At 51.2% G+C, this 44,929-nt stretch carries 35 protein-coding genes, 1 tRNA gene and 1 rRNA gene; 7 read left to right on the top strand and 30 right to left on the bottom strand.

From position 1 onward, the window contains the following. Window positions 1–178: 178 nt before the first annotated feature. Window positions 179–1,096, bottom strand: coding sequence for a TaqI-like C-terminal specificity domain-containing protein (locus tag NG346_RS10875; protein ID WP_317620794.1), 918 nt, complete (start codon window positions 1,094–1,096; stop codon window positions 179–181). Between the two features lie 11 nt (window positions 1,097–1,107). Beyond that, window positions 1,108–1,719, bottom strand: coding sequence for a master DNA invertase Mpi family serine-type recombinase (locus NG346_RS10880; RefSeq protein WP_262280780.1), 612 nt, complete (start codon window positions 1,717–1,719; stop codon window positions 1,108–1,110). 109 nt (window positions 1,720–1,828) lie between these two features. On the opposite strand from NG346_RS10880, the gene NG346_RS10885 reads away from it, so the two are divergent. Continuing rightward, window positions 1,829–2,437, top strand: coding sequence for a hypothetical protein (locus NG346_RS10885; protein ID WP_262280781.1), 609 nt, complete (start codon window positions 1,829–1,831; stop codon window positions 2,435–2,437). A gap of 75 nt (window positions 2,438–2,512) precedes the next feature. On the opposite strand, the gene dnaK is transcribed toward NG346_RS10885, so the two are convergent. The 8 genes from dnaK to NG346_RS10925 form a co-directional block, all read right to left on the bottom strand. Further along, window positions 2,513–4,456 (bottom strand): molecular chaperone DnaK, encoded by a 1,944-nt coding sequence (dnaK, locus tag NG346_RS10890; RefSeq protein ID WP_262280782.1) that lies wholly within the window; start codon window positions 4,454–4,456, stop codon window positions 2,513–2,515. Window positions 4,457–5,082: 626 nt separating this feature from the next. Continuing rightward, window positions 5,083–7,107 carry a M13 family metallopeptidase gene (locus tag NG346_RS10895; RefSeq protein WP_262288738.1) on the bottom strand — a complete coding sequence of 675 codons (2,025 nt, stop codon included), beginning with the start codon at window positions 7,105–7,107 and terminating at the stop codon, window positions 5,083–5,085. 30 nt (window positions 7,108–7,137) lie between these two features. Continuing rightward, complete coding sequence (locus tag NG346_RS10900) at window positions 7,138–8,577, bottom strand: MATE family efflux transporter (protein WP_262288739.1); 1,440 nt, start codon at window positions 8,575–8,577, stop codon at window positions 7,138–7,140. A 1,023-nt stretch (window positions 8,578–9,600) separates the two neighbouring features. Further along, window positions 9,601–10,239: an FKBP-type peptidyl-prolyl cis-trans isomerase gene (locus tag NG346_RS10905; RefSeq protein ID WP_262288740.1), complete on the bottom strand. Its 639-nt coding sequence runs from the start codon at window positions 10,237–10,239 to the stop codon at window positions 9,601–9,603. A gap of 18 nt (window positions 10,240–10,257) precedes the next feature. Further along, window positions 10,258–11,826, bottom strand: a complete 1,569-nt coding sequence (locus NG346_RS10910; RefSeq protein WP_154535276.1) for a glycine--tRNA ligase — start codon at window positions 11,824–11,826, stop codon at window positions 10,258–10,260. Window positions 11,827–11,965: 139 nt separating this feature from the next. Next, window positions 11,966–12,047: transfer RNA gene (locus tag NG346_RS10915), tRNA-Leu, on the bottom strand. Between the two features lie 79 nt (window positions 12,048–12,126). Further along, on the bottom strand, window positions 12,127–13,131 hold the full coding sequence (locus tag NG346_RS10920) for a transposase (protein WP_262288741.1): 1,005 nt from the start codon (window positions 13,129–13,131) through the stop codon (window positions 12,127–12,129). Between the two features lie 364 nt (window positions 13,132–13,495). Then, entirely contained in the window at window positions 13,496–14,509 is a 1,014-nt protein-coding gene (locus NG346_RS10925) for an aspartate-semialdehyde dehydrogenase (protein WP_262288742.1), read from the bottom strand. Between the two features lie 158 nt (window positions 14,510–14,667). Here NG346_RS10925 and NG346_RS10930 point away from each other — a divergent pair, with 158 nt between their 5' ends. Both NG346_RS10930 and NG346_RS10935 read left to right on the top strand, forming a co-directional pair. Further along, window positions 14,668–16,842 (top strand): cation:proton antiporter, encoded by a 2,175-nt coding sequence (locus tag NG346_RS10930; RefSeq protein ID WP_262288743.1) that lies wholly within the window; start codon window positions 14,668–14,670, stop codon window positions 16,840–16,842. 82 nt (window positions 16,843–16,924) lie between these two features. After that, window positions 16,925–17,593, top strand: coding sequence for an ABC transporter ATP-binding protein (locus NG346_RS10935; RefSeq protein WP_262280789.1), 669 nt, complete (start codon window positions 16,925–16,927; stop codon window positions 17,591–17,593). 347 nt (window positions 17,594–17,940) lie between these two features. On the opposite strand, the gene NG346_RS10940 is transcribed toward NG346_RS10935, so the two are convergent. Further along, window positions 17,941–18,837, bottom strand: a complete 897-nt coding sequence (locus NG346_RS10940) for a CvfB family protein (RefSeq protein ID WP_262288744.1) — start codon at window positions 18,835–18,837, stop codon at window positions 17,941–17,943. Between the two features lie 204 nt (window positions 18,838–19,041). Between NG346_RS10940 and NG346_RS10945 the strand changes: the two genes are divergently transcribed. Both NG346_RS10945 and NG346_RS10950 read left to right on the top strand, forming a co-directional pair. Then, the gene (locus NG346_RS10945; protein ID WP_154535269.1) at window positions 19,042–19,164 is read left to right on the top strand and encodes an RNA-binding protein; all 123 of its coding nucleotides are present in this window, start codon (window positions 19,042–19,044) and stop codon (window positions 19,162–19,164) included. Between the two features lie 310 nt (window positions 19,165–19,474). Beyond that, the gene (locus NG346_RS10950; protein ID WP_262288745.1) at window positions 19,475–20,629 is read left to right on the top strand and encodes an OmpA family protein; all 1,155 of its coding nucleotides are present in this window, start codon (window positions 19,475–19,477) and stop codon (window positions 20,627–20,629) included. 369 nt (window positions 20,630–20,998) lie between these two features. Here the strand turns inward: NG346_RS10950 and mutL are convergent, their stop codons facing one another. From mutL to lptB, 11 genes are all read right to left on the bottom strand, one after another. Continuing rightward, window positions 20,999–22,933 carry a DNA mismatch repair endonuclease MutL gene (mutL, locus tag NG346_RS10955; RefSeq protein ID WP_262288746.1) on the bottom strand — a complete coding sequence of 645 codons (1,935 nt, stop codon included), beginning with the start codon at window positions 22,931–22,933 and terminating at the stop codon, window positions 20,999–21,001. After that, a complete protein-coding gene (locus NG346_RS10960; RefSeq protein ID WP_262288747.1) occupies window positions 22,930–23,256 on the bottom strand; it encodes a hypothetical protein in 327 nt (108 codons plus the stop codon). Before NG346_RS10960 ends, mutL begins: the two co-directional genes overlap by 4 nt. A gap of 12 nt (window positions 23,257–23,268) precedes the next feature. Next, window positions 23,269–24,990, bottom strand: a complete 1,722-nt coding sequence (locus NG346_RS10965) for an OstA-like protein (RefSeq protein WP_262288748.1) — start codon at window positions 24,988–24,990, stop codon at window positions 23,269–23,271. A gap of 80 nt (window positions 24,991–25,070) precedes the next feature. Then, the gene (locus NG346_RS10970; RefSeq protein WP_262288749.1) at window positions 25,071–26,531 is read right to left on the bottom strand and encodes a peptidylprolyl isomerase; all 1,461 of its coding nucleotides are present in this window, start codon (window positions 26,529–26,531) and stop codon (window positions 25,071–25,073) included. Window positions 26,532–26,553: 22 nt separating this feature from the next. Next, window positions 26,554–27,984 (bottom strand): foldase protein PrsA, encoded by a 1,431-nt coding sequence (locus tag NG346_RS10975; RefSeq protein ID WP_262288750.1) that lies wholly within the window; start codon window positions 27,982–27,984, stop codon window positions 26,554–26,556. Between the two features lie 12 nt (window positions 27,985–27,996). Continuing rightward, window positions 27,997–29,481 carry an IMP dehydrogenase gene (guaB, locus tag NG346_RS10980; RefSeq protein WP_262280797.1) on the bottom strand — a complete coding sequence of 495 codons (1,485 nt, stop codon included), beginning with the start codon at window positions 29,479–29,481 and terminating at the stop codon, window positions 27,997–27,999. 113 nt (window positions 29,482–29,594) lie between these two features. After that, window positions 29,595–31,823 carry a DNA helicase RecQ gene (recQ, locus tag NG346_RS10985; protein ID WP_262288751.1) on the bottom strand — a complete coding sequence of 743 codons (2,229 nt, stop codon included), beginning with the start codon at window positions 31,821–31,823 and terminating at the stop codon, window positions 29,595–29,597. Window positions 31,824–31,930: 107 nt separating this feature from the next. Next, a complete protein-coding gene (gene clpX, locus NG346_RS10990) occupies window positions 31,931–33,181 on the bottom strand; it encodes an ATP-dependent Clp protease ATP-binding subunit ClpX (protein WP_262280799.1) in 1,251 nt (416 codons plus the stop codon). Between the two features lie 28 nt (window positions 33,182–33,209). Then, window positions 33,210–33,878 (bottom strand): ATP-dependent Clp endopeptidase proteolytic subunit ClpP, encoded by a 669-nt coding sequence (gene clpP / locus NG346_RS10995; protein ID WP_154535487.1) that lies wholly within the window; start codon window positions 33,876–33,878, stop codon window positions 33,210–33,212. 175 nt (window positions 33,879–34,053) lie between these two features. Further along, window positions 34,054–35,421, bottom strand: a complete 1,368-nt coding sequence (gene tig, locus NG346_RS11000) for a trigger factor (protein WP_262280800.1) — start codon at window positions 35,419–35,421, stop codon at window positions 34,054–34,056. A 678-nt stretch (window positions 35,422–36,099) separates the two neighbouring features. Then, window positions 36,100–36,918: an LPS export ABC transporter ATP-binding protein gene (gene lptB, locus NG346_RS11005; RefSeq protein WP_262280807.1), complete on the bottom strand. Its 819-nt coding sequence runs from the start codon at window positions 36,916–36,918 to the stop codon at window positions 36,100–36,102. Between the two features lie 223 nt (window positions 36,919–37,141). On the opposite strand from lptB, the gene NG346_RS11010 reads away from it, so the two are divergent. Beyond that, window positions 37,142–37,900 (top strand): MlaE family ABC transporter permease, encoded by a 759-nt coding sequence (locus NG346_RS11010; RefSeq protein WP_262280801.1) that lies wholly within the window; start codon window positions 37,142–37,144, stop codon window positions 37,898–37,900. A 3-nt stretch (window positions 37,901–37,903) separates the two neighbouring features. After that, window positions 37,904–38,677 (top strand): ABC transporter ATP-binding protein, encoded by a 774-nt coding sequence (locus tag NG346_RS11015; protein WP_262280802.1) that lies wholly within the window; start codon window positions 37,904–37,906, stop codon window positions 38,675–38,677. 86 nt (window positions 38,678–38,763) lie between these two features. On the opposite strand, the gene NG346_RS11020 is transcribed toward NG346_RS11015, so the two are convergent. From NG346_RS11020 to rrf, 8 genes are all read right to left on the bottom strand, one after another. Next, entirely contained in the window at window positions 38,764–39,162 is a 399-nt protein-coding gene (locus NG346_RS11020; RefSeq protein WP_262280803.1) for a hypothetical protein, read from the bottom strand. Between the two features lies 1 nt (window position 39,163). Beyond that, complete coding sequence (gene der / locus NG346_RS11025; RefSeq protein WP_154535492.1) at window positions 39,164–40,477, bottom strand: ribosome biogenesis GTPase Der; 1,314 nt, start codon at window positions 40,475–40,477, stop codon at window positions 39,164–39,166. Between the two features lie 120 nt (window positions 40,478–40,597). Continuing rightward, window positions 40,598–41,479 carry a GTPase Era gene (gene era, locus NG346_RS11030; RefSeq protein WP_154535493.1) on the bottom strand — a complete coding sequence of 294 codons (882 nt, stop codon included), beginning with the start codon at window positions 41,477–41,479 and terminating at the stop codon, window positions 40,598–40,600. Between the two features lie 105 nt (window positions 41,480–41,584). Continuing rightward, window positions 41,585–42,607, bottom strand: a complete 1,023-nt coding sequence (locus tag NG346_RS11035) for a beta-ketoacyl-ACP synthase III (protein WP_262280804.1) — start codon at window positions 42,605–42,607, stop codon at window positions 41,585–41,587. Continuing rightward, complete coding sequence (gene rpmF, locus NG346_RS11040; RefSeq protein WP_006848356.1) at window positions 42,607–42,792, bottom strand: 50S ribosomal protein L32; 186 nt, start codon at window positions 42,790–42,792, stop codon at window positions 42,607–42,609. The genes NG346_RS11035 and rpmF overlap by 1 nt, the downstream gene beginning before the upstream one ends. A gap of 13 nt (window positions 42,793–42,805) precedes the next feature. Further along, window positions 42,806–43,330 carry a YceD family protein gene (locus NG346_RS11045; RefSeq protein WP_262280805.1) on the bottom strand — a complete coding sequence of 175 codons (525 nt, stop codon included), beginning with the start codon at window positions 43,328–43,330 and terminating at the stop codon, window positions 42,806–42,808. A 105-nt stretch (window positions 43,331–43,435) separates the two neighbouring features. After that, on the bottom strand, window positions 43,436–44,608 hold the full coding sequence (locus tag NG346_RS11050) for a sensor histidine kinase (protein WP_262280806.1): 1,173 nt from the start codon (window positions 44,606–44,608) through the stop codon (window positions 43,436–43,438). Between the two features lie 204 nt (window positions 44,609–44,812). Beyond that, window positions 44,813–44,925: ribosomal RNA gene (rrf, locus tag NG346_RS11055) — 5S ribosomal RNA — on the bottom strand. Between the last annotated feature and the right edge of the window lie 4 nt (window positions 44,926–44,929).

Genomic DNA, 44,929 nt, shown 5'->3' on the forward strand with positions numbered 1-44,929 from the left:
TAAAGGTTGTACATACGATGGTTTGGACTTAATGTTTTGAACACCACTAAGTTACTAAAAATCAGCGATATGTGCAACTTTTTACTCATATTTATCAACTTAAATTAATTCCGCCAACGGGTATAATTAATAATTTCATATAAGTTCTTGCCAATGATCTATTGAGCGGAAAAGAGGACTACGCCTCTTTTCCCTCAATAAAAGCAATTTCTGTAGCATTCAAATGGTATGCTTCGTATATATTATCCTCGCCAATAGGGGGAATTGGAATTTCCAAGACATAAATAGAGAACATCCTTACTGCCTTTTCTCCTAACTGAACAGATAGAGTTTTGTAATACCAATCAATTAGTGGAGAGTTCAGATATTTTTGTAAATGTCTCAACTCTCGTTCATTATCAGTCGTGATAAAGTATGTTGTATTGTTACAATACATTACATCTCTACATAAGCAAAAATTTAAATGTTGAGTGATATCAGCATAAAACAATTTTGGCTTATTAAAATCCTCCCAATAACTGATGCTATCCTGAGTCTCAAACCATTTGTTAGATGTTTTTTTTCGTGCCTTCTCTTTCTTTCCACTTATGATAACTTCATTTCCATCTATCACGACTATTTTACCTGTTTGTGCGAGTTTCTGATGACAAAACTCTGCAAGATATTCATTAGCAATATCGTCACATTTGCTACTTCGTAAATAGCTATCTGCATAGCTAAGAAGATATTTTTTCACTGCTGGATATTGTTCTATGTCATAATTACGTGATGGGAAAGTGGCAATAAGATATACCCCCGCCCACTCATAGCCATATCTCTTGATATCTCTGCCACGAAGAATCGGTCGAATAAGTTCCTCGGTTCTCTGGCGTTCGTCGGCATCTTTGCAGTTGGAAAGAATCTCGTTCCGCTTGCTTGTATTAATAATGAAAGCCTCGTTGCATCCTGTAAGCACTCCGCGGTAAATATGAATATCCCAATCTTTGAGTGGTGTCCCCACCGCCTCAATTTTACGCTTGATGCTTTGCTCAATAGGCGAGAGGACAACCCAACTGTCTGAAGAGCTGAAATCACAAATTGTATGCTGTTGCTGCACAAAATCGCTCTTTAGTTATCTGCCAATCCTTTGAGTGTAACAAATCGGGAAAGAGTGTTTCTATCTACCTTGCAAATTTCTGCAATCTTGCGAAGTGAAGTTCCATTTTTTAGTAGTTCCTTAATTAAAATTTCCTTACCTGATAGTTTATATTTATCAGGTCCACTTTTTCTTCCCTTGGGACGCCCCAGCACGACTCCCTCCGCTTTCTTCCTTGCCAGTGCTTCCTTAGTGCGTTGAGAAATCAGGTTGCGCTCTATCTCAGCGGAGAGGCCGAAAGCGAATGCAAGCACTTTGCTTTGGATATCATCACCGAGACGGTAACCGTCTTTGATGGTCCAGACACGGCACTCCTTATTCATGCAGATATTGAGAATCTCCATGATCATGAATAGGTTACGGCCGAGACGCGAGAGCTCGCTACATATAATGATGTCATCCTTGCTCACCTTCTTAAGCAATCTACCTAATTGACGCTTGTCATAGTTCTTGGTACCGCTGATGGTTTCCTCTATCCAGTCATCAACGTGCAACTTCTCACGCTCGCAAAAGTTGTTAATCTCAAACCGCTGGTTCTCTACTGTCTGCTTGTCGCTGCTCACCCTGATATATCCGTAAATCATTTTTTTCAGTAAAAGTAATGATTTCTATTTGATTTTTGCTATTTTTGCATCATAAAAAGTAATAGATGCCATGAGCAACCTCCAAGACCTATACAACGCAATAGAGACATTGCGAAAGAACAATATCCCCATCGACGACAATCTTTCCAAACGATTGGATGAAGCTGAGGAGCAAATCATTCGTGACGAGATTCTGCCCATCATAGGCAAGAACATAGAACCCACTCTGCGACAGATCCAACGCAAATTAGTATTGGTCGTTGATTATGACCCATCCGCTCCCATCAGCGTGCGCATGACGCGTAAACGTGTCATTACAGACGAGACTGAAACAAAGAAATATCCATTGCTGCCTATCGAGAAGCCTGCTCCCACCAAAAAGCAGAAGCCTCATGTAATTGTCAATCCTCAAACACGTTTGAAAGTTACATTCCCGGATGGCGTTGTCTTTCAAGACAAAAATGCTACGACAACATTGTTAATGGCTATTGAGAAAATTGGCCCGGAAAAGGTTGCAGAGCTCGGTATCAGTGTTGACAAAGCAAACTTGGTGTCCAAAACTCCGTCAACAGCTTTAGGTCATGGTGCATGGCACCAAGTTAAAGATTGGTATGTAAATACTCACAGCAACACCAGCGGGAAAGCTGTGCAGCTCACCAAGATTTCCAAACATCTTCATTTAAATCTGAAGATTGAGATCGTGAATAAGCATGTATAACTTTTCAAAGATACAAAAAAATCCCACGTAACCATTGTGGTTGCGTGGGATTTCCATTAATATTTATTGATTATATTACTTCACCTCCTCGAAGTCGGCATCCTGGATATTGTCGTCCGACTTGTTGTCAGAACCGTTGTTCGTGTTCTGCTGCGAACCGGCACCGGCGTTGGCACCGCCCTGGAAGCCCTGGGCACCAGCCTGAGCACCGCCCTGACCATACATCTGAGCCGAGGCAGCCTGAACGGCAGTGTTCAGAGCAGCCATAGCTGTGTCGATGGCAGCCACGTCGGCAGCCTTGTGGGCATCCTTCAGCTTGTTGAGAGCATCCTCGATGGCCGGCTTCTTGTCAGCCGGGATCTTGTCGGCATTGTCCTTGAGGAAGTTCTCGGTGGTGAAGATCATGGAGTCAGCCTGGTTGAGCTTGTCCACTTTCTCACGCTCCTTCTTATCAGCATCCTCGTTGGCCTTAGCCTCAGCTCTCATGCGCTCGATCTCGTCCTGGCTCAAGCCACTGGAAGCCTCGATACGAATCTTCTGCTCCTTGCCGGTAGCCTTATCCTTAGCGCTGACGTTCAGAATACCGTTGGCATCGATATCGAAGGTCACCTCGATCTGTGGAACACCACGGCGTGCGGGTGCAATGCCCTCAAGGTTGAACTGTCCGATGCTCTTGTTCTGAGCAGCCATCGGGCGCTCACCCTGCAGCACGTGGATGGTCACGGCCGTCTGGTTATCGACAGCGGTAGAGAAGATCTGACTCTTCTTGCAAGGAATAGTCGTGTTGGCGTCGATCAGCTTTGTCATCACGCCACCCATGGTCTCGATACCGAGGGTCAGCGGAGTGACGTCAAGCAGCACGATATCACCGGCACCTTTCTCGTTGTTGAGGATAGCGCCTTGGATAGCAGCACCCACAGCGACGACCTCATCAGGGTTAACGCCCTTGCTGGGCTCCTTGCCGAAGTAGTTCTTCACCAGCGTCTGTACAGCAGGAATACGGCTGGAACCACCCACGAGGATCACCTCGTCGATGTCGCTCGTAGAGAGCTTAGCGTCGCGGATAGCGTTCTGGCAAGGTACCAGACACTTCTGGATCAGGTCGTGAGCAAGCTGCTCGAACTGAGCACGTGTCAGTGTCTTCACCAAGTGCTTAGGCACACCGCCCTCAGCAGAGATATAAGGCAGGTTGATCTCAGTGGTCGTCGTAGAACTCAACTCGATCTTTGCCTTTTCAGCAGCCTCCTTCAAGCGCTGCATAGCCATCGGATCTTTGGTCAGGTCGATGCCCTCGTCGGCCTTGAAGCCGTTGACGAGCCAGTCGATGATCACCTGGTCGAAGTCATCACCACCCAGGTGGGTATCACCATTAGTAGCGAGCACCTCAAACACGCCGCCACCGAACTCGAGGATAGAGATATCGAACGTACCACCACCAAGGTCGAAGACAGCGATCTTCATGTCCTTGTTGGCCTTGTCGACACCGTAAGCCAGAGCGGCAGCCGTAGGCTCGTTGACGATACGGCGCACCTTCAGACCAGCGATCTCACCAGCCTCCTTGGTAGCCTGACGCTGAGAGTCAGAGAAGTAAGCAGGCACGGTGATGACAGCCTCGTTGACCTCCTGGCCGAGATAGTCCTCAGCGGTCTTCTTCATCTTCTGCAGGATCATAGCAGAGATCTCCTGCGGTGTGTAAGGATGTGCTGCACCCTCGATCTGCACCTTAGGATAACCGTTGTCGTTGATCACTGTGTAAGGCACACGCTCAGCCTCTTTGCGGCTCTGCTCGTAAGTCTCACCCATGAAACGCTTGATAGAGTACACGGTGTTCTTCGGGTTGGTGATAGCCTGACGCTTTGCCGGGTCACCAATCTTGCGCTCACCGTCCTTGACGAAGCCCACGACAGACGGTGTCGTACGCTTGCCTTCAGAGTTTGCGATCACTACAGGCTCATTGCCTTCAAACACAGCCACACAGCTGTTGGTAGTACCTAAGTCGATTCCAATAATCTTTCCCATAATTGTATATATTTTATTTATTATTCGATGTTAACTGTTGGACTTGATTGTCCGCCCCTTAAATAACAAAGCGTGTGCCAACGGCTGTGGGCACGGGGAGAGGTATGACATAATGTCACACGCTATATAGAAAGTGCGACAGCCCATGAGCCGTTTTGTCAAAACCTAAGGATCGCGGGGAAGAGGCGGAAAGCATTTTTACAAAAGTCTGTCAACTTGAACATTCAATCTAGAGATGGAAGTATCAGCAAAAAAGAGTGATGCAAGGCGAAAACAAGCGTTTTTCCATGTTTTTTGCCTAATCAGACACAGAAAAGGGTGATTTGACCAAGTCAAATCACCCTTTTCTCGCTATAAAATAACCGTGATGACCGGATCATCTCGGTTGTTTCATCAAAAATTCTCTAGAGAATTTTCGGTCAAAGTACCTCTCTGACCGAAGCATCTCAACGATTTCTTCGGCAGAAATCAGCCAAACGTTTACAATTATCTGATAATCAGCAACTTTCTAAAAACCTCACGAGAATCGCGAAATTGCGGTCAAGAGGACACCTCGTCGCAAAGAATCGATTCTCAGAGGCTGTTTTTTGTCAGTTTATCCAACAAAACAGGATTTCAGCGATTGCTTACCAGATATGCGCACGCTTGTTTTTGGGCAAGAACAGCTTGTCGCCCTTCTTCACGCCGAAGGCCTTGTACCAGGCGTCGATCTGTGGCAGAGCGGCATTGACACGTGCCATGTTGGGAGAGTGCACGTCGACGGTGATGAGATAGCGTATCACCTCCGGTGTCATATTCGACGCCCATACACGTCCCCAAGCCAGGAAGAAGCGCTGTTCGGGGGTGAAGCCGTCGATGGTGGTCAGCGGATGCTGCTTCATGCTATTTTGCAGGGCAGTGAAGGCAATATTGAGTCCGCCGTTGTCGCCGATGTTCTCGCCAAGCGTCTGCTGTCCGTTGATCTTCACGCCGGGAAGTACCTCGAAGCCAGAGAAATAGTCGGCGAGCACCTTTGTACGTGCGTTGAAGTTTTTCTTGTCCTGTGCTGTCCACCAGTCGTGCTGGTTGCCGTTCTTGTCGAACTGCGATCCCTGGTCGTCGAAGCCGTGGCTCATCTCGTGTCCGATGACGCCGCCGATGGCACCATAGTTCACAGCGTCGTCAGCGTTGGGATCGAAGAATGGCGGCTGCAGGATGGCTGCGGGGAAGCAGATCTCATTGGTCGTGGGGTTGTAGTAGGCGTTGATGGTCTGCGGCGTCATTCCCCACTCGCTCTTGTCCACCTTTTTGTTGACCTTCTCAGCGATATATTTGTCGGTAGCCCAACGTGAGATGCGCTGGAGATTCTCGTAGAGGCTCAGCGAGTCGACAACCTGCAGTCCGCTATAGTCTTTCCACTTGTCGGGGTATCCGATCTTGATGATGAAGTTCTGAAGCTTGTCCTTGGCCTGTGCCTTTGTGGCGGGTCCCATCCAGGTAGCGGCGTCGATGCGCTGCGCGAGAGCCGTCTGCAGGTTGTGGACAAGGTCGAGCATCTTCTTTTTGGAGCTCTCGGGGAAGTACTTCTCGACATAGAGCTTGCCGATAGCCTCACCGAGTGTACCGCTCACCAGACTTACGGCACGCTTCCAGCGCGGACGGTCCTGCTTGACACCACTCAGCGCAGAGCCGAACTGGAAGGCCTCCTTGCGGAAAGCATCGCTAAGCTGACTGGCAGCACCACTGATGACCTTGGCCTCGGCATAGGTCTTCAGATCCTCCAGCGGCGTGTTGGCCAGAATCTTCTCGACCTCATGGATCGGTTCGGGCTGAGCCACGTTGATGCTGTCGATGGCGGGCATGCCGCTGGCCAGCATCACGTTGCCCCAGTCGATGCCGGGGAACTGGTCGACGAGCTCGGTATAGCTCATCTTATGATAGTTGCCGTCGATATCGCGGAGCTTCACCTCGTCGTAGCTGGCCTTGGCGATCTCGGTCTCGATATCGAGCACTTTCTGCATCTTGCTCTTGGCCGTAGCCTCATCGTTGCCCACGAGTTGGAAGAGATGGGTCAGATAGGTCTTGTAGGCCTCAAGCACCTTTTTCTTGTCAGGGTCGTCGGATGTGTAGTAGTCGCGCGTGCCGAGTCCGAGTCCGCCCTGCCCGATGGCAACGAGGTTCCATGCAGCATTGCGCTGGTCAGCGTCCACGCCGATGCCATACATCATCGTGCCCTCGCCGTTGCGGTCGAGCGCAGCCGTGACGATCTGATACTCGCGTGTGTTCTTGATGGCAGCGATACGGTCGAGTGTCGGCTTCAGCGGAGCCCATCCCTCGCGGTTGAGGCGCACGCTGTCCATCATCAGATTGTAGAGCGATCCGATCTTCTGTCCGAGCGTGCCCTGCTTTTGCGGCTGATTGGCATACTGCAGGATGAGTTCCTGGATACGCTTCTGGTTGAGTTCCTCGAGGTCGACGAACGCTCCATTCTCGGGATGCTCTGCGTCCAAAGGATGGCTCTTGAGCCAACCACCGGCGGCGTAGTGATAGAAGTCGTCACCGGGACGCACAGAGGTATCGAGGTTGCTGCGGTCGATACCCGACGTGGGAGTCTGGGCAAAAGCGCCCGTGCAGGCGAGTGCCAGACTCAACAATACGATTTGTTTTTTCATGTGTGTTTATTTAAAACTAAAATTCTATTCTTATGATTCTGCCTTTTCGGTCTGCGGTTTCATGTACCAGCGTCCGCGTGCGATGCGGAAGAGGAAGATGCAGCCACGGAAGGTGAGCTCCAGTGCCATCGCCACCCATACACCCACGAGACCATACTGCTGACTCAGGGCATAGGCAAGTGTCAGACGCACGCACCACATCGAGGCGAGGTTCATCACTGCCGGTTTGAGCGTATCACCGGCGCCGAGGCAGACGCGGAAGGCGACGATGCTGGCCGCAAAGAAAGGTTCGGCAAAAGCCTCGATGCGCAGCACGCGCGTTCCCAACTCGCGGATGGCTGCCACAGGGGTGAGGAAGCCGATCATCTCGGGGGCGAAGACATACATCACCACGCCCATCACGGCCATCACGCCCATGCCCAAGCCGATGGTCAGCCAGGCAAAGCTGCGACAAAGGTCTTGCCGTCCGGCACCAAACGTCTGGCCGACAAGCGTAGAGGCGGCGTCGCCGATACCATAGCCGGGCATGTAGCACAGGCTCTCGGCAGTCACGGCAAACGAGTTGGCGGCAATAGCTACATTGCCCAACGGAGCAACGATCATCGTGGAAACAATCTGCGCGCCATTCATCAGCACATACTGCAAAGCCATCGGCGCACTGATCTTCAGAGCTTTCATCACATAGGCCGGCTGCCAGACAAAACGCTCGCGGTCGAGATGCCAAGCCAAAATAGGACTGCGACGCACATTAAACCATACCAGGATCAGCGAGGTGACTACATAGGCCAGCGACGTACCCAGGGCGGCACCCTCCACGCGTAGTCCGGCTCCCCACAGCGGGACATCCATGCCCAGCACGCTGACGGTGCGCGAAGGGAAGATCAGCAGGAAGTTGAAAACCACGTCAAGTACACACGCCAACACAGCGATGGTGCTCGGCCGACGCATGTCGCCACTCGACTTGAGCATGGCCGATGACAGATTCTCCATCATGAAGAACGGGGCTGCCAACGAGAAGATGAAGAAATAGGCGGAAGCATCGTGCTGGATGTCGCTGCCGCCACCCAACCACTGGGGCAGCGGACCGGAGACACCACAGGCTACGGCCATGAGCACCAAAGAGAAAACAAAGCAAAACAAATAGCCGTGCTTCATCACCCGACGGGCCTGCCGGAAGTCGTTCGCCCCTATGAAGTGAGCCACTTGTACGGCAAAACCCATCGACGCAGCACCCGTCAGCGAGCCGAAGAGCCATGAGGCTGGCTCCACCAAGCCGATGGCGGCACTGGCCTCGGTACCCAACGAGCCCACCATGGAGGCATCAATATAGAACATCAGCACGCTGGTGATCTGAGCCAGGATGGAAGGAATACTCAACTCCACGATGAGCCGCAGCTTCTCACGGCCCATCAACGGGGCTCCCTCACGTATCTTGGCCAACAAGGCCTCGCTTTTCTTATTGCTAAACATACTACTCTTTGATTATAGTGCAAAGTTACACAGATTCCGCCAAATAACCAAAAAGCGGTGTCCCATATACTGGGACACCGCTCTCGTTATATCTGTTAATACCTATTTTCTATGCTATTCTCCTTCCAATCGTGTGGGGGAACTAAAGGCGCATGCCATTGTTCTCAGCCCACATCCATGCGGCAGCACTTGCTGCACACATGAGACTCATCATCATCATATACATCTTTTTACCTCGCTTTCTCTTTATACTATAAACCAATCTTTCTTATTCAATCTTTTACCTTTTCCTCTTCGTTATCCAGAATCGTGTCACCCTGTCTGTCATCCTTACTTCTTCAATCTTTCTTCTCTACCTGAGGAACATCTACCTTACCTTCTTCTTCCTTACTAACACCTATTTTCTTCTATGACTAATACCCTACTCTACTAATACCTTTCTGCATTTACTAATACCTTTCTTCTATCACTAACACCTATCACGTTTCCTGAATCAATCTTTCTTCTTACCTTTCACAGAACTAATCTTCTACCTATCCGTACATCCTGAATCATCTTCTACCTGTCGTCCTGAATCATCTTCTACCTGCGTTCTCTCTATTTTCTCTACTAACGTCGCATCCTGACGAACTTCTTACCTTGTATATTTCTCTCAACTTTTCAAATATCTCTTGATGTCCTTGCGGCCATCCTTTTTCCTTTTGACACTGCAAAGATAGGATGATTTTCGCAATGCCACAACGATTTCTCTATCGTTTTTATGCAAAAAGAGGGGATTTTTGACCTATATCAATAAAGTGTGTGCGCACACAACAACTTTTCAGCCCAGAAGCGCAGAACAATCGTTTGCACAGCAGCCACCGAGGACTATGATGCCAAAACCGCCATTGAAGACAACAGAAAAAGACCGGAACAAACAAAAAAGACCATGCCCCGATGCTCTCCGCAGCGTCCTACACCTTATTATATATATAGGACTCTAAGAAAAGCTTCGGGGCATGGCCCAGAAAAGATACTACCGGACTACTTCCAGTCGGGGACTTTCTGTCCCTTGGGATAGAAGGCAGCCAGCTTGACGTCGAAGATCAGCGTGGAGTAGGCAGGGATCGCGCTCTGCGCCGTCTCGCCGTAGCCAAGGGTATAAGGGATGTATACCTCCCAACGGTCACCGACATGCATGTTTTGCAAAGCTGTCGAGAAACCGTCAACAACAGCGCTGACAGCAAACTTTGTCGGCGTGGCCTCATCCATGGAAACGGCATGACCCAAAGAAGAGTCAAACTGATAGCCGTCGGGATAACTGGCAGAGGGGATCAGCCGGCCGGTATAGTGCGTCCGCACAGTGTCGGTATAGATGGGGCTGACCGTTCCGGTTCCCGTCTCTTTGACGTGGACGATGATATAGTCGGTGTTCTTGGACTGCAACGATTCCTCGAGGCTCCAGTTCTTGATGATCTTCCAATTGGCATTGCCAGCCTTGACGCTGTCCTGCGCCTTGGCGTAGAGAGCGTCCCAATAAGTCGTGTTCTTACTCTGCCAATCGTCAAACTCCGAGCCGGTATCGTCGCTCTCCGAACAGGCGGCAAGTAGCATGCTGCCTGCCACAACGGCAAGCAGTGCCCCACTCCATTTTCTGATGACGCGCTTGATGCTGATGTTCATTCTTTACTTGTTGTGTGATTACTTGTCAAGACCCTCAATCTCCTTGCTGAGTTTCTTCAGCACGCTGGTGATGCTCACGCGGTCCTCAATGATCTCGCGCAGCTTCTCCACGGGCACACGCTCCTGCTCCATCGAGTCGCGATAGCGCAGGGTGACGGTGTTGTCCTCCAGGGTCTGTCCGTCAACGGTGACGCAGAACGGTGTGCCGATGGCATCCTGGCGGCGATAACGCTTGCCGATAGAGTCCTTAGCTTCGATATGTGTGGTGAAGTGGAACTTCAGGTCGTTGACAATCTCCTGTGCCTTCTCGGGCAGACCGTCCTTGTTGACAAGCGGCAGCACGGCGCACTTGATAGGAGCCAAAGCCTCGGGCAGGTGCAGCACGACACGGCTGGAACCATTCTCAAGCTTCTCCTCCTCGTAAGAGTGGCACATGACGCTGAGGAACATACGGTCAACGCCGATAGAGGTCTCCACGTCGTAGGGTACGTAGCTCTCGTTGGTGTCGGGATCGAAGTAGCGCATCTTTGTGCCGCTGAACTTCTCGTGCTGGCTCAGGTCGTAGTTGGTACGGCTGTGGATACCCTCGACCTCCTTGAAGCCGAACGGCATCTTGAACTCGATGTCAGTGGCAGCGTTGGCGTAGAAGGCGAGTTTCTCGTGGTCGTGGTAACGATAGTTGTCGTTGCCCATGCCCAGAGCCTCGTGCCAGGCCAAACGAGCTTTCTTCCAATATTCAAACCACTTCATTTCGGTGCCGGGCTGGCAGAAGAACTGCATCTCCATCTGCTCGAACTCGCGCATACGGAAGACGAACTGACGGGCAACGATCTCGTTGCGGAAAGCCTTACCGATCTGTGCGATACCGAACGGCAGCTTCTGACGCGTGGTCTTCTGCACGTTGAGGAAGTTGACAAAGATACCCTGGGCTGTCTCCGGACGGAGGTAGACCTTGCTCGTGGCACCGGCTGTGGAACCGAACTCTGTGGAGAACATCAAGTTGAACTGACGCACGTCGGTCCAGTTCTTTGTACCACTGATAGGATCTACAATTCCCTCGTCGAGAATGATCTGCTTGAGCTCTTCAAGGTTGGGTCCCTGCATGGCCTCGGTGTAGCGGGCATGGAGGTCATCACGCTTCTTCTGATGCTCAAGGACACGCGGATTGGTCTCGCGGAACTTCTTCTCGTCGAAGGCATCGCCGAACTTCTTGGCAGCTTTCTTCACCTCCTTGTCGATCTTCTCCTCATACTTGGCGATCTGATCCTCGATGAGCACATCAGCACGATAGCGCTTCTTCGAGTCGCGGTTGTCGATGAGCGGGTCGTTGAAAGCGTCGACATGACCACTGGCCTTCCATACGGTCGGGTTCATGAAGATGGCAGCGTCAATGCCCACGATATTGTTGTGAAGAAGCACCATGCTGTCCCACCAGTACTTCTTGATATTGTTTTTCAATTCTACACCGTTTGGTCCGTAATCATAGACGGCTGCGAGTCCGTCAGGATAGATGTCTGAACTGGGGAATACGAAACCATATTCCTTGCAATGACTCACAATCTTCTTGAAAACATCTTCTTGTGCCATAATTCTATTACTTTCTAATAAATTATACTTTCGTGCAAAGTTACTGCTTTTTCTTCAAAATACTCTTTCCAAGAGCGTTAAATATCAGGAAAAGGAAAAAATCCTAACCAGCGAACGCCGGTTAGGATTTCTTCATTTGTGCGCCTGACAGGACTCGAACCTGCACTGCGTGAGCAACTAGATCCTAAGTCTAGCGCGTCTACCAATTCCGCCACAGGCGCATGAAAATAATCGTAGTGGATGCAAAGATACACATTTTTTTCTATATAACAAGAAGAAGCCACAGAAAAGTGATAAGCGTTAACACTCGCTGAGAGCTTTGGCCATCTCGTTCAGGCTTAGGCACTGGTCACGCCGGATCGTCGTACGGGCGTTGTGATGCTCCCATGGAGCCAGCAACAGCAGGCGGCCTTCGGCACAAGCTTGCATCGAGCGGCCTGTGGGCTTGGAGTAGTCAGTGAAGCCGTTCTCACGTAGATGAATGAGCGAACAGCCTTGGAGAAACAGGCTACGCATGATGGTCTTCTCGCCCGGTGAGATGCTCGGAGAGATGAAAACTACGCCACGCGCTGCATCCTTCAGGCACTGCTGACGCTGCGCTTCGATCTGCTCAGCCGTGAGACGGCGCGAGCACTGCACTACTTTCTTCTCGGGATAGTCGAGGAGAAAGCGGTTGCCGATGGCAGAAAAGCTGTAGCCGGCATATTCGAAGTTGTGCTGCACACGGAAGAGGTCACGGTGCTCACGCTTCATCATCAGGCGGTAAGGGTTGTCGTGAAGATAGCGGCGCCACCGCTCCATCTGCCCTTCTTCATTCAGCAGACGGTCGTTGTAGCCAAGTTTCCAGAGCATATTACCGTCTTTGTGGCGCTGTTCCTTGGGATTCTCCTCTTCGTGGAGAATGATACGGCGAAAGGCTGCGTTGCACGATTTCTTAAAGCCGCCGACAACATTGCCAAGATGCCGCGCCATCCTCTCATGGACAAAGAGAATGCCATGCAGGTGGTCGGGCATGAGCTGGAAGTCGACAATGGAGATCTCCGGCACGAAGTCAGGGATATGCCGCCATGCATCCAAGACGGCGAGGCCTAACGGACTGGGAACAATATGAGGATAGTCGAGGGTATAGCGCGGAGCCGCCGTGTGCCCCACTACCTTGCCAAGCCATGGGTAGCGGTTGACGGTGGTCACCGTCAGCAAGTAGATGCGGCGCGCGTGATAGTCGTTGAAGGGGGCGCGGCGCAGCATGGAAGGCTTCAGAGGACCGGCAAAAGGCTTGTGCCGTAGGTATTGTTCCTCATTCATAGGCAGGGGGATTATAGGATAACAAAAGGAGGACTTGAATAACAAAGGGAGGACTTGAATCACAAAGGGAGGACTTCGCCACAGGCGAAGCAAACACAACGGCTCACGCGAAGAGACAGCAACTCAAGAGCAGAGGCAGAGCAGCTAAGGAGCCAAAGGGCAGGGACGGAAGGCAGGAAGCCGCCGGGGAACCAAGAGCAGAGCCGAAAGGAAGGGGGCCGCTCTTTTTGCGTTAGCAGTTCGGTTTGCCTTGGCTGTGCCAAGGCCCCCTCGCCGGTTCTGCCGCTGGCCCCGTCGCAGGCCTCGTCGGCGCCTCGCAGCCGCTCCCGAGTTTAGCTCGCCCCCTGCTTCCCGTCTTTGCTTCTTACTTCACGTCGCCCTCTTTGATAAGGTACTCGGCGATCTGCACAGCATTGAGGGCTGCGCCCTTGCGGATCTGGTCGCCAGTGAGCCAGAGTGTGTTGCTGTTATCGTCGGCGAGATCCTTGCGGATGCGACCCACGTAGACATCATCTTTGCCAGCACTCTCCAGCGGCATGGGGTAGACATAGTTCTGAGGATCGTCGACGACGGTAACGCCGGGAGCACCCTTCAGAGCCTCGCGGATCTCCTCCACGCTCAGCGGTTTCTCCGTCTCGAACCATACACTCTCGGAGTGAGAGCGCAGCGAGCTCACACGCACACAGGTGGCAGAGGTGCGTACATCAGAGTGCATGATCTTGCGCGTCTCGTTGTACATTTTCATCTCCTCTTTAGTATAGTCGTTGGGCGTCATCTTGTCGATCTGCGGGATGACATTATAGGCCAGCTGATGGGGGAACTTGTTGATGGTCGTCACATGTCCCTGCTCCACCATCTCCTTGTACTGCTGTTCGAGCTCCTTCATAGCAGCGGCACCGGCGCCGGAAGCACTCTGGTAGCTGGCGATATGGATCTTCTTGATATGAGACAGTTTCTCAATAGGCTCCAGCACGACGACCATCATGATTGTGGTACAGTTAGGGTTGGCGATGATACCACGTGGACGCTTCAGCGCGTCAGCGGCGTTGACCTCTGGCACTACCAATGGCACGTCGTCATCCATACGGAATGCACTGGAGTTGTCGATCATCACAGCGCCATACTTCGTGATGGTTTCCGCAAACTCCTTACTCGTACCGGCACCGGCAGATGTAAAGGCGATGTCCACACCCTTGAAGTCGTCGTTGTGCTGCAAAAGTTTCACCTCATAATCCTTGCCTTTGAAGTTGTAAAGGCGGCCGGCACTACGTGTAGAGCCGAACAGCACAAGGTCATCAACGGGGGAATCACGCTCAGCGAGGATACGCAGAAGCTCCTGGCCCACTGCGCCACTGGCACCAACAATAGCTACTCTCATAATCTATTCCTTTCTCTTATTTTATAATGATATGGTGATAATCGTGTTGCAAAAGTACAACTTTCCCATCAATTAGACGAACAATATGTAATATTTTTCAGTGTTTGAAAAATAATTGCTACCTTTGTGCAAGAATTTTGTAGGAATATAGAAGATATATGCTCAACATCGCGTCATACTTCCCCATCACCAATCCCACGTTGATCTTCTTCGTGGTGTTGCTCATCATCCTGTTGGCTCCTATCATCATGGGCAAGCTGCGCATTCCACATATCATCGGCATGGTGCTGGCCGGCGTGCTCGTCGGACAGTACGGACTGGACATTCTCTCACGCGATGCCTCTTTTGAACTCTTCGGACGGGTAGGTCTTTACTACATCATGTTCCTGGCCTCATTGGAGATGGACCTCGATGGCCTTCAGCGCAACAAATACCGTGCGCTGGTCTTTGGCCTGCTGACCTTCGCCATACCCTTTGCAATGAACTACTTCACCGGCATCAGTCTGTTGGGCTATACAACGGGAGCCGCTCTGCTGCTGGCCTGTATCATGTCGTCGCACACGCTGATCTCCTACCCCATCGTCAGCCGCTATGGACTTCAGCGCAAGCCGAGCGTAGTCATCAGCGTAGGCGCCACGATGGTGAGTCTGCTCTTGGCCCTTATCGTACTGGCCGTCATCGTAGCCTCCCACCAGGGTGGCGGCGGCGTGGCCTTCTGGAGCTTCTTTGTCCTGAAGATGGCACTCTACTGCGCCGGTCTGCTCTATGCCGTACCCCGGCTGACACGTTGTTTCCTGCGCCGCTACAGCGATGCCGTCATGCAGTTCATCTTTGTCATGGCCATGCTCTTCCTGATGGCAGCGCTCGCCGAGCTCATCGGACTGGAAGGTATCTTCGGTGCCTTCTTTGCCGGACTCATCCTCAACCGCTACATCCCCCAGCTCTCGCCGCTGATGAACCGCATCGAGTTCATCGGCAACGCACTGTTCATCCCCTACTTCCTCATTGGTGTAGGCATGCTCATCAACGTACGTTTGCTCTTTGCCGGTGGGAATATCATCTGGGTGGTAGCCTGTTTCGTCATCATCGGTACGCTGAGCAAGGCCATCGCCGCCTATCTCTCCGGTTTTGTCTTCCGTCTGCCGTTGTCGTCAGCACACATGATGTTCGGTCTGTCGTCAGCACATGCTGCCGGAGCCATTGCCATAGTGATGGTAGGCATGGGGTTAAAGACAGCCGACGGAAAGCCACTCGTCGATGAGCAGATGCTCAACGGCGTGGTCATCATGATTCTCTTCACCTGCATCATCTCGTCGATCGTCACCGACCGTTCAGCCCAGCGCATCATCGTCCGCGACAAAGAAGTGGCGCACGACGAAGAAGCACCCACAACGGTGGAGAACATCCTTGTGCCGGTGAAATATCCCGAATACGCCAACCGCCTCATCGACTTAGCACTGATGATGCGGTCAGCCAAGCGTCCTCAGGGCATTGTGGCACTGAACGTCGTGTATGACGACCAGAACATCCGCAAGAACCAAGATGCGGGTCAACGCCTGCTGGATCAGGTCAGCCACTATGCCGCAGGCTCCGATGTCCACTTGCAGACCCAGGTGCGCATTGCCGCCAACATCGCCAACGGCATCAAGCACGCCTTCAAGGAGTTCCAGGCCACAGAGGTGCTCATCGGCATGCACACCCACGCCAGCGTCAGTCCTAAGTTCTGGGGCGAGTTTCATCAGAGTCTGTTCAATGGTCTGAGCCGTCAGATCATCATGGCACGTCTCAACCACCCCATCGCCACGCTACGCCGCATACAGGTTGCCGTACCTTCCCGTGCACAGTACGAGCCGGGCTTCTACCGCTGGGTAGAGCGACTCTCACGACTGTCGGAGAACCTGGAGTGCCGCATCGTCTTCTACGGTCGCAAGGACACGCTGCAGATGATCAACGAATATGTCAAGAACCGCCATGCCTCGGTGCGCGCCACCTATATAGAGATGGAGCATTGGAACGAGATGCCCAAGCTTGCCGCCACCATCGCCGACGACCATCTCTTCGTCGTTGTCACCGCCCGTAAAGGTACCGTGTCGTTCAAGGCTGCCCAGGAGCGTCTGCCCGAGGAACTCACGAAATACTTCAAAGGCAAGAACCTGATGATCATCTTCCCCGACCAGTATGGCGACGACAAGATGCGCATGACCTTCGCCCAACCTCAGCACACCGAGGAAACCTCGGCCTACGCCGCCCTGCGCGACTGGATGAAAAACAAGAGCATATCTTTGAGTATGCCGAAAGGGAAAAGAGGTGGTAAAGGGGAACAGAACGCATAAATTAACGTTCAACTGTTGCAAGTATAAAAACAAATGACTAAATTTGCAATAAGCTAAAGAAATTGATTACAAATTATCACCCATGATAGACGTTAAAGGCATTACCAAGTCATTTGGCAAGTTGCAGGTGCTGAAAGGCATTGACCTGCATATCAATAAAGGAGAGGTGGTCAGCATCGTTGGCCCGTCAGGAGCCGGCAAGACGACTCTTTTGCAAATCATCGGTACGCTCGACAAGCCCGACAGTGGCTCTGTCGTCATTGACGACGTAGACGTCAGCAAACTTTCCACCGGCAAGCTCGCCGATTTCCGCAACGAGCATATCGGTTTCGTGTTTCAGTTCCACCAGCTCTTGCCGGAGTTCACGGCTTTGGAAAACGTGATGATCCCGGCCTTCATCAATGGCAAAGGACGCAGTGAGGCCAAGCAACGCGCTATGGAGCTGCTTGAGTTCATGGGACTTGCCGACCGAGCAGGACATAAGCCCAACGAGCTCTCCGGCGGTGAGAAGCAGCGCGTCGCTGTGGCACGTGCCTTAGTCAACCATCCTGCTGTCATCCTCGCCGACGAACCTTCAGGCAGTCTCGACTCCAAGAACAAAGCAGAGCTCCACCAGCTCTTCTTCGACCTGCGCGACAAGTTCGGACAGACCTTTGTCATCGTCACCCACGACGAGCACCTCGCCTCCATCACCGACCGCACCATCCACATGGTCGACGGACAACTCGACAACGAGAATACCATGGAATAGCTTTCACGTGCCGCCCCTCGTATCTTGCACCGAAAGACACTATAATTTATTGAATCTCACACAGAGACACAGATCCAAGAAAGAACTTAAATTCCAAGACACAGAGAAGGATACACCTTAAAGAGAGCATAGAGAGAATCCGACGGGAGAAGAGAGAGAGACTGAAAGAAACGCACAAGAAATTCGATGTTTGCCCGCTCTATAGACTCGATATGGTGAAACCATCTCTGTGAGCTATATAGCCATCTCTATGAGCTATATATAATAAGGTGTCGACCTCTGAGTCTCAGTGTAAGATAAAGTATGCCACCCTGTGAATGGATAAGGGAGGGCATAAACAATAGTTACTACCCTTTCTTAGTGAGTTCGAGCCCATTGTCGCTAATGGTGATCAGCTGTTTCTTGTAGAGGTCACCGACAGCCTTCTTAAATACCTTCTTGCTCACCTGAAACTCTCGCTTGATGTCATCGGGATCACTCTTGTCGTTGAACGGACAGTGACCATCGTGTGCCTTGATCCATTCGAGCAGTGTCTCAGCGAAGTCAAGTGTCTGCCGGCGTCCTATCGGCTGCAATGAGACATCGATCTTTCCGTCCTCACGTACGTTCAGTATGTAGCCTTTTACGCGGTCACCCGTATGGATATACTGGAAGATCTGATCCTTATAGACGAGTCCCGCATAGCGGTTGTTGATGATCACCTTAAAGCCCAGCTCAGTCTTCTGCCACACGAGCAGATCCACCTCTGCGCCCTTATGCAGTCCACCACCATTATCCTCACGCACGTCGTGGAGCCAGCGGTCCACCTTAGCCGTAGCAGCCACGCGATAACTGTCCCTGTCGACATAGACATAGACGATATAGCTCTCGCCGATCTCCATGCGCCGTTTCTGCTCACGGAAGGGACAGAAGAGATCTTTCATCAGTCCCCAGTCGAGGAAAGCGCCGTACTCGTTGACCCAGGAACATTTCAGATAGGCGAAGTCGCCGACCTTCGCCAATGGTTTCTCGGTAGTGGCAATAAGCCGCTCGTCCTGATCGAGATAGACGAAGCAATGCACGTCGCTACCCACACGGACATGTTCTGGCACGTATTTCTGCGGCATGAGTATCTCGCCCTCCTTACCACCGTCAAGGAAGATGCCGAAAGTCTCCTTACCGCCAAAGGCATGAGGGTTAGGACGCTCTGCCACCCGTGTCATCTTCAGCGTATTATAGTTTCCAATTTTGATTTCTGTATCCATCGTCTTATGTGCTTATTATGCTTACTTGCAAAGGTAATGCAAAGTTTTGGAAAAAGCAACGATGAACGTAAGGAATTTCCCTCACACCTCACAATGCTCTTGTTTAAATTAGTTTAAACAGTACTATACCCTTTTGCGGTAAAAGGTATTTTTTATACTTTTGCACCCGAAAATATAATTCACAACATAAAATCGTTTGCAATTATGGGAGCAGCAGGAAACAAAAAGCCTAAGAAGGCAAAGACTGCCAAGCACGCACCCCGCTACGAGATGGAGGACAGTATGTCCTCAAGCTTGACAAAAGGAAAGAAGAAGTGCCTGCACTAAACCTCGCACTCCACTTCCTAAAGAGATCCGGTATCATACATAGATGCCGGATCTTTTTCACTCTATGAAGAAAGATACGTATACCATTCTCAGATTGCTTATACCATATTATATAGAGGGCTAACTACAAAAAAGACATTGTTACATAGACATCTACACAGAAAAAACAGCTAAAACAAAAAAAAACAAAGAAAAAACACCAACATAAGAAAAAAAGTATTAACTTTGCATCAAAGGTAAACATCAAAAAGCATTTAAACAGATCGATATAGTAGGAATACCAAATCAATTAATTTAAATAATTAAGATTATGAGAAAATTATTCATCGCATTGGCTTTTGCAGGTTTCGCTATGAGCATGAATGCTCAGGAAACTGTTCCTGTACAACAGTACAGCGTGGCTACCAACTCCTTCTGGAGCAACTGGTTTGTTCAGGCTGGCGCAGACTGGAGCGCATGGTATAGCAACGAAGAACACGGATTAGGGCTCTCCCACAGCCCATTTAAGAAGTTCCGTAGCAATCCCGGTGCTTCCATCGCTGTCGGCAAGTGGTTTACCCCGGGTCTCGGACTGCGCACAAAAGTGCAGGGTATCTGGGGCAAAGCGGTCACCGATGACAACAACGCCGGTAACGGCATGAAGTACTGGACCGCTAACGAACAGGTGATGCTGAACATGAGCAACCTGCTTCTGGGCTATAACCCCAAGCGTGTGTGGAATGTCATCCCATTCGCTGGTGCCGGTATGTCTCGCAACTGCAGCGCTAACAAATATGCAATGCAGCTCAGCCTGGGTCTCCAGTCCTCTTGGCGCGTATGCGACAAGATGAACGTATATGTCGAAGGTGGCTGGAACCGTCTTGAGGAAGACTTCGACGGCTATGCTACCAAGATTTCCGCCAAAGGCCAGAATCATCGTGGTTGGGAAAGCAAGGACAATCACCTCTACGCAGAAGTGGGTCTGACCTTCAATCTGGGCAAGGGTACATGGAACAAGGTTCCAGACGTAGACGCAATGAAGACTATGTATCAGAGCCAGATCGATGCATTGCAGAGTCAGTTGGACGATGCTAACACAGAGAATGCACGTCTGAAGAAGCTTCTCAGCGAGCAGCCCAAAGAGACTAAGGCTGTCAAGAGCTTCGCCAGCGCTCCTGTATCTGTTTTCTTCAACATCAACCGCAGCAACATCGCATCCAAGAAGGATCTTGTTAATGTCAAGGCTCTCGCACAGTATGCAAAGGACAATGGTTGCAAGCTTAACGTTACTGGTTACGCTGACAGCGCAACTGGATCTGCAGAGCTCAACCAGAAGCTTTCTGAGAAGCGTGCCGCTACCGTCGCTGACGAACTCGTGAAGATGGGTATCGACCGTGCTAACATCAACACTGTCGGCAAGGGTGGTAACAGCGAGTTGTCTCCTGTTTCCTTCAACCGTCGCGCTACTGTAGAGGTTGCAGAGTAAGGCACTTCCTTAGTCCTCCAGCCCTACCCTAACCCTCCCCAAGGGGAGGGAATGGAGAAACCCACAAGGACGGACTGGAATCTTTAGAACAAGACTAAGGCTCTTAGTAAAGACAAAAAAATAACCGAATATCGGGAATGTTCCTGATATTCGGTTTTTTGTATATAGACTTCGTATATATTCTTTATATTCGGTTATCTTCTTAATTCCATCGAAGATGGAGCGTTAAATGCAAAAAGATATTCTGTGGACTCGGTATGGCAAAGCCATCTCTGTGAGAGCTATATATATAATAAGGAGTCAATCTCCGTGGCTTTGCATGTGAGAAATTACTTTCAAGGGGGATAGGGAAGGGCTTGGCTACTTCCCTTATTCCCCCAGCATCTGCTCTATCTCCTGCTGTTTGAGGATGCAGAGAATCTTATGGCCGTCGGGCGTGTAGTTGACATTACTGCAGAGGAAGAGGCTGTTGACGATATTCTCCATCTCGTCGTTCTGAAGCACCTGACCGTAAGGAATCGCAGCGGCACGCGCCATCGTCAATGCCAGTTGTTCATTGACCTTCTGTAAAGCCTCATCACCCGTAGCATGAACACCGTCAAGCATGTCGTGAAGCAGATCCATCACGTTGATGCCGTCAAGACCTTCCGGCATCGCATTGACCGACCACGTACTGCCACCTAAACTTGTCAGCTCAAAGCCCATAGCCTGCAACTCCGGCATGATCTGTCCTAAGGTCACCTGCTGCTGAGCCGTGAGTTCCAACGACTCGGGGAAGAGCACCTTCTGCGCCCGCATCTTCTTTGCCTCCAACTGCTTCTGATACTGTTCGAAGAGAATGCGGATATGTGCCCGATGCTGGTCCACGATCATCAGCCCTGACTTCACGGCTGTCATGATGTATTTTCCTTTATATTGATAGTGCGACGGTGCCTTTTCTTCCAGCACCTGCTTGGCACCAGTTGCAGCACTCTTCTCCTGAGGGAAGAGATCGTCAGGCGCAGAAGAGGGAACATCGTTGAAAGATGACGACGAGGCACCGCTCATCAACGTGTCGAAATCAGCAAACGCCGATTGTGAGTTGCCCATACGCGAGGCATGGAAGCCTTCAGAGCCCATCTGAGAAGCATGGAAACTCTCTGAGCCCATACGTGAAGGATGGAAGGCACCGGAACCGGCGGAGGAAGGAGCCGATGCCGTGAAAGGATTGTATTGCGGGTCGAAGTCCACCTTCGGCATCGAAGCTCCATTGTCGGGATCGAAGACTGGAATATCAGGCTTACCCTCTGTGTCGAAGTCCAGCGTGGTGGCGTTGCTGAAGATGCCCACTGCATCCTTGACAGCTGCATTGAGGATCTGCCACACCGCCTGCTCGTTTTCGAACTTGATCTCCGTCTTGGTTGGATGGATGTTGACATCGATGTCCTTTGGCGAGACATCGAAATAGAGGAAGAATGGCACCTGCTCGCCTTGAGGTATCAGACGGTCAAAAGCCGACATCACCGCCTTGGCAAAATAAGGATGGCGCATATAGCGACCGTTGACAAAGAAATACTGATGGGCATTCTTTTTCTTTGCCGACTCCGGCTTACCCACGAAGCCATGGATGCCACAGAGCGAGGTCTCCACCTTCACGGGCAGAAGGTCCTGGTTGAGACGATTGCCAAAGACATCGACGATACGCTGGCGCAAGCCGCAGGCCCGCAGGTTGAGCAGTTCCGTGTCGTTGCTGTGCAGACGGAAGACGATGTCGGGATAGACCAGTACGATGCGCTGAAATGCCGTCAGGATGTTGTTGAGCTCTGTATTGTTGGACTTGAGGAACTTACGGCGGGCAGGCACGTTGAAGAAAAGATTCTCCACCATGAAGTTGGAACCTTCGGGACAGGCACACGGCTCCTGCCCCGTCACCTTACCACCGGCGATGGACAGATGCGTACCGATGTCCTCTCCCCGTTGCCGCGTCTTCAGTTCCACCTGCGCAACGGCAGCGATCGACGGCAGAGCCTCGCCACGGAATCCCATGGTATGGAGGTCGAAAAGATCATCGGCCTTACGAATCTTGGACGTAGCATGGCGCTCAAAGGCCAGACGCGCATCGGTCTCGGACATACCTTTACCATCGTCGATGACCTGGATGGACGTACGTCCTGCATCGATGACGGCGACGTCGATGTGCTTGGCACCGGCGTCGACAGCGTTCTCGACGAGTTCCTTGATGACAGAGGCGGGGCGCTGGATGACCTCGCCGGCCGCTATCTGGTTGGCTACTGAGTCTGGAAGAAGTTGAATAATATCACTCATAACATCAAAACAAACAAAACGACACATAGGAGGATGAGCACGATCAGCAACAGATGGCCCGAGAACAAGCCCGGCCGGCGACGGCGCACACGGCTGTCGGCAGGAAGGAAGGTACCCCGCAGAACCTCGGGACGGAAACGGCGCAGTGCCTCTGCGTCGTCATCCTTTAAGTGCTCCGCTGCCCCACCCTCCTTGGGCAGTTGACCTTCAGCAGCCAGTTCTTCACGGGCGTGCTCCTCCAACTGTCGCAGACGCTCCCTCCGCTCATCGTAGTAGATGAACGTATGATGGAAGGGACGGGGGCGACGGGAAGAGAAAAACATAAACAGTGAAGATTATTTACGTGCAGTCCTCTTGCGCGGGGAACGGGATGTCTTCGGCGACGGAGTCTGATGACTCTTCGCCCCGGCAACAGCCGTCGCGGGTGCTTCTGCCTTTTTCGAAACGGCATGATTGCCGATCTGCTGGATCGGCGCGGCATGGCGCTTGATGTGTTTCAGCTCCGTACCCGAAGCCTTGGGTTTCCAGATAAACACATCGTCCTTGGTCTTCGGCCGTATATCATCAAACCACGCGAAGACATCGAGCTTGTCCTTGCCAGGAGGAATCTGTGTCATCGGATAGAGCGTCCCCTGGGCTTTCGGCATCCAGATACGTTCGAGCTTGCGCTGGTCGTTGACAAAAGAACGCATGGTGTCGGTCTCAATATAGTTGAGTCCGATCAGCGTGCTGTCCTTGTCATCAACGGGGTAGAAGATGGCACGCACGTTGCCCACGGCATCGCTTCTCCGGATCTTGCCACCGAGGAAATAAGCAAACATATTGGTGGAGGACACCTGGTTGTAGTGTATGGAGTCCTGCATGAGTTCGATGGAGAGTGCTTGTCCGAGGACATGAGCCTCCCGGATCGTAGTGTCGTTCATAAACGTCAGGATCTTCTCGCCCAAGAGCTGCCGTTGCCCGTTCCAGAGTATAGGATCACGATACATCGTCATGCACGAGTCCTTGGAGTTGAAGACCAGGGAGTCGCACACCGCCTGCGCGTCGTTGCGGAAGATACGTACCCGAGGATAGCAATGCACCTTGCGGTAGGCCGAGTCGGTGTTGATATGGAAGGTCTCCACGCGCATCGTGTCGCCATGCATCCACAGCGTGTCGGGACGGGAGTAGTCCATGACGAGGGCACGCCCCGTGGCGAAGCCTCGCCCGGTCTTCTCGTTGTAGACGACGAGATGAGCCGTGAGCTTATTCTTGTTGCGCTTGTCGACATACACCACATTTCCCCGCCCATAGTTGCGTCCGGTCTTGCTATTATAGAATAAGGTGTCGGCAGTGATGGTCTTCTCCTTGTTGACAACCGTCGAGCGTCCATAGAGATCGGCCTTGTCGGTCTTGGTGTTGAAGTAAGCGTCGGTGGTGGTGATCACGTTCTGCCCGTTGACGATGCGTGAGGCACGTGGCGTACCCTGTCCCTTGTTGGGGGTGTACTGTCCGACGACATGTGCCCGCGAGGTGCGGGTGTCGTAATAGAGCGTATCGGTGGAGACACGTGTCTTGGGCGTATGGAGCTGCACATCGTAGTAGAAGACCGCCTGCTTGGTCTGAGTGTTGTACTCTCCCCAGTCAGAACTGAGCTTGCTCGATCCGTCGATGAGCCGTCCGCCACGAAAGAAATACGCGTTGTTGTAGAGCCGGTCGTAGTTGAGCGAGTCGGTGTATAATGTCTGTCGGGCATGGTGGAGTACGACATTGTTGCGTGCCTCCATGAGCTGCTCCTCACCGTCGTACCATGCACGCTGACAGGTGAGCGTGATGTTGTCCTGTGGCTGACGGAAGTGCACGTGTCCCATGGCCCGTACAGAGTTTGTCGTCTGGTAGAAGTAAGCCGAGTCGCACGTCAGCGTGGCTCCCCGGTGCCGGAAGTGTACATGTCCCTTGACGATCTGCGCGTCGGGATTAGGCCCGTACATGTCGAACTTCAACTCATCGGCATGTACGAGATAGACTCTGTCATCCACCGCCTTGCGTTTGCGTGGTGCTGCAAAGGCGGTCAGCATACAAAGTGCAAAGAGGCATAGAGCCGTAAGAGAAACGGCTCCATGCCTATATGATAAATGTTGGAAAAATCTGCGGAACGTCATCTGATCCATCCCTGATACTGAAATTTACAATCTTTATAGCGGTCGTTGACTCTGACATAGGTATGCTTGATCTTGTCGACAACCCAATCGTTGAGCACCTTCTCGCGCTCCTTGGCCAGGACCACATCCTTCATCACCTGGAAGTCTTCTGTGATGGTGGCACGGTGTCCGTCCACGCGACTCTTGAGTTTGATGATGCACGCCACGGTCTTGTTCTTGCTGTTGATACGTGTGAAAGGTGCTGAGATCTCACCGACCTTCATCGTGTCGACAACTCTTGCGATCTCTGTAGGCAACTCCTTCATCTGGAAACGCGAGGTCATACCGTCAGCAGTGCTGTTGGACATCAAACCCTGGTTGTTCTTCGTGTCCTTGTCATCAGAGATATAAGAGGCTCCGGCCTCGAAGGTGAACTTGTCGGCAAGGATGTCAGTGCGGATCGAGTCGAGGCGATGCTCGGCGGCTTCGATCTCGTCCTGCGCCACCTTTGGCCTCAGCAGGATGTGGCGCACATTGATCTTGTCGCCACGCTTGTCGATGAGCTGAATGATGTGATAGCCGAATTCCGACTCCACGATCTTCGACACCTTTTTAGGATCGGTCAGATTGAAAGCCACTTGGGCAAAAGCAGGATCGAGCATACCACGACCCATAAAGCCCAGTTCACCACCCTGACGGGCAGAGCCCGGATCCTCGGAATAGAGACGTGCCAGAGTGGAGAAGCTTGTCTCACCGTTGTTGACACGCTCGGTGAATCCGCGAAGCTCGTCCTTGACACGGTTGATCTCGCTCTGCTTGATCTTCGGAGAGACCTGTATCACCTGCACCTCTACCTCAGTAGGCACGTAAGGCAGACTGTCCTTCGGGACATTGCGGAAATAGCTGCGCACGTCGGCAGGGGAGACCTTCACGTCATCGACGAGTTTCTGTTTCATCTTCTGGATGAGCTGCTGGTTCTTGAACTCATCGTGCATATCATTACGAATCTCATTGATGGACTCCTTGCGGTACTCTTCGAGTTTCTCCTGGCTGCCCGCGATCTCTATCCAGCGGTTGAGCTGCTGCTGTACGCCGGCGGCGATCTCAGACTCACTGACCTCAATAGAGTCGATCTCGGCCTGATGGAGGAAGAGCTTCTGCACGGCAAGCTGCTCGGGAATGGCGCAGTCGGGATTGCCGCCCCACGTCATACCTTCCTGCTGGCCCTGCATACGCATCATCTCTACATCGGACTTGAGGATAGGCTCGTCGCCCACCACCCACACGACTTCATCGATGACACTGCTCTCGGGAATCGGAGCTTCCTCTTTGGGCGTACTGTCATGTGACGTAGAATCTGAAACCACACGACCCAGAGAACCCGGCAAGCCGGGAACGGTGGTCATGGCCGAAAGAGAAGCCGCAGCCAACAAAAGTGCTGCGACAAAGGGGATATGACGCTTATTGCTTATTTTCATGTTGCTATTTCTGATCTGTTTCTTACTTGACCGTGTCGACGACAGCCTCGTTGACGATGACAGGATACTTACGGCGGAGCTGCTCTACCCATTTCTTTTCCAAGGCATCCTGATAATCAGCCACGACGAGTTCACGCACATCGTCCATCTCTTTGGGTGCTTTGAGCTTCTTGCCGTAGACAGCCATATAGGGATAGTCCTTGACAGGCTTGGCAATCGTGTCTTTACCAAAGACTTCTTTGTCCACCAAAGCGTTGTCGCCCATGCGGAAGATGCCTTTCTCCACACGGATGCGAAGCACGGAATCGGCATTGAAAGTGGTACGAAGCTTCTCTGCCCACTGGCTGAACGGCAAACGCTTCACGGTTTTCTTCACATTATCTATGTCTTCCTGCGCACGTGTGCAGTAGGCAATACCTTTGAAGCGAGGCGCATCCCAACGATAGCGCTTGCGGTTCTTGCGGAAGTACTGCTCCAAACCGGCCTCGTCGTTCTTGGCTTTCTGCCACACCATGCTGTCGGCAATGGCGAAGAGCAACAGTCCGTCATGGTATTCTTGGATAAGATATTTCAGGTTGGGATCTTGCTTCTCCATCTCTTCCCGCTTAGCCGCCAACACAGCGTCGGGAGTGGTATGGCGTTGCTTGGCCAGTGTGTCGAGCTTCTGATTGATGATCTGCTCACGCAGGTTGCGCTGGTCGATAAACCGCAGAATGTCGGCACGCTGACTCTCGTAAGAGAAGAAAGGCTGATGGCCTTGTCTTAAAACGATATGCCAACCGGCCGGCGAAAGGAAAGGCTTGCTCAGCTGACCGTCTTTCAGACTCCACACCTGATTCTCGAATTCCGGAAAGGTCTGTCCCTTGACAATCCAAGGCAACTGACCGCCCTCACTGGCGGAGCCCGGATCCTGAGACACTTTGTGGGCTAAAGCAGCGAAGTCCGCACCATGCTGCAAAGCATTATAAACCGAGTCGATGCGCTGCTTGGCAACCTTCTCCTCATCGGGTGTGGCCTTCTGCTTCATGGCGAGGAGGATATGTGAGACGCGCACCATGCCACCATTATCGTCGATGCGCCGGCGGGTCTCCTCATAGATCTTCCTGGCCTCAGCCTCTACGTCCGCACTGTCGATCATCGCCGGACGGATCTGCTGGTCGCGATAACCGGCAAACTCCTTCTTGTAGGACGACAGCGTGTCGAGATGCGCATCCTTGGCAGCCTCCACCTTCAACTTATAGTTGATAAACAGCGGCACGTAGTCGCGTACGCTCTTACGGTCGAGAACACCATTGGTGTTGTTCTTTTTATAGGAATACGCAAACTCAGAGCGAAGAACCGGATGACCGTTGACGGTCATGATGACGGGATCGTCGCTCTGAGCAAAAGAGAGGGTGCCACACAAAAGCATGGCGCCCACTATCATATATTTCCTATAGAATAATTTGTTCATGCAAAGTAATGATTACTCGGGACGCGAGTAGTTCGGAGCTTCACTTGTGATCGTGATATCGTGAGGATGGCTCTCGAGCACACCGGCATTGGTGATGCGGGTGAACTTAGCGTCGTGCAGGCGTACGATGTCAGGAGCACCGCAGTAGCCCATACCTGAGCGCAGACCACCGGTGAGCTGATAGATCACCTCCTGTACGGTGCCCTTGTAAGGTACACGGCCGGCGATACCCTCCGGCACAAGTTTCTTGGCATCGCGGATGTCGTTCTGGAAATAACGGTCACGGGAACCGTTCTTCTGCTCCATAGCCTCCAAAGAACCCATACCACGATAACTCTTGAACTTACGTCCGTTGAAGATAATCGTCTCACCAGGACTCTCCTCGGTACCGGCAACGAGTGAACCGATCATCACGCTACTGCCACCGGCAGCCAATGCCTTGACGATATCACCGGAATAGCGTAGGCCACCGTCAGCGATCAATGGCACGTCTGTACCCTTCAATGCAGAGTAGACATCATAGACAGCACTCAACTGAGGCACACCGACACCGGCAACGACACGCGTGGTGCAGATAGAACCCGGGCCGATACCTACCTTAACTGCGTCAGCACCGTTGTCGACGAGATACTTGGCAGCCTCACCGGTAGCAATATTGCCGACGATGACATCCAAGTTGGGGAAGGCAGCCTTCACGTCGTGGAGCTTACCCACCACGCCCTTAGAGTGGCCGTGAGCGGTATCGATGACAATGGCATCTACGCCGGCCTCTACCAAGGCCTGCGCACGGTCGAGCGTGTCAACAGTGACACCGACACCGGCAGCAACGCGCAGACGACCCTTGTCGTCCTTGCAAGCCATCGGCTTGTCCTTGGCTTTCGTAATATCTTTATAAGTGATCAGACCCACAAGATGGTTGGCATTGTCAACCACAGGGAGTTTCTCAATTTTGTTTTCCTGAAGAATCTGTGCGGCAGCAGACAGGTCTGTGCGCTGATGTGTGGTTACCAGATTCTCTGATGTCATCACGTCGTCGACGAGCTTATCCATGTGACGCTCGAAACGGAGGTCGCGGTTAGTGACGATACCCACGAGGTGGTTTTCCTCATCTACCACGGGAATGCCGCCGATATGATAGTCGTGCATCATATCCAAAGCATCCTTGACGGTGCGGCCGCGACGAATGGTGATCGGGTCATAGATCATACCGTTCTCTGCACGCTTGACGATGGCCACCTGACGAGCCTGCTCCTCGATAGACATATTCTTATGGATGACACCGATACCGCCCTCACGCGCAATGGCAATGGCCATCGATGACTCGGTCACCGTGTCCATAGCGGCCGTTACGAAAGGAACGTTGAGTTCGATGTGACGTGAAAACTTGGTTTTCAACGACACTTCCTTAGGAAGTACTTCTGAATAAGCAGGAATCAACAGGACATCATCAAATGTGAGTCCGTCCATCACAATTTTATCTGCAACAAATGATGACATAAAACGATTTTTAGAAATTTATTGCGTGCAAATATACTCATTTTTTTCCGAATAGGGAGATTGAGCAACTCCATTTCTTTAGCCTTTAATGCTATTTAACAGCGATAAGGAGATCAGTTGGCCTGCTCAGAAAGGAATTTGATCAGAACGAGGCGTACTTTCTCCTCTGCGGTGAGACCTCCGTCATCGTCATAAATTTCACATTCATCGATGGCTGTGTCGACATCATCGCTGTCGCTGTTGCGGAAATAGTCATAGATGTCGTCCACCTCATCGGGGTCGATGACATCATCGTCATCGAGATAATAGCTGATGTCAACCTTCATGCCGCTGTTGACAATGGACTCGATGTCGTCGATCAGATCATCGAAGCCACAGCCCTGCATCGAGGCGATCTCATCCAAGGGCACACGACGGTCGATGAGCTCGATGATCTTCAACTTCTTCATCGACTTCTTAGGCAGACTGATGACACGCATCATGTCCACCCGCTGGATGTCGTTGTCCTCACAATACTTCTTGATGAGATCTACAAAGGGCTTACCATATTTATGTGCCTTGCCCTGCCCTACACCTTGTATCTGCTGCAGTTCCTCCATAGTGACGGGAAAGCTCGTCGCCATCTGCGAGAGTGAGATGTCCTGGAAGATCACATAAGGCGGAAGGTTATGTTTGTGGGCCACATCCTTGCGCAGACCTTTGAGCAAGCCGAGCAACTCCTGGTCTAAGGCACTCACACCGCCCTCGGCATTCTCCTCCACGTCGTCGTACTCACGGTCGTGAACAGCGAAGAACGGTTTCGGGCTCTTGATAAACATCCTGCCCTCGGGCGTCAGCTTCAACAGTCCGAAGTTCTCCACATCTTTACGAATATAATGCGAGATCATAGCCTGACGGATGACGGGATTCCAAATAGAGGAGTCCTCCTCGTTGAGTTTGGCTCCGGCACCGAACTCCGGCAGTTTGTTGTGGCCATGGCGCACGATGTTGTCCGTAGCCCGCCCTTTGACGAAGTCGGTGATATAAGCCTGGTCGAAGTTTTCCTTCACTGCCTTGATGGCATTGAGGACGATGAGCAAAGCATCGGTAGCCTCGAACTGCTTCTGCGGATGCAGGCAGTTGTCGCAATTACCACAGTTGTCCTGCGGATATTCCTCACCAAAATAGTGGAGCAGCATCTTGCGACGGCATACTGAAGACTCGGCATAGGCCTTGGTCTCCTGCAAGAGCTGATAGCCTATCTCTTTCTCATTGACATCCTTGTTCTCCATGAACTTTTCAAGTTTCTTCAAGTCCTTTGGAGAATAGAAAGCGATGCAGATGCCCTCACCGCCGTCACGTCCGGCTCTGCCCGTCTCCTGATAGTAGCCCTCAAGGCTCTTGGGGATGTCGTAATGGATGACAAAGCGCACGTCGGGCTTGTCGATGCCCATGCCAAAGGCGATGGTCGCCACGATGACATCGATCTCTTCCTTCAAGAAGTCGTCCTGCGTCTTTGTGCGCAACTCTGAGTCGAGGCCGGCATGATAGGGCGCTGCCTTGAAGCCATTGATCTGAAGCTTCTTGGCCAGCTCTTCCACCTTCTTGCGCGAGAGGCAATAGATGATGCCGCTCTTGCCGGGATGCTGCTTAATAAACCGGATGATCTGGCTGTCGGTATCCTCCTCGCTGATCTTCTGCCGCACCTCATAGTAGAGGTTAGGACGGTTGAAGGAACTGCGGAACTCCTCCGCGTCGAGGATGCCGAGACTCTTCTTGATGTCTGACCGCACCTTGTCCGTAGCTGTTGCCGTCAAGGCAATAACGGGCACGGAGTCGACATGCTGTATCTCAGCGATGCGATTGATGGTAGGCCGTATGTTTCGGTATTCAGGGCGGAAGTCATGTCCCCACTCCGAGATGCAGTGCGCCTCATCGATGGCATAGAAAGAGATATGGAAAGAAGAGAAGAACTCAAGGTTCTCCTCTTTATTTAGAGATTCAGGAGCCACATACAACAACTTCGTGCGCCCGCTGTGCACGTCATCCACCACACGGTTGATGGCAGCACGGTTGAGCGAGGAGTTAAGGAAGTGAGCCAGGCCGTCTTCCTCTGTCAGGCCATTGATGACGTCGACCTGGTTTTTCATCAGTGCGATCAAAGGCGACACGACAATAGCCGTTCCCTCCATGATCAGCGACGGCAACTGATAGCACAGACTCTTGCCGCCACCGGTAGGCATCAGCACAAAGGTGTTGTTGCCAGCCATGAGATTGCGGATGATCGCTTCCTGATCGCCCTTGAAATGATCAAAGCCAAAGTACTTCTTCAATGCTTGAGTCAAGTCCACTTCCTTAGTCATTGCATGCTCCTTAGATGATTCTTATTAATAATGTAATATGCAGAGGGCCGCTTCCACGGCCTCTGCCATTGATTTTCTACCTGCGAGTGTCTTGAATGCCAAGCCGGTTAAGCCGATTCGAGTCGCTGCAGATGAGCCTTGTCCAATTGCTGCTTGGCATAGTCAAGCGTCACCTCAAACTTCTTGATGCGTTTTGACGGCACGTCAAACATGGCATCCATCATCACCTCCTCCACGATAGAGCGCAGGCCACGGGCGCCGAGTTTGTACTCTACAGCCTTGTCGACGATGAAGTCGAGAGCTTCCTCGGTGAAGGACAACGTGATGTGGTCCATCTCAAACAGCTTGATGTACTGCTTGACAATAGAGTTCTTCGGCTCTACCAAGATGCGGCGCAGAGCATCACGATCCAAAGGATTGAGATAGGTCAGCACCGGCAGACGGCCAACCAGCTCTGGAATCAGGCCAAACGACTTCAAGTCTTGCGGAAGGATATACTTCATCAGATCGCCGCGGTCGATATGACGGGCGTTCTGCACGGAGTTGTATCCTACCGTATGCGTGTTGAGTCGCTGTGCGATCTTACGCTCAATGCCGTCGAAGGCACCACCGCAGATAAACAGGATGTTCTTGGTGTTGACATGCACATAGTCCTGATCAGGATGCTTGCGGCCGCCCTTTGGCGGTACGTTGACCATGGTTCCTTCCAAGAGTTTGAGCATGCTCTGCTGCACACCCTCGCCACTGACATCGCGTGTGATGCTGGGGTTGTCGCCTTTGCGGGCAATCTTGTCGATCTCATCGATGAAGACAATACCACGCTCGGCAGCTGCCACATCGTAGTTGGCCACCTGAAGCAGACGGCTCAGGATGCTCTCCACATCCTCACCAACGTAGCCGGCCTCGGTAAACACCGTAGCGTCGACAATGGTGAAAGGCACGTCAAGCAATTTGGCGATGGTGCGGGCCAGCAACGTCTTACCTGTACCCGTAGAGCCTACCATGATGATATTGCTCTTCTCGATTTCCACGCCATCGTCGTCCGACGGTTGGAGCAAACGCTTGTAGTGGTTATACACAGCCACAGACAGATAGCGCTTGGCCTCGTCCTGACCGATGACATACTCGTCGAGATATTTCTTGATTTCCTTTGGCTTGGGGATACGCGTCTTCTTGCGGAAAGCCTCCTTAGACTTTTCGCTGGCCTCCTCATCCACATTACCGAGAACGCCGGTATCCTTTACTATCTTGTAAGCCTGCACTGCACAGTCCTCACAGATATAACCGTTGAGTCCTGTGATGAGCAACTTTACCTGTGATTCGTCACGACCACAGAAGCTACATACTTTTTTCGGCATGTTTTCTTATTCCTCCTGGTTACTAAGATTATTGCTTTCTTGTTAACACCGTATCGATCATACCATACTCCTTAGCCTCCTCAGCGGTCATCCAGTAATTGCGGTCACTGTCTTTCCATACTTTCTCGTAAGGCTGGTGGGAGTGGTTGGAGATGATGGTATAGAGTTCTTTCTTGAACTTCTGGATCTCACGGGCCTCGATCTCGATATCCGAAGCCTGTCCCTGCACACCGCCTAAGGGCTGATGGATCATCACGCGGCTATGAGGCAGCGCGGAGCGCTTGCCTTCGGTGCCGGAGACAAGCAGCACAGCAGCCATAGAGGCAGCCATACCCGTACAGATCGTTGCCACATCGCTGGTGATGAACTGCATGGTGTCGTAGATACCCAGTCCTGCCGTCACGCTGCCGCCGGGAGAGTTGACATAGATAGAGATGTCCTTACCGTTGTCGACAGAGTCGAGGTAGAGCAACTGAGCCTGAAGCGTATTGGCTGTATAGTCGTCGATCTCAGTTCCCAAGAAGATGATGCGGTCCATCATCAGTCGTGAAAACACATCCATCTGCGTGACGTTGAGCTGACGCTCTTCGAGGATATACGGATTGAGATATTGTTGCTGCGCCTTGACCACATCATCCAGAGCCAGGCCGTTCATGCCTAAGTGCCCCGTGGCAAATTTTCTAAAGTCGTTGTTCATTCGATTTCCTTAATATATTCAATGTTAATAGTCAAATACGAGAAAAGAGGTTATCAGCTCTTTTTACCGGTTTCAAACCTAATCCTCGTGTTGATTACACAAAGATAATAAAAAAAGCTGGTAACCTCTTCAATCAAGAGATTATTTTTTATTAAAATCTTATTTTATGCGCACATTACTCGCCCATCATCTTGTTGAAATCATCAAGGCTGATCTCTTTCTTGTTCAGCTTGACGACTTTCTTCAAAGCGTCAGAGAGCTTCACGTCGATAGCGCGATCCACAAAGCCCTGGGCGTTCTCACGCTTCTTGAGGAGCTCATCGGCGTAGTTGTTGATGTACTCTTCAGGAACGTTGCTCATGCCATACTGTGCGAACTGGATGCGAGCGGTCTCACGGGCAGCCTCCTTGACATCGTCGTCATTGACCTTGATGCCGGTCTGCTCAGAGAGTTTGTTGCGGATCAGGCTCCAGTTGAGTTCCTTGAGGCTTGCCTCGTAGTTCTTGTCGATCATCTCGTTGAGCTTCTTCTCGTCCTTCTCCTTGCTGCCCTGCTTCATGACACGCTTCAGAAGCGCATCGGGATAGGTCAGCTGGCCGATCTTGTCCTCAGCATACTTGCGGACATCGAGCAGGAACTTGTAGTCGCTGTCGCGAACGAGCTGCTCCTTGAGTCCCTCAGCGATCTTGCTACGGAATTCCTTCTCGTCCTTAACGGCGTCCTTGCCGAAGGTCTGATCGAAGAGCTCCTGATCCACAGCGTGCTTCTGGAAGCGCTGGATGCCAGTAATCTGGAAGCTGAAGTCGCCCTGGTAGTTGGCAACCTGATCCTTCTCGATCTTCAACAGGGAAGAGATCTGTACCTCATTGCCGTCGTATGCCTTAGAAGGATTGAAGGTGATGATGTCACCCTTCTTTGCACCCTCGAAGAGCTTCTTCTGGTCGTCGTTCTTCAAGTAATTAGGCATCAGCACAGCAGCCTCAATGGTCAGGCCACCTTCCTTGGTGTTGCCCTTCTCGTCGAGCTCGCGGATGTCACCCTTGAGCATATCGTTCTCCTGATAGTCATCAACGTCAACGTATCCGCCAAGACGGTTGGCGAACATATCCACCTGCTTGTCAACGAGAGCATCGTCGACAGTGATCTCGTAATAGTCGACAGTATCCTTGTCGCTCAGCTCGATGTTGAACTCAGGAGCGACGGCGATGTCAAACATGAAGGTATAAGGAGCCGGCTTCTCCAGATCCTGAGGCTCCTGCTTGTCAGAGGCCAAAGGCTCGCCGAGCATCTGAATCTTGTTGTCAGCAATATACTTCTGGAGCTCGTCATTGAGCACCTTGTTGATAGCGTCCATCTTGGCGCTGGGCTCAAACTGACGCTTGATCATGCCCATAGGAGCCTTTCCGGGGCGGAAGCCGGGGATATTAGCTCTTTTACGATACTCTTTGAGCTCCTTCTCGACATCGTTTTTGTAGTCATCTTCTTCGACAGTGATGGTCAACAGTCCGTTGATCTTGTCGGGATTTTCAAATGAAACTTTCATCTTTGGTTTATATTGTTTATGATTTATCTCCGCAAGGATTATATGACTTATCTCCGTAAGGAAACAGCAAACTCTTATCGCCCGTCGAGCGACAAGAGCCATACTGACTGGCAAAATTACGCATATTTTACCAATCTACCTAATATAAGGTGGAAAAATTTGTTTTTTTAACCATCATCTCAGCGCCGTAACTACTCAGCGATAAGGCACGACAGGATTGTCCGCAGCACCGGTAGGATTACTTCAAAGGGAGCCTGCTTGCGAACTGGAAACTGCAAGGAAGAACAGCAATTGTTGGATAAACTGACAAAAAAGCGGGCACGAGAAGGCAATCTTTGCGAGCAGACATGGTCTTGGGCGTGATTTTACGATTTTTACAAGTATTCTATAACTACCTGATAAGCAGAAAGTTGAACTATATTTACATTATCTCACATTGCAAAAACGCCTTTTCTTCCATAAATTATCTAGAGAATTTTCGATCATCTCAGTGGTTTTACCTCATCAAAGCACCGTTCTGACAAGGTAAAACCACTGAGATGACAACCAAAATCACTGTTTTCTCACTTTCAAAGTCCTTTCCTGACATTCAACTCCCTATTTCTTTGGCTTTTCGCTCTCTAGAATGCAAGTTATTGCAGAAGCACTTTTGTAAGTTTTTATCTCCATTGTTAGTTACTATCCGCCATAAACTTCTGCAAGCAAAGACTTTCGGGATTGGGCGGCAAAGGCTCTGTCCTCCTCGTTGGACTGGAACTTACGATAGACAAAGTTGTCGCTCAGATAGTTCTTTCTCACGACTTTGTTGGCTGCCAGTTCCTCGGGCAATCCCTGAAAGAGGATTCGTCCCTCAAAGAGCAGATAGGCACGGTCGGTGATGGACAAAGTTTCCTGCACGTTATGGTCGGTAATGAGGATACCGATATTGCGGTATTTCAGTCGCCACACGATATGCTGGATGTCTTCCACGGCAATAGGGTCGACACCGGCAAACGGCTCATCGAGCATAATGAACTTCGGATCGATAGCCAGACAGCGGGCAATCTCCGTACGTCGGCGCTCACCACCGGAGAGACGGTCTCCCTTGTTCTTCCTCACCTTGTTGAGTCGGAACTCGCTGATCAGACTTTCCAATTTGTCGAGTTGCTCCTGGTGTGACAGCTTCGTCATCTCCAACACCGCCATGATATTGTCTTCCACGCTCAGCTTACGGAATACGCTGGCCTCCTGCGGCAGGTATCCGATACCGGCACGGGCGCGCTTATAGACAGGAAACTTCGTGATCTCCTTATCATCGATGAAGACATGTCCCTCGTTGGGCACGACCAATCCTGTCGTCATATAGAAAGAGGTCGTCTTACCAGCACCGTTAGGTCCGAGCAATCCGACGATCTCACCTTGCTTGACGTTAAACGTGACATGATCAGCCACAGTACGTTTGCCATAGCGCTTGACCAACCCCTCAGCATGCAACTCCTTATGTTTCAACTTGCTCATGAGCAACTTGTCCACTTCCTCAGGAGTCATGTGCTCCACATCGGGGCGAGCCTCGGTCTCCTGCTGCACAAGTGCTTGTAATGTTTCGTCCATGATAATAGTTTTGAATGCAAAAATACTAAAAAAACACCTAATAACATTGATAAAAGCAAAAACTCTTCTGTTTATTGCAGTTTTTTATGGGATTTTGGTTACTTTTGCATCATCAAATAGGTTATAGCCCATGCTTTTATTGAAGTTGCTTCATCGTTATCTCACCACTTTCGGACGTTATCTCATCCTGATGGGACGCACCTTTGCGCGTCCGGAACGCATGCGCATGTTTTTGAAGCGCTATGTTAAAGAGATGTCTCAGTTGGGAGTCGACTCCATCGCCATCGTGCTGATGATCAGCTTCTTCATCGGTGCAGTCATCTGCATCCAGATGAAGGTGAATATCTCCAGTCCGTGGATGCCACGTTGGACTACCGGCTACACCACGCGTGAGATCATGCTCCTGGAGTTCTCTTCTTCCATCATGTGTCTGATTCTCTCCGGTAAGGTGGGGTCCAACATCGCCTCGGAGTTGGGCACCATGCGCGTCACACAACAAATCGACGCGTTGGATATCATGGGCGTGAACTCGGCTAACTATCTGATCCTGCCGAAGATCCTCGGTTTGGTGACCATCATGCCGTTCCTGGTGATCTTCTCTTCAGCCATGGGCATCATCGGTGCCTACGCCACAGCGATCATCGGACACATGATGTCGCCCGACGATCTCACTGCCGGCATGCACCACGCTTTCAATCCCTGGTTTATGTGGATGAGCATCATCAAGAGTCTGTTCTTCGCCTTTATCATCTCCAGCGTATCGTCGTATTTCGGCTACACGGTGGAGGGCGGCTCCGTCGAGGTGGGCAAGGCTTCCACCGATGCCGTCGTATGCAGCAGCGTGCTCATCCTCTTCTCCGACGTTTTCCTTACGCAATTACTGAGTTAAGCTATGATAGAAGTCAAAAATCTAACGAAACGCTTTGAGGACAAGACTGTTCTCGACAACATCAGCACTGTCTTTGAGACGGGTAAGACCAATCTCATCATCGGACAGAGTGGTTCCGGCAAAACCGTGCTGATGAAGAATATCGTAGGGCTGCTTGAGCCGACCGAAGGCCAGATTCTCTACGACGGGCGCGACTTCACGGCGATGACGAAGAAAGAAAAGGTGATGATGCGGCGCGAGATGGGCATGATCTTCCAAGGAGCGGCTCTCTTCGACTCGTTGACAGTACAAGAGAACGTGCAGTTTCCGTTGGATATGTTCTCCAACATGACCTCCCGTGAGCGTGCAAGAAGAGCCCAGGAGTGTCTGGAGCGTGTCAACCTCCTCGATGCCCGCAACAAATACCCCGACGAGATCTCCGGCGGTATGCAGAAACGCGTGGCCATTGCGCGCGCCATCGTGCTCAATCCGAAGTATCTCTTCTGCGACGAACCTAACTCTGGCTTGGACCCGAAGACTTCACTGGTCATCGACAAGCTGCTGTCAGAGATCACCAAAGACTATCAGATGACGACGATCATCAACACCCATGACATGAACTCAGTCATGGGCATCGGCGAGAACATCGTCTTCATCTACAAAGGACATAAGGAGTGGCAGGGCAACAAAGACCAAGTCTTCAGCTCCACCAACAAGAAACTCAACGACCTGGTCTTTGCCAGCGATCTGTTCCGCAAGGTGAAGAAGGTGGAGATGCAGGAAGAAGAGAACGCTTAGATCACCCGGCAGCATAAAAAAACGCTTCCTCTCCATTGTGAGAGGAAGCGTTTTTCTATTCTATATTATCTACATGATGAGAAGCGTCAGCGTGTGTACCACACGCCTTTCTTCTCCACCATCGGCACGCACACTTCTTCGCGAGTGCTGTCTCCATATTCAAATATCAGATACACATTGGCCACATGCTTGAGCGTATCAGCCTTGGCGTCGAGAATCTTCACCTTCTTGATACCACGATGCTCTTGCTCCTGCTGTGCCACAAACATCCGGGCATTGTCCTCCAACTGTTTGCGATAGCTGTCCGGAATCTTATAGGGCATGTAGGTGCCAGCCACAAAATCCTCATACTTCCCTGCCAGCAGCTGGTCGTAATAGCCCTTCGCGGCATGGGCGGCTATCTCGGCGGGCGTCGGAGCTTTCTTGCATGCCATAGGCAAGGACAAGACAGCACCCAACACCACATATCGCCATACTCTCTGCATCTTACTTCTGACGGATAAACACATTGATCGGGCAGCCATGCATCGACCAGTTCTCACGGATCTTGTTCTCCAGGAAACGGCGATAGGGCTCCTTGATATATTGCGGCAGATTGGCATAGAACACGAAAGAGGGGATCTGCGTGTTGGGCAACTGCGAGCAATACTTGATCTTGATATACTTTCCTTTTGTAGAAGGTGGCGGTGTCTGCTCGATGATCGGCAGCATCACCTCGTTGAGCTTCGTCGTACCGATACGTGTCTCACGGTTGAGATAGACCTGCTTGGCTGTTTCGAGCACCTTGAAGATACGCTGTTTGGTCAGCGCGGAGGCAAAGATGATGGGGAAATCAACAAAGGGAGCCATACGGTTGTGGATGGCATTCTTGAAGGTGTCGATGGCCTTCTGGCTCTTGTCCTGCACCAAGTCCCACTTGTTGACCACGACGACCAGACTCTTGTTGTTTTTCTGTATCAACTGGAAGATGTTCATATCCTGAGCCTCAATGCCTCGTGTGGCATCGATCATCAGAATGCAGACATCACTGTTCTCGATAGCACGGATACTGCGCATGACGCTATAGAACTCCAGGTCTTCGCTCACCTTATTCTTACGGCGGATACCGGCGGTATCGACGAGATAGAAGTCAAAGCCAAACTTGGTATAGCGTGTGTAGATGCTGTCACGTGTGGTACCGGCAATATCAGTGACGATGTTACGCTCCTCACCAATAAAAGCATTGATCAGACTTGACTTACCGGCATTTGGGCGGCCGACGACAGCGAAGCGCGGGATATTTTCCTCCGGTGCTTCGTCGACATTGTTTGGCAGTTTGGTCAGTATCATGTCGAGCAGATCACCCGTACCGCCACCCGTTGCCGCGCTGATGCAGACGGGATCTCCCAGTCCGAGACGATAGAACTCTGCGGCTTCGTAAGCGTTGCCGCTATTGTCGACCTTATTAGCCACAAGGATGACCGGCAGTTTGGCACGGCGAAGGATCATCGCCACATCCTCATCCCAGTCTGTGACTCCTGTCTCCACATCCACCAGGAAGAGCACAAGGTCTGCCTCTTCTGTGGCGACCCTCACCTGCTGACGGATGGCATCCTCAAAGATATCATCTGATTTCACGACCCAGCCGCCCGTATCTACGACAGAGAACTCTTTGCCGTTCCAACTACACTTGCCATATTGGCGGTCGCGTGTGGTACCGGCCACATCACTTACAATAGCCCTACGGCTTTGGGTCATACGATTAAAAAGTGTGGACTTGCCCACATTAGGGCGTCCTACGATAGCTACTAAATTTGCCATTTCGTTGTTTGATTTCTGAAGTTTAACATTCTTCGGCCCTCCCGAAGGAGAGTGCACCCTGCCATACAGTCAGGGGAATATAGGAGTGTAGAATGCGTCAACACTCACCATTGATCATTCTTATTGCGGGTTGTACCCGAAGTGGTCGAGTTCCCGTTGAGAGTTACGCCAGTCTTTGTCAACCTTGACGAAGGTCTCCAAGTAGATCGCCTTACCAAAGAACTTCTCAAGGCTCTTGCGGGCTTCCGACGACACCTTCTTCAAGGCAGTGCCCTGATGTCCGATGATGATGCCTTTCTGCGAGTCGCGCTCTACATAGATGACAGCATTGATATGGATGTGATGCTCGTCTTCCTTGAAGCGCTCCACGACGACCTCCACGGAATAAGGAATTTCCTTATCGTAATAGCGCAGGATCTTCTCGCGGATAATCTCGGAGACAAAGAACTTTGCCGGCTTGTCGGTCAACTGATCCTTGTCGAAATAAGCAGGACTCTCGGGCAGCAGCTCTTCAATACGTTTCATGAGCATGTCTATGCCGAACTTGTTCTGCGCCGAGATAGGAAGGATCTCTGCGTTGGGCAACAGGGCATGCCACTTCTCCACGATGTCTCCGAGATGCTGTTGATCGGTCTCGTCGATCTTGTTGATCAGCAACAGCACTGGGATCTTCATCTCCCTGACCTTTTCCAGAAAGTCGAGATTCTTCTCCGGGTTCTCCACCACATCTGTGACATAGAGCAGGATGTCGGCATCTGCCAAGGCAGACTCAGAGAATGCCAGCATCATCTCCTGCATCTTATAGTTAGGTTTCAACACGCCGGGCGTGTCAGAGAAGACAATCTGCATGTTGGGCTTGTTGACGATGCCCATAATGCGATGACGTGTCGTCTGCGCCTTAAACGTGGCGATACTGATCTTCTCACCGACAAGTTGATTCATCAGTGTGGACTTACCAACATTGGGGTTTCCTACGATATTTACAAAACCGGCCTTATGCATAAGTACTTTTAATTAAACATACAATATCAATAAACAAAAAAACGCATTCTTACTATAACAAGAAGGATGCGTTTTTCTGTTGTTATGAATAAAGGATCTTACGAGTTACTTTTTGTCCGCTGCTGCGGCAGCACCATCGTAAGCCCATTTCAGATACATAGCTCCGTGAACAAATCCGGCTCCGAAAGCAGTGAGGATGACGTTATCGCCCTTCTTCAGCTTAGCTTCGTTGTCCCACATAGCCAAAGGAATGGTAGCGGAACTGGTATTGCCGTAGTGGTCGATGTTGATCATCACCTTCTCGATCGGCAGATCGGCACGCTTGGCCACTGCATCGATGATACGCAGGTTAGCCTCGTGCGGGATCACCCAGTCTACGTCATCAGCCGTCAGGCCGTTGTGCTTCATGATGTAGTCCACATCATCGCTCATATCTGTCACGGCATAGCGGAACACGTTGCGCCCCTCCTGATAGATATAGTGCAGACGATGGTCTACCGTGAAATGCGAGGGAGGGCATACACTGCCGCCGGCCTTCATGTGAAGGAAGGGCAGGCCTGCACCATCGGTACGCAAGAACGATTCTTGGAAGCCAATGCCTTCTTCCTCCGTTGCCTCCACGAGCACAGCACCAGCACCGTCGCCAAAGAGCACACAGGTCTGTCGGTCGGTGTAGTCGACAATCGACGACATCTTCTCGGCAGAAACCACGATGATCTTTTTGTAACGGCCGCTCTGAATCATCGAGCAAGCCTGCTCAAGGGCATAGATAAAGCCGCAGCAGGCGCAGGACATGTCAAAGGCGAAAGCGTTTTTCAGTCCCAGCTTACCCAAAATGATGCTTGCCGTAGAGGGGAAAGGATAGTCAGGAGTCGTTGTCGAGACGATGAGTGCATCAATGGTATCCGGATCTACGCCGGTTTTACGAAGCAGCTGCTTAGCAGCCTTGCGCCCCATATAGCTTGATCCGAGGCCTTCCTCAGTGAGGATACGGCGCTCTTTGATGCCGACACGCGTAGTAATCCACTCATCGCTGGTGTCTACCATGCGCGACAGTTCCTCGTTGGTGAGGACATAGTCGGGCACGTAGCCGCCAACACCTGTGATTATCGCGTTAATCTTTCCCATTACTCAGCTGCTTCCTTAACGATAGCGACTTTGCCACGATAGTAACCGCATGTCGGGCAAACGGTGTGATAGACATAGTAAGCGCCGCAGTTAGGGCATACTGCCAATGTGGGGGCTACTGCCTTATCGTGAGTTCTACGTTTGAGTGTACGAGTCTTAGACTGTCTTCTTTTAGGATGTGCCATAATTGTTTAATCTTTAATTTTTATCTTTTATCTTTTTCAATGCTGCCCATCGGGAATCCACAGGCTCTGTATCCTCATCACCGCTTCGGGCGGCCGAATGTTCTTTCAGAATCTTCATCATGGCAGGGTCGCATTTTCCAGGTGCATGCACATGCCTGAGTGGAATACTGAGCTCTATAAATTCATAGATGAACCACGACACGTCGAGAATAGCGTTGTCTTCCCTGACCGTGACGAGGTCGTCATCCTCCGAATAGTCTTCTCCAAACTTTGCCACCAGATGGTCGTCGCTCTCTATGGGCTGTTCCATGTCTTCCAAGCAGAGATCGCAAGGAACAATGACAAAGCCGTCTGTGTGAAAATCCAAATAGAACACGTCTCCCGTACGACGGATCGTCAACGAGGAATGCACACGGCCACGTTTCACTGCCGGGGCCTGAATAGCCTCGAAGTAAGGGTCGCTCAAATCGAAGTCAAAGACATTGTCGCCTTCCGACAAGCCTTTTAAGTCTATCTTAAACTGCTCTAAATTAGACATATCACAAACAGACATATCACATTTGGTTTGCAAAGTTACTACTTTTTTTTGATAGCGTCAAATTTATCTGCAAAAACTTTCTTAAAAGAGGAATGATAACAAAGGCTATGCGTGGCACTTACGCAATTCTATACGGAAAGTCGTACCCTTCCCAACCACGGACTCCTTGACATAGATACGTCCATGATGGTATTCCTCCACAATACGTTTGGCAAGGCTCAGCCCCAGTCCCCATCCGCGCTTTTTAGTGGTGAAGCCCGGGCGGAACACATTATTTATATTACGCTTGCGGATGCCCTTGCCGGTATCGTTCACATCCAAGTACACCCATGTGTCGGTCTCTTCCACCTTCAGCGTGATAGTTCCCTGCTCGCCGCCCATGGCATCCACGGCATTCTTGCACAGGTTTTCTATCACCCATTCAAAGAGGGAGCCATTGAGATCCACGATCACCTGATGAGCAGGGAAATCGGTCAGGATCTTCACCTTCTTACTTGTACGGCGGTCCATATAGTCGACAACATGTCCCAACAACTCCAAGAGGTCGGTAGGCACAGGAGCCGGCACAGAACCAATCTTAGAAAAGCGGTCTGCGATGAGTTGCAGACGCTTTACGTCCTTGTCCATCTCCGGTATCAACGTATCATCGGGATAGGTCTCCTTCAGTATCTCCACCCAAGCAATCAGACTGGAGATTGGCGTACCCAGCTGATGAGCAGTCTCCTTCGACAAACCCACCCACACCTTATTCTGTTCTGCACGCTTAGAGGTGAGTAAAGCAAAGATGGCTACCACCACAAAGAGAAGAACCACTCCCAACTGCACATAGGGATACCAGGAAAGACGTTTGAGCATCAACGACTCATCATAGCAGACATCAATATAGTCGCGATGCCGCTCTTCGAGGAAGATCCTGATGTTACGTTTTCTGGCTAAAAGCTCATGACCGATCCGAGTGACCTTCGTCAGGCTGTCCGCACGGGAAGAGGCATTGATGGAAAGATTGCGGAAGTCTGTCACCTTTCCATTACTGTCGAGCACAATGACTGGAATCGTATTGTTGTCGTTAATCACTTTCAACACAAGATTCAGATCCGTGTTCTCATCAGCCTGGTTGAGCGACCGCATAGCTTCCGCCCAGACTTCCATGCGGCTGCGTTCCTGCGCCTCCAAGTCACGCGTCATACTATGCGACACAACAAGCGAGGCCACGGCAATAACGATTGCCATAACCACAAGAATAATCTTCACCTGCCTGATTCTATCTGTCCATTGCATAGTATTATGGATAACGAAAAGAAAAGGAAATTATTATAGGCCCCTCCCTAGCCCTCCCCGAGGGGAGGGGACCGCAATACCCACAAAGCATATAATTCGTGCAGATGGTATGGTTTAGCAATTCTCTCCCCTCGGGGAGAGCTAGAGAGGGGCGTACAAAAAAAGCCCTTGAAAACATTTCTGTCTTCAAGGGCTCTTGTTGAAAGAGGGCGGCCTCCTACTCTCCCGCATTGCATTGCAGTACCATCGGCGCAAGTGGGCTTAACTTCTCTGTTCGGAATGGGAAGAGGTGGGACCCCACCGCAATAGCCACCCAAAATG

This window comes from Hallella absiana (assembly GCF_025457485.1).
Taxonomy (GTDB): Bacteria; Bacteroidota; Bacteroidia; order Bacteroidales; family Bacteroidaceae; genus Prevotella; species Prevotella absiana.

Coding starts and splice junctions, on each gene's coding strand:
- NG346_RS10970 (WP_262288749.1), bottom strand. CDS start 26,531: ATGAAAATAAGCAATAAGCGTCATATCCCCTTTGTCGCAGCACTTTTG.
- clpP (WP_154535487.1), bottom strand. CDS start 33,878: ATGAACAACGACTTTAGAAAATTTGCCACGGGGCACTTAGGCATGAAC.
- rpmF (WP_006848356.1), bottom strand. CDS start 42,792: ATGGCACATCCTAAAAGAAGACAGTCTAAGACTCGTACACTCAAACGT.
- NG346_RS10975 (WP_262288750.1), bottom strand. CDS start 27,984: ATGAACAAATTATTCTATAGGAAATATATGATAGTGGGCGCCATGCTT.
- NG346_RS10905 (WP_262288740.1), bottom strand. CDS start 10,239: ATGAACATCAGCATCAAGCGCGTCATCAGAAAATGGAGTGGGGCACTG.
- NG346_RS10945 (WP_154535269.1), top strand. CDS start 19,042: ATGGGAGCAGCAGGAAACAAAAAGCCTAAGAAGGCAAAGACTGCCAAG.
- NG346_RS10910 (WP_154535276.1), bottom strand. CDS start 11,826: ATGGCACAAGAAGATGTTTTCAAGAAGATTGTGAGTCATTGCAAGGAA.
- lptB (WP_262280807.1), bottom strand. CDS start 36,918: ATGAGCAAGTTGAAACATAAGGAGTTGCATGCTGAGGGGTTGGTCAAG.
- NG346_RS11010 (WP_262280801.1), top strand. CDS start 37,142: ATGCTTTTATTGAAGTTGCTTCATCGTTATCTCACCACTTTCGGACGT.
- NG346_RS11045 (WP_262280805.1), bottom strand. CDS start 43,330: ATGTCTAATTTAGAGCAGTTTAAGATAGACTTAAAAGGCTTGTCGGAA.
- recQ (WP_262288751.1), bottom strand. CDS start 31,823: ATGACTAAGGAAGTGGACTTGACTCAAGCATTGAAGAAGTACTTTGGC.
- der (WP_154535492.1), bottom strand. CDS start 40,477: ATGGCAAATTTAGTAGCTATCGTAGGACGCCCTAATGTGGGCAAGTCC.
- NG346_RS10965 (WP_262288748.1), bottom strand. CDS start 24,990: ATGCTGACCGCCTTTGCAGCACCACGCAAACGCAAGGCGGTGGATGAC.
- NG346_RS11050 (WP_262280806.1), bottom strand. CDS start 44,608: ATGCAATGGACAGATAGAATCAGGCAGGTGAAGATTATTCTTGTGGTT.
- NG346_RS10950 (WP_262288745.1), top strand. CDS start 19,475: ATGAGAAAATTATTCATCGCATTGGCTTTTGCAGGTTTCGCTATGAGC.
- tig (WP_262280800.1), bottom strand. CDS start 35,421: ATGAAAGTTTCATTTGAAAATCCCGACAAGATCAACGGACTGTTGACC.
- era (WP_154535493.1), bottom strand. CDS start 41,479: ATGCATAAGGCCGGTTTTGTAAATATCGTAGGAAACCCCAATGTTGGT.
- NG346_RS11020 (WP_262280803.1), bottom strand. CDS start 39,162: ATGCAGAGAGTATGGCGATATGTGGTGTTGGGTGCTGTCTTGTCCTTG.
- NG346_RS11035 (WP_262280804.1), bottom strand. CDS start 42,607: ATGGGAAAGATTAACGCGATAATCACAGGTGTTGGCGGCTACGTGCCC.
- NG346_RS11015 (WP_262280802.1), top strand. CDS start 37,904: ATGATAGAAGTCAAAAATCTAACGAAACGCTTTGAGGACAAGACTGTT.
- NG346_RS10930 (WP_262288743.1), top strand. CDS start 14,668: ATGCTCAACATCGCGTCATACTTCCCCATCACCAATCCCACGTTGATC.
- mutL (WP_262288746.1), bottom strand. CDS start 22,933: ATGAGTGATATTATTCAACTTCTTCCAGACTCAGTAGCCAACCAGATA.
- NG346_RS10925 (WP_262288742.1), bottom strand. CDS start 14,509: ATGAGAGTAGCTATTGTTGGTGCCAGTGGCGCAGTGGGCCAGGAGCTT.
- NG346_RS10940 (WP_262288744.1), bottom strand. CDS start 18,837: ATGGATACAGAAATCAAAATTGGAAACTATAATACGCTGAAGATGACA.
- clpX (WP_262280799.1), bottom strand. CDS start 33,181: ATGCCGAAAAAAGTATGTAGCTTCTGTGGTCGTGACGAATCACAGGTA.
- NG346_RS10895 (WP_262288738.1), bottom strand. CDS start 7,107: ATGAAAAAACAAATCGTATTGTTGAGTCTGGCACTCGCCTGCACGGGC.
- NG346_RS10880 (WP_262280780.1), bottom strand. CDS start 1,719: ATGATTTACGGATATATCAGGGTGAGCAGCGACAAGCAGACAGTAGAG.
- NG346_RS10920 (WP_262288741.1), bottom strand. CDS start 13,131: ATGAATGAGGAACAATACCTACGGCACAAGCCTTTTGCCGGTCCTCTG.
- dnaK (WP_262280782.1), bottom strand. CDS start 4,456: ATGGGAAAGATTATTGGAATCGACTTAGGTACTACCAACAGCTGTGTG.
- NG346_RS10960 (WP_262288747.1), bottom strand. CDS start 23,256: ATGTTTTTCTCTTCCCGTCGCCCCCGTCCCTTCCATCATACGTTCATC.
- NG346_RS10935 (WP_262280789.1), top strand. CDS start 16,925: ATGATAGACGTTAAAGGCATTACCAAGTCATTTGGCAAGTTGCAGGTG.
- guaB (WP_262280797.1), bottom strand. CDS start 29,481: ATGTCATCATTTGTTGCAGATAAAATTGTGATGGACGGACTCACATTT.
- NG346_RS10900 (WP_262288739.1), bottom strand. CDS start 8,577: ATGTTTAGCAATAAGAAAAGCGAGGCCTTGTTGGCCAAGATACGTGAG.